General features: G+C 69.0%; 57 protein-coding genes and 2 pseudogenes (1 of these 59 only partly in view). 32 read left to right on the forward strand and 27 right to left on the reverse strand.

Annotation, left to right across the window (positions count from 1 at the left end):
• The 4 genes from H7344_RS18430 to H7344_RS18445 form a co-directional block, all read left to right on the forward strand.
• A partial coding sequence (locus tag H7344_RS18430; protein WP_186347453.1) for a PucR family transcriptional regulator occupies positions 1–678 on the forward strand: 678 nt, incomplete at its 5' end.
• Between the two features lie 66 nt (positions 679–744).
• A complete protein-coding gene (locus tag H7344_RS18435; RefSeq protein ID WP_186347454.1) occupies positions 745–2,202 on the forward strand; it encodes a GH1 family beta-glucosidase in 1,458 nt (485 codons plus the stop codon).
• Positions 2,203–2,249: 47 nt separating this feature from the next.
• Positions 2,250–3,272 (forward strand): LacI family DNA-binding transcriptional regulator, encoded by a 1,023-nt coding sequence (locus H7344_RS18440; RefSeq protein ID WP_229707212.1) that lies wholly within the window; start codon positions 2,250–2,252, stop codon positions 3,270–3,272.
• Positions 3,273–3,392: 120 nt separating this feature from the next.
• Positions 3,393–4,409: a TIGR03617 family F420-dependent LLM class oxidoreductase gene (locus H7344_RS18445; protein WP_186347456.1), complete on the forward strand. Its 1,017-nt coding sequence runs from the start codon at positions 3,393–3,395 to the stop codon at positions 4,407–4,409.
• Positions 4,410–4,516: 107 nt separating this feature from the next.
• Here H7344_RS18445 and H7344_RS18450 read toward each other — a convergent pair whose 3' ends face one another.
• The 3 genes from H7344_RS18450 to H7344_RS18460 all read right to left on the reverse strand — a co-directional run bounded on the left by H7344_RS18450 (position 4,517) and on the right by H7344_RS18460 (position 7,544).
• On the reverse strand, positions 4,517–5,101 hold the full coding sequence (locus H7344_RS18450) for a rhomboid family intramembrane serine protease (protein WP_186347457.1): 585 nt from the start codon (positions 5,099–5,101) through the stop codon (positions 4,517–4,519).
• Positions 5,098–6,021 carry an LLM class flavin-dependent oxidoreductase gene (locus H7344_RS18455; protein ID WP_222130868.1) on the reverse strand — a complete coding sequence of 308 codons (924 nt, stop codon included), beginning with the start codon at positions 6,019–6,021 and terminating at the stop codon, positions 5,098–5,100. The genes H7344_RS18450 and H7344_RS18455 overlap by 4 nt, the downstream gene beginning before the upstream one ends.
• Before the next feature lie 182 nt (positions 6,022–6,203).
• The gene (locus H7344_RS18460) at positions 6,204–7,544 is read right to left on the reverse strand and encodes an MFS transporter (protein ID WP_186347458.1); all 1,341 of its coding nucleotides are present in this window, start codon (positions 7,542–7,544) and stop codon (positions 6,204–6,206) included.
• Positions 7,545–7,639: 95 nt separating this feature from the next.
• Here H7344_RS18460 and H7344_RS18465 point away from each other — a divergent pair, with 95 nt between their 5' ends.
• The 4 genes from H7344_RS18465 (at position 7,640) to H7344_RS18480 (ending at position 10,153) form a co-directional block, all read left to right on the forward strand.
• Positions 7,640–8,119 (forward strand): GtrA family protein, encoded by a 480-nt coding sequence (locus tag H7344_RS18465; RefSeq protein ID WP_186347459.1) that lies wholly within the window; start codon positions 7,640–7,642, stop codon positions 8,117–8,119.
• The gene (locus H7344_RS18470) at positions 8,116–9,036 is read left to right on the forward strand and encodes a hypothetical protein (protein WP_186347509.1); all 921 of its coding nucleotides are present in this window, start codon (positions 8,116–8,118) and stop codon (positions 9,034–9,036) included. The genes H7344_RS18465 and H7344_RS18470 overlap by 4 nt, the downstream gene beginning before the upstream one ends.
• A 254-nt stretch (positions 9,037–9,290) precedes the next feature.
• Complete coding sequence (locus tag H7344_RS18475) at positions 9,291–9,440, forward strand: hypothetical protein (protein ID WP_186347460.1); 150 nt, start codon at positions 9,291–9,293, stop codon at positions 9,438–9,440.
• Between the two features lie 374 nt (positions 9,441–9,814).
• Positions 9,815–10,153 (forward strand): hypothetical protein, encoded by a 339-nt coding sequence (locus tag H7344_RS18480; protein WP_186347461.1) that lies wholly within the window; start codon positions 9,815–9,817, stop codon positions 10,151–10,153.
• 183 nt (positions 10,154–10,336) lie between these two features.
• Here the strand turns inward: H7344_RS18480 and H7344_RS18485 are convergent, their stop codons facing one another.
• From H7344_RS18485 to H7344_RS18500, 4 genes are read right to left on the reverse strand one after another with little or no spacing between them, the layout of a single operon-like run.
• Positions 10,337–11,038 carry a dihydrofolate reductase family protein gene (locus H7344_RS18485; protein WP_229707213.1) on the reverse strand — a complete coding sequence of 234 codons (702 nt, stop codon included), beginning with the start codon at positions 11,036–11,038 and terminating at the stop codon, positions 10,337–10,339.
• Positions 11,035–11,520 carry a class III extradiol ring-cleavage dioxygenase family protein gene (locus tag H7344_RS18490; protein ID WP_186347462.1) on the reverse strand — a complete coding sequence of 162 codons (486 nt, stop codon included), beginning with the start codon at positions 11,518–11,520 and terminating at the stop codon, positions 11,035–11,037. The genes H7344_RS18485 and H7344_RS18490 overlap by 4 nt, the downstream gene beginning before the upstream one ends.
• The gene (gene folP, locus H7344_RS18495) at positions 11,517–12,380 is read right to left on the reverse strand and encodes a dihydropteroate synthase (RefSeq protein WP_186347463.1); all 864 of its coding nucleotides are present in this window, start codon (positions 12,378–12,380) and stop codon (positions 11,517–11,519) included. Before folP ends, H7344_RS18490 begins: the two co-directional genes overlap by 4 nt.
• Positions 12,377–13,363 (reverse strand): glucosyl-3-phosphoglycerate synthase, encoded by a 987-nt coding sequence (locus H7344_RS18500; RefSeq protein ID WP_186347464.1) that lies wholly within the window; start codon positions 13,361–13,363, stop codon positions 12,377–12,379. The genes folP and H7344_RS18500 overlap by 4 nt, the downstream gene beginning before the upstream one ends.
• Before the next feature lie 41 nt (positions 13,364–13,404).
• On the opposite strand from H7344_RS18500, the gene H7344_RS18505 reads away from it, so the two are divergent.
• The 3 genes from H7344_RS18505 (at position 13,405) to H7344_RS18515 (ending at position 16,485) form a co-directional block, all read left to right on the forward strand.
• Entirely contained in the window at positions 13,405–14,028 is a 624-nt protein-coding gene (locus tag H7344_RS18505) for a TetR/AcrR family transcriptional regulator (protein ID WP_186347465.1), read from the forward strand.
• Between the two features lie 148 nt (positions 14,029–14,176).
• Positions 14,177–14,623: a hypothetical protein gene (locus H7344_RS18510; RefSeq protein WP_186347466.1), complete on the forward strand. Its 447-nt coding sequence runs from the start codon at positions 14,177–14,179 to the stop codon at positions 14,621–14,623.
• Positions 14,624–14,739: 116 nt separating this feature from the next.
• Positions 14,740–16,485 carry a DUF4012 domain-containing protein gene (locus tag H7344_RS18515; RefSeq protein WP_186347467.1) on the forward strand — a complete coding sequence of 582 codons (1,746 nt, stop codon included), beginning with the start codon at positions 14,740–14,742 and terminating at the stop codon, positions 16,483–16,485.
• A gap of 17 nt (positions 16,486–16,502) precedes the next feature.
• On the opposite strand, the gene galE is transcribed toward H7344_RS18515, so the two are convergent.
• On the reverse strand, positions 16,503–17,507 hold the full coding sequence (gene galE, locus H7344_RS18520) for a UDP-glucose 4-epimerase GalE (protein ID WP_186347468.1): 1,005 nt from the start codon (positions 17,505–17,507) through the stop codon (positions 16,503–16,505).
• 452 nt (positions 17,508–17,959) lie between these two features.
• Between galE and H7344_RS18525 the strand changes: the two genes are divergently transcribed.
• On the forward strand, positions 17,960–19,414 hold the full coding sequence (locus H7344_RS18525) for a sugar transferase (protein WP_260989697.1): 1,455 nt from the start codon (positions 17,960–17,962) through the stop codon (positions 19,412–19,414).
• A 146-nt stretch (positions 19,415–19,560) separates the two neighbouring features.
• Here H7344_RS18525 and H7344_RS18530 read toward each other — a convergent pair whose 3' ends face one another.
• Together H7344_RS18530 and rfbA are read right to left on the reverse strand one after the other, a co-directional pair.
• Positions 19,561–21,009, reverse strand: coding sequence for a polysaccharide biosynthesis tyrosine autokinase (locus H7344_RS18530; protein WP_229707215.1), 1,449 nt, complete (start codon positions 21,007–21,009; stop codon positions 19,561–19,563).
• Between the two features lie 44 nt (positions 21,010–21,053).
• Positions 21,054–21,917 (reverse strand): glucose-1-phosphate thymidylyltransferase RfbA, encoded by an 864-nt coding sequence (gene rfbA, locus H7344_RS18535; RefSeq protein ID WP_186347470.1) that lies wholly within the window; start codon positions 21,915–21,917, stop codon positions 21,054–21,056.
• Between the two features lie 37 nt (positions 21,918–21,954).
• Here rfbA and rfbB point away from each other — a divergent pair, with 37 nt between their 5' ends.
• Positions 21,955–22,953 (forward strand): dTDP-glucose 4,6-dehydratase, encoded by a 999-nt coding sequence (gene rfbB / locus H7344_RS18540; protein ID WP_186347471.1) that lies wholly within the window; start codon positions 21,955–21,957, stop codon positions 22,951–22,953.
• Between the two features lie 7 nt (positions 22,954–22,960).
• Positions 22,961–24,382: a sugar nucleotide-binding protein gene (locus H7344_RS18545; protein WP_444544118.1), complete on the forward strand. Its 1,422-nt coding sequence runs from the start codon at positions 22,961–22,963 to the stop codon at positions 24,380–24,382.
• Here the strand turns inward: H7344_RS18545 and H7344_RS18550 are convergent.
• The 6 genes from H7344_RS18550 to H7344_RS18575 all read right to left on the reverse strand — a co-directional run bounded on the left by H7344_RS18550 (position 24,361) and on the right by H7344_RS18575 (position 27,940).
• The gene (locus tag H7344_RS18550) at positions 24,361–24,714 is read right to left on the reverse strand and encodes a phosphomannose isomerase type II C-terminal cupin domain (protein ID WP_186347472.1); all 354 of its coding nucleotides are present in this window, start codon (positions 24,712–24,714) and stop codon (positions 24,361–24,363) included. The two genes, H7344_RS18545 and H7344_RS18550, sit on opposite strands and share 22 nt — an antisense overlap.
• A gap of 86 nt (positions 24,715–24,800) precedes the next feature.
• Positions 24,801–25,079 (reverse strand): DUF2516 family protein, encoded by a 279-nt coding sequence (locus tag H7344_RS18555; protein WP_186347473.1) that lies wholly within the window; start codon positions 25,077–25,079, stop codon positions 24,801–24,803.
• A gap of 63 nt (positions 25,080–25,142) precedes the next feature.
• On the reverse strand, positions 25,143–25,577 hold the full coding sequence (gene dtd / locus H7344_RS18560; RefSeq protein WP_186347474.1) for a D-aminoacyl-tRNA deacylase: 435 nt from the start codon (positions 25,575–25,577) through the stop codon (positions 25,143–25,145).
• Positions 25,578–25,780: 203 nt separating this feature from the next.
• Positions 25,781–26,494, reverse strand: coding sequence for a hypothetical protein (locus tag H7344_RS18565; protein ID WP_186347475.1), 714 nt, complete (start codon positions 26,492–26,494; stop codon positions 25,781–25,783).
• A 23-nt stretch (positions 26,495–26,517) separates the two neighbouring features.
• Positions 26,518–26,916, reverse strand: a complete 399-nt coding sequence (locus H7344_RS18570) for a helix-turn-helix domain-containing protein (RefSeq protein WP_186347476.1) — start codon at positions 26,914–26,916, stop codon at positions 26,518–26,520.
• A gap of 100 nt (positions 26,917–27,016) precedes the next feature.
• The gene (locus tag H7344_RS18575) at positions 27,017–27,940 is read right to left on the reverse strand and encodes an asparaginase (protein WP_229707216.1); all 924 of its coding nucleotides are present in this window, start codon (positions 27,938–27,940) and stop codon (positions 27,017–27,019) included.
• Positions 27,941–28,027: 87 nt separating this feature from the next.
• Here H7344_RS18575 and cysC point away from each other — a divergent pair, with 87 nt between their 5' ends.
• Positions 28,028–29,878, forward strand: coding sequence for an adenylyl-sulfate kinase (cysC, locus tag H7344_RS18580; RefSeq protein ID WP_186347478.1), 1,851 nt, complete (start codon positions 28,028–28,030; stop codon positions 29,876–29,878).
• Positions 29,879–31,111, forward strand: a complete 1,233-nt coding sequence (gene manA / locus H7344_RS18585) for a mannose-6-phosphate isomerase, class I (RefSeq protein ID WP_186347479.1) — start codon at positions 29,879–29,881, stop codon at positions 31,109–31,111.
• Positions 31,112–31,121: 10 nt separating this feature from the next.
• On the opposite strand, the gene gmd (H7344_RS18590) is transcribed toward manA, so the two are convergent.
• Positions 31,122–32,150 carry a GDP-mannose 4,6-dehydratase gene (gene gmd / locus H7344_RS18590; protein WP_186347480.1) on the reverse strand — a complete coding sequence of 343 codons (1,029 nt, stop codon included), beginning with the start codon at positions 32,148–32,150 and terminating at the stop codon, positions 31,122–31,124.
• 81 nt (positions 32,151–32,231) lie between these two features.
• On the opposite strand from gmd (H7344_RS18590), the gene H7344_RS18595 reads away from it, so the two are divergent.
• Positions 32,232–33,170, forward strand: coding sequence for a sulfite exporter TauE/SafE family protein (locus H7344_RS18595; protein ID WP_186347481.1), 939 nt, complete (start codon positions 32,232–32,234; stop codon positions 33,168–33,170).
• Positions 33,171–33,235: 65 nt separating this feature from the next.
• Here the strand turns inward: H7344_RS18595 and H7344_RS18600 are convergent, their stop codons facing one another.
• Positions 33,236–34,402, reverse strand: a complete 1,167-nt coding sequence (locus H7344_RS18600; RefSeq protein ID WP_186347482.1) for a nucleotide sugar dehydrogenase — start codon at positions 34,400–34,402, stop codon at positions 33,236–33,238.
• 164 nt (positions 34,403–34,566) lie between these two features.
• Between H7344_RS18600 and cysD the strand changes: the two genes are divergently transcribed.
• The 10 genes from cysD (at position 34,567) to H7344_RS18650 (ending at position 45,778) form a co-directional block, all read left to right on the forward strand.
• Positions 34,567–35,481, forward strand: coding sequence for a sulfate adenylyltransferase subunit CysD (cysD, locus tag H7344_RS18605; protein ID WP_186347483.1), 915 nt, complete (start codon positions 34,567–34,569; stop codon positions 35,479–35,481).
• Positions 35,481–36,755 (forward strand): sulfate adenylyltransferase subunit CysN, encoded by a 1,275-nt coding sequence (gene cysN / locus H7344_RS18610; protein ID WP_229707217.1) that lies wholly within the window; start codon positions 35,481–35,483, stop codon positions 36,753–36,755. Before cysD ends, cysN begins: the two co-directional genes overlap by 1 nt.
• A gap of 249 nt (positions 36,756–37,004) precedes the next feature.
• Positions 37,005–37,394: an HAD family hydrolase gene (locus tag H7344_RS18615; protein WP_186347484.1), complete on the forward strand. Its 390-nt coding sequence runs from the start codon at positions 37,005–37,007 to the stop codon at positions 37,392–37,394.
• Entirely contained in the window at positions 37,391–39,016 is a 1,626-nt protein-coding gene (locus H7344_RS18620) for a hypothetical protein (RefSeq protein WP_186347485.1), read from the forward strand. Before H7344_RS18615 ends, H7344_RS18620 begins: the two co-directional genes overlap by 4 nt.
• Positions 39,004–39,750 carry an NTP transferase domain-containing protein gene (locus tag H7344_RS18625; RefSeq protein ID WP_186347486.1) on the forward strand — a complete coding sequence of 249 codons (747 nt, stop codon included), beginning with the start codon at positions 39,004–39,006 and terminating at the stop codon, positions 39,748–39,750. The genes H7344_RS18620 and H7344_RS18625 overlap by 13 nt, the downstream gene beginning before the upstream one ends.
• Before the next feature lie 14 nt (positions 39,751–39,764).
• Positions 39,765–41,261, forward strand: coding sequence for a glycosyltransferase (locus H7344_RS18630; protein ID WP_186347487.1), 1,497 nt, complete (start codon positions 39,765–39,767; stop codon positions 41,259–41,261).
• Positions 41,262–41,421: 160 nt separating this feature from the next.
• Entirely contained in the window at positions 41,422–42,327 is a 906-nt protein-coding gene (locus H7344_RS18635; protein WP_186347488.1) for a glycosyltransferase family protein, read from the forward strand.
• Positions 42,328–42,354: 27 nt separating this feature from the next.
• Positions 42,355–43,554 carry a hypothetical protein gene (locus tag H7344_RS18640; RefSeq protein ID WP_186347489.1) on the forward strand — a complete coding sequence of 400 codons (1,200 nt, stop codon included), beginning with the start codon at positions 42,355–42,357 and terminating at the stop codon, positions 43,552–43,554.
• Positions 43,551–44,513, forward strand: coding sequence for a hypothetical protein (locus H7344_RS18645; protein WP_186347490.1), 963 nt, complete (start codon positions 43,551–43,553; stop codon positions 44,511–44,513). Before H7344_RS18640 ends, H7344_RS18645 begins: the two co-directional genes overlap by 4 nt.
• Positions 44,510–45,778 (forward strand): hypothetical protein, encoded by a 1,269-nt coding sequence (locus tag H7344_RS18650; protein ID WP_186347491.1) that lies wholly within the window; start codon positions 44,510–44,512, stop codon positions 45,776–45,778. Before H7344_RS18645 ends, H7344_RS18650 begins: the two co-directional genes overlap by 4 nt.
• Positions 45,779–45,984: 206 nt before the next feature.
• Here the strand turns inward: H7344_RS18650 and H7344_RS18655 are convergent, their stop codons facing one another.
• Positions 45,985–46,209: a hypothetical protein gene (locus H7344_RS18655; protein WP_186347510.1), complete on the reverse strand. Its 225-nt coding sequence runs from the start codon at positions 46,207–46,209 to the stop codon at positions 45,985–45,987.
• Here H7344_RS18655 and H7344_RS18660 point away from each other — a divergent pair.
• Positions 46,208–47,491, forward strand: a pseudogene (locus H7344_RS18660) (IS3 family transposase). The gene H7344_RS18655 and the pseudogene H7344_RS18660 sit on opposite strands and share 2 nt — an antisense overlap.
• On the opposite strand, the gene H7344_RS21315 reads toward H7344_RS18660, so the two are convergent.
• The 5 genes and pseudogenes from H7344_RS21315 to H7344_RS18685 all read right to left on the reverse strand — a co-directional run bounded on the left by H7344_RS21315 (position 47,436) and on the right by H7344_RS18685 (position 51,022).
• Entirely contained in the window at positions 47,436–48,326 is an 891-nt protein-coding gene (locus H7344_RS21315) for a transposase (RefSeq protein WP_222130870.1), read from the reverse strand. The pseudogene H7344_RS18660 and the gene H7344_RS21315 overlap by 56 nt on opposite strands.
• Positions 48,327–48,584: 258 nt before the next feature.
• Positions 48,585–48,902: pseudogene (locus H7344_RS18670) on the reverse strand (transposase); the annotation flags it as partial.
• A gap of 18 nt (positions 48,903–48,920) precedes the next feature.
• Positions 48,921–49,217 (reverse strand): DUF1416 domain-containing protein, encoded by a 297-nt coding sequence (locus H7344_RS18675; protein WP_186347508.1) that lies wholly within the window; start codon positions 49,215–49,217, stop codon positions 48,921–48,923.
• 344 nt (positions 49,218–49,561) lie between these two features.
• Complete coding sequence (locus tag H7344_RS18680; protein WP_186347493.1) at positions 49,562–50,410, reverse strand: sulfurtransferase; 849 nt, start codon at positions 50,408–50,410, stop codon at positions 49,562–49,564.
• Positions 50,411–50,569: 159 nt separating this feature from the next.
• Positions 50,570–51,022, reverse strand: coding sequence for a DUF4395 domain-containing protein (locus tag H7344_RS18685; RefSeq protein WP_186347494.1), 453 nt, complete (start codon positions 51,020–51,022; stop codon positions 50,570–50,572).
• A gap of 262 nt (positions 51,023–51,284) precedes the next feature.
• Between H7344_RS18685 and gmd (H7344_RS18690) the strand changes: the two genes are divergently transcribed.
• Together gmd (H7344_RS18690) and H7344_RS18695 are read left to right on the forward strand one after the other, a co-directional pair.
• Positions 51,285–52,262, forward strand: coding sequence for a GDP-mannose 4,6-dehydratase (gene gmd / locus H7344_RS18690; protein WP_186347495.1), 978 nt, complete (start codon positions 51,285–51,287; stop codon positions 52,260–52,262).
• Between the two features lie 2 nt (positions 52,263–52,264).
• The gene (locus H7344_RS18695) at positions 52,265–53,221 is read left to right on the forward strand and encodes a GDP-mannose 4,6-dehydratase (RefSeq protein WP_186347496.1); all 957 of its coding nucleotides are present in this window, start codon (positions 52,265–52,267) and stop codon (positions 53,219–53,221) included.
• 7 nt (positions 53,222–53,228) lie between these two features.
• On the opposite strand, the gene H7344_RS18700 is transcribed toward H7344_RS18695, so the two are convergent.
• Complete coding sequence (locus H7344_RS18700) at positions 53,229–53,507, reverse strand: MoaD/ThiS family protein (protein WP_186347497.1); 279 nt, start codon at positions 53,505–53,507, stop codon at positions 53,229–53,231.
• Between the two features lie 108 nt (positions 53,508–53,615).
• Between H7344_RS18700 and H7344_RS18705 the strand changes: the two genes are divergently transcribed.
• Together H7344_RS18705 and mshD are read left to right on the forward strand one after the other, a co-directional pair.
• Positions 53,616–54,359, forward strand: a complete 744-nt coding sequence (locus tag H7344_RS18705) for a winged helix-turn-helix transcriptional regulator (protein ID WP_186347498.1) — start codon at positions 53,616–53,618, stop codon at positions 54,357–54,359.
• A gap of 36 nt (positions 54,360–54,395) precedes the next feature.
• A complete protein-coding gene (gene mshD / locus H7344_RS18710) occupies positions 54,396–55,217 on the forward strand; it encodes a mycothiol synthase (protein WP_186347499.1) in 822 nt (273 codons plus the stop codon).
• Between the two features lie 46 nt (positions 55,218–55,263).
• Here the strand turns inward: mshD and H7344_RS18715 are convergent, their stop codons facing one another.
• Together H7344_RS18715 and H7344_RS18720 are read right to left on the reverse strand one after the other, a co-directional pair.
• Positions 55,264–55,476: a hypothetical protein gene (locus tag H7344_RS18715; protein WP_186347500.1), complete on the reverse strand. Its 213-nt coding sequence runs from the start codon at positions 55,474–55,476 to the stop codon at positions 55,264–55,266.
• 194 nt (positions 55,477–55,670) lie between these two features.
• Positions 55,671–56,193, reverse strand: the 3' end of a protein-coding gene (locus H7344_RS18720) for a DUF11 domain-containing protein (protein WP_186347501.1). The gene runs 8,081 nt beyond the window's last position; the window shows 523 of its 8,604 coding nt (coding positions 8,082–8,604); the start codon falls outside the window, past its right edge; it ends in the stop codon at positions 55,671–55,673.

The raw sequence follows: 56,193 nt of genomic DNA on the forward strand, positions 1-56,193 counted from the left end.
GCCGTCGCGCTCCGCCTGCCCGGGGCCACCCGGTCCGGCCTGGCTGCCACCGCCGAGGCCGCGCAGGCCGCGTTCGGCGCCGCGCTGGTCGCCGAGGTCGAGGGCGAGCTGCTCGTGGCGACCACCGTGCGGCCGCTCGCGCTGCGGAGCCGGCTGGCCGCGTTCGCCGAGACGCTGGACGCCGACCTGGGCGCGACCGTCGGCGGCGGCGTCGTACGCGTCGCCGCCGGGCCGCTCGTCGAGGACCCCGCCGGCCTCGCCCGCTCGCTGCCCGCCGCGCGGGACGCGTTGCACCTCGCCGCGCGGCTGACCCCGGCGTCACGGACGGTGCTCGCCAGCGACGTCGGCGTCTACCGCCTGCTGTCGGGGATCGTGGACGACGCCGAGCTCGAGCGGTTCGTGGAGGACCAGCTCGGCGCGCTGCTCGACCACGACGCGCGCCATGGCTCGGACCTGGTGCCGACGCTGGACGCCTACCTCGAGGCCGGGCTGTCGAAGACGGTCGCGGCCCAGGCGCTGGGTGTGCGCCGGCAGACGCTCTACGCACGGCTCGAGCGGGTCGCGCGGCTGCTCGGCGGGCTGGACCTGGACAACCGGCACGTCCGCACCGCCCTCGACCTCGCGCTCGTCGGCTGGCGGATGCGCTCCTCGGCCGTCACCCGGCGGGCTCGCGACTGAGCCCGCCGGGGCAGGGCCCGCACGTGGACGTGTGGAAGCGCTTCCATCCGGTCTAGGGTGGCGGCCATGAGCACCTCCGAGATCCAGTTCCCGCCGGGCTTCCTGTGGGGCGCGGCGACCGCGGCGTACCAGGTCGAGGGCGCCGCCGCCGAGGACGGGCGCACCCCGAGCATCTGGGACACCTTCGCGCGGGTGCCGGGCGCGGTCATCGGCGGCGACCACGGCGACGTGGCGTGCGACCACTATCACCGGTACGCCGCGGACGTGGCGCTCATGAAGGAGCTCAACCTCGGCGCCTACCGCTTCTCCGTCGCCTGGCCGCGGGTGCGGCCGGACGCCGGGCCGGTCAACGCCGCCGGGCTGGCGTTCTACGACCGGCTGGTCGACGAGCTGCTCGCCAACGACGTCGTCCCGTGGCTCACGCTCTACCACTGGGACCTGCCGCAGGCGCTCGAGGACGCCGGCGGGTGGACCGACCGCGACACGGCGTACCGCTTCGTCGACTACGCGCTGAGCGTGCACGACGCGCTCGGCGACCGGGTCGCGGCCTGGACGACGCTGAACGAGCCGTGGTGCTCGGCGTTCCTCGGCTACACCGGCGGCCAGCACGCGCCGGGGCGGCAGGAGGGCGCGAACGGCCTCGTCGCCGCCCACCACCTCATGCTCGCCCACGGCCTGGCGGTCCAGGAGCTGCGCGGTCGCGGCGTAGGGACGGACCCCGAGCGGCCCGAGGCGGGCCTCGGCATCACGCTCAACTTCACCGTCGCCGACCCGAACGACCCCGCCGACCCGGTCGACGTGGACGCCGCGCGACGGGTGGACGGGTTGTTCAACCGGGTCTTCCTCGACCCGATCTTCCGCGGCTCCTACCCCGCGGACATCGTCGCCGACACCGAGGCGATGCCGGTGCCGGGCCGCGGCAGCTGGACCGACGCCATCCAGGACGGCGACCTGGAGATCATCTCCTCGCCGATCGACGTGCTGGGCGTCAACTACTACAACGGCAACGCGATCGCCGGCCGCCCGCACCCCGACGAGCTCAAGAGCAACGAGAACGAGACCGGCCGCACCACCAGCACCCCCTACGTCGGCTGCGACGACGTCATCTTCGTCAGCCGCGGCCTGCCGCGGACCGCGATGGACTGGGAGGTGCAGCCCGAGGGGCTGACCCGGCTGCTGGTGCGGCTCAAGGACGAGTACGCCGTGCCGCCGCTCTACATCACCGAGAACGGCGCGGCCTACGACGACGAGATCTCTGCCGACGGCTCCGTCCACGACCCCGACCGGGTGCACTTCATCGACGCGCACCTGCGCGCCGCGCACGACGCGATGCAGCAGGGCGTGGACCTGCGCGGGTTCTTCCAGTGGTCGCTGCTGGACAACTACGAGTGGGCGTTCGGCTACACCAAGCGCTTCGGCATCGTGCACGTCGACTACGACACCCAGGTGCGCACGCCGAAGACGTCGGCCCGGTTCTACGCCGACGTCGCCGCCACCGGCCGGCTCGGCTCGTCCGAGGGCTGACGGCGGCCGGGGCGGGCGGCGGATCGGGCGCCGCTAGGTTGGGCGCCGTGGACGCCCCGGGTACGCCGACGCTCGACGAGGTCGCCCGGCTCGCAGGGGTCTCACGGGCCACGGCGTCCCGCGCGGTCAACGGCAGCAGCCGGGTGAGCGACCGGGCGCGCGAGGCGGTCGAGGCGGCGGTGCGCAGCCTCGGGTACGTCGCGAACCCGGCCGCCCGCTCGCTCGCCACGCGGCGTACCGACTCGGTGGCGGTGGTCGTCCCCGAGCCCGACGACCGGGTCTTCTCCGACCCGTTCTTCGGCCGCACGCTGACCGCGGTCAACCGGGTGCTCGCCGAGCGCGACCTGCAGCTGGTGCTGCTGCTGGCGCGGCCGGGCGAGGAGGAGGGCCGCACGCTGCGCTACCTGCGCGGCGGGCACGTCGACGGCGCGATCGTCGTCTCCCACCACCGCAGCGACCACCTGGCCGAGCACCTGGCCGGGCTGGGCCTGCCGTGCGCGTTCGTCGGGCGGCCGATCCTCGGCGCGGACCGGGTGGCCTGGGCCGACACCGACAACGTCGCGGGCGCGCGGCTCGCGACCGAGCTGCTGCTCGAGCGGGGCTGCCGGCGGATCGGGCACGTCGCCGGGCCGGGAGACATGGCCGTCGGCCAGGACCGGCTGGCCGGGCACCTCGCGGCACTCGCGGAGGCCGGCCTGGACAGGGATCCGGGCGCCGGGCCGGTCGAGCACGGCGACTTCACCGAGGCCAGCGGCGAGGCGGCCTGCGCGCGCCTGCTCGCGGCGTACCCCGACCTCGACGGGCTCTTCGTCGCCTCCGACCTGATGGCCCGCGGGGCGCTGCGGGCGCTCGCCGCGGCCGGGCGGTCGGTGCCGGACGACGTGGCGGTGGTCGGGTACGACGACCTCGGCGCCGACCACTGCACGCCCCCGCTCACCACCGTCGTCAACCCGGCCGGCGACCTCGCCGAGCGCGCCACCCGCCTGCTGCTGGCCCGGCTCGACGACCCCGCCGCCGTCCCCGAGCCGGTGCTGCTGCCGCCGACGCTGGTCCGGCGCGCGTCGGCCTGAGGCGTCGACGATCGTTCAATTGCGCCGCTTTCGACCTGCGCAAGCGCTTGCACACGACCAGAACCGCACAATTGAACGAATGTGCACGCCGCGGCCCCACCAGGTCGCTACGTTCCGCACGTGCTGCTCGACGTCCAGCTCGACGCCCGCCCCGACCGCGCGGCCGAGCGCGCCCGCGAGCTGGTGGAGGCGGGGGTGTCGGGACTCTTCACGTTCGAGGGGCCGCACGACGTGTTCCTGCCGCTGGCGGCCGCGGCGGCGAGTGGGGTCGGGACCGACCTGATGACCAACGTGGCGATCGCGATGCCGCGCAGCCCGATGCACCTCGCGCACACGGCGTGGGACCTGCAGCTGATGTCGGGCGGTCGGTTCCGGCTGGGGCTGGGGTCGCAGATCAAGCCGCACGTGGAGAACCGGTACGGCGCCACGTGGTCGCCGCCCGCCGCCCGGATGCGCGAGATCGTGCTGGCGGTGAAGGCGATCCTGACGTCGTGGCAGGACGGCACGCGGCTGGACTTCCGCGGCGAGCACACGCGGCACACGCTGATGCCGCCGACGTTCGTGCCCGGGCCGAACCCGTTCGGTCCGCCGCCGGTGCTCCTCGGCGCGCTCGGCCCGCTGATGACCCGCACCGCGGGCGAGGTGGCCGACGGGCTGCTGGTGATGCCGTTCCACAGCCACCGGCACTTCCGCGAGCGGACGCTGCCCGCGCTCGGCACGCCCGCCTCGCCGACCTTCCGCGTCCACCCGCAGGCGATCGTCGCGATGGGCCGCACCCCCGAGGAGCAGCACGCCGCCGCCCTCGGCGTCCGCGGCCTGCTGGCCTTCTACGGCTCGACGCCGGCGTACCGCCCCGTCCTCGAGGTCGAGGGCTGGGCCGACGTCCAGCCCGAGCTCAACCGGCTCTCCAAGGTCGGCGACGTCGCCTCGATGATGGAGCTGGTCACCGACGACATGCTCCACACCCTCGCCGTCGTCGGCACGCCCGAGGAGTGCGCCGCCGAGATCCTCCGGCGGTTCGGCGACGTGGCGGACCGGGTGTGCGCCTACTTCCCGGGGTACGACGCCCCGCTCGACCAGGTCTCGGCCCTCGCCCGGGCGCTGGGCCGAGGCGGCGGAGGCGCGGCGGCGGGATAGTCACGGACGTTCCTGACCTCCGTCGGGATAGTCACGGACGTTCCTGGCCGTTACTACCCCGACGCCCCGCGGGACGCCATCCGACGATCCCGCGACGGGGCGGAGACCTAGAGCCGTTCCCGCCGGTCCACCCACGCCGCGGCGAGCGCGCCGCCGACCGCGCCGAAGAGGTGCCCCTGCCAGGAGACCCCCGGCTGCCCGGGCAGCACGCCGAGCAGGAGGCCGCCGTACGCCAGGAACAGCACGATCCCGAGGATGATCTCGCCCGCGCTGCGGGTGAATGCGCCGCGGACCATGAGGTAGACCAGCCAGCCGAAGACGAGGACGCTGGCGCCGAGGTGGATCGAGTACGCCGGCGCGGTCAACCACACGCCGAGCCCGCCGACCAGCCAGATCACGGCCGTCGCGGCGAGCCCGCGACCGGTGCCGCCGACGAGCACGAGGAACCCGAGCACGAGCACCGGGACGGTGTTGCCGGACAGGTGGTCCCAGCCGCCGTGGAGCACCGGCGCCAGCGCCACGCCGACGAGCCCCTCGTCGTCACGGGGGCGGACGCCGTACGCCTCGAGGTTGCGCGACCAGACCGCGTCGAGGACCTCGACCAGCCACAGGAGCGCGACGAACCCGACGCTCAGCACCGCCGCGCGCGCCCACGTGCTGCCGACGTCCTCCTGGCTCCCTCGCGGGCTCATCGGAGCAGCTCCGCGACGGCCTCGACCTGCGCGACGTCGGAGCCGGTCGGGATGAGGTGGATCTCGTCGCAGCCGATGTCCTCGAACCGCTGCAGGGTCTCGCGCAGCTGCGCCGCCGTCCCGGCGAACCCGGTCGTCGGCGCCATCGCGTCGACCAGGTCGGCAGGCAGCCAGCTCATGTAGTGGCGCAGGTGGCGGTGGACCTGGTCGCGCGCCCCGCCGTCAACAGCACTGCCGCCCCCGTCGTCGAGCGCGAACCAGAACGACGTCGTCAGCCGCGGTCGCTCCTTGCCCGCCTCGGCCCAGGCCTTCTCGGCGAGGTCGAAGAGACGGCGTACGCCGGCGGGGTCGACGTCGAGCGTGACGCCGGCGAGGCCGTCGGCCCAGCGGGCGGCGTGGCGGATCGTCCGCGGACCCATCGAGCCCACCAGCAGCTCCGGCCCGCCCTCCTGCAACGGCGGCGGCCCGATGCGTCGCGTCGCCCCGGCCACGAGCTCGCCGCGCCAGACGGCCTTGAGCACCTCGGCCCGCTCGGCCATCTCGCGCATGGTCTGCGTGCCGAGGTCGGCACCGACGACGCGGTAGTCCTCCTCGCGCCCGCCCACCCCGAGACCGACGCTGAGCCGGCCGCCGCAGAGCTGGTCGCCGGTGGCGAGCGACTTCGCGAGCAGGACCGGGTCGTGCAGCTGCGGGACGACGACCGTGGTCGCGATGCGCACCCGACTGGTCCAGGCGGCGACCGCGCCGAGCAGCGTGAGCGTCTCGGGGTTGTCGAAGGCCATCCGCTCGCCGAAGCACAGCGTGCTGAACGGCCCCTCGTCGACCGCGCGCGCCCACGCCTCCAGCGTGCGCGCGCCGTCGTCCCAGAGGTCCGGCTCCATGACCGGCAACGTCATCCCCACCTGCATCCCCGGCTGCACGCGAGCAACTGTGGCAGACGCGGCGCTACCGTTCGGCCGTGCGCTCCCGGCCGCCGGGGTAGTAACGGTCAGAAACGTCCGCAGCGGTGCGCGTGACGGACACAAACGTCCGTTACTACCCCGACGACGCCTCCCGACGACGCCTCCCCCGACGACGCCAACCCACCGGGACGAAGGAGCGGTCAGTCCCCGACGACCGCCGCGAACCGCTTGAGCTCGGGGATCAACGCGACCAGCCCGAGCAGCGGCAGGACGGCGAGGATGCCGAGCGCGCCGGGCGCCCCGATGGCGTCGCCGATGCCGCCGACGACGGCCGAGCCGACCGAGCCGCCCACGAGGAACAGGAGCGTCGCGACACCGAGCGCGACCCCGCGCACGTCGAGCTCGACCGCGTCGCCCACGGATGCGGTGAGCGCGGGCTGGCCGAGGCCGAAGGCCATCGTCACGAGCACCACCGCGACGCCGAGCACCACCGACGAGACCGCAGCGGTCCCGATCGCTGCCAGCACGAGCGCCACCGAGGCGGTCACGCCGGCGACCGCGAGCGAGGCCGGTCCGCCGATCCGGGTGAGCAGCGGCCCGGCGACCCGCGGCACGAACAGCGCGACGACCGCGCTCGGCACGAGCAGCAGGCCGACCTGCCAGGCGTCCCAGCCGTGGCCGACGAGCACGGCCGGCACCGCGACGAGCAGCCCGAACCACGCCGCGGGCACGGCCGCCGCCGCGACCGCGCTGCGCACGACCGTGGGGTTGCGGATCACGGCGAGCGGGAGGAAGCCGTGCGGCCGGCGGCGTACGCGCAGGGCCACCAGGGGCGTGCCCAGCACCATCAGCAGGACGCCGACGAGCGCGACCACCAGGCCGGTCGACGGGGACTGCACGAGGAGCACGAGCCCGGCGGCGGTCGCGGCGACCAGCACCGCGCCCAGCACGTCGAGGCTGGCACCGCTGCCCTCGCCGGTGAGCGCGCGCCACAGGAACGGCACGACCAGCACGCCGAGGATCGGCAGCGCCATGACGACCCGCCACCCGAAGGCGTGCTCGACGACGCCGCCGGCCAGCGGCCCGAGGCAGGAGACGGCGGCGGCCATGCCCGCGAGCCGGCCGAGCGCGAGGCCCTTGACCTCGCCGTCGTACCGCGCGCTCAGCGCCGCCACCCCCAGCGTCGGCACGGCGGCCGCGCCGGCGCCCTGGAAGAGGCGGCCGCCGAGGTGCACGCCGTACGTCGGCGCGAACGCCGCCACCAGCGCGCCGGCGGTCATCAGCCCGATGCCGACGAGCAGCGGCAGCTTGACCCCGACGAGGTCGGAGATCCGGCCGTAGACCGCGGTCGTCACGGCGAGCATCAGCGCGTAGAGGCTGATCGACCACGTGGCGATCCCGACGTCCACGCCCAGGTCGCTGCCCATCAGCGGGAGCGCGACGGCCGCGGAGGAGGAGCCCATGCCGGCCAGGCCGAAGAGGAGGCCGAGCAGCAGGGACACGCGCCGGGAGTCGTCCGTGCGGGAGGGGTCGGGGGTCACGGCGCTGCTCAACACCGAGCGGGCGCTCGGTGTTCCCGCGAGGCGTGTCGGGTACCGCACGCGACGTGCCTGCCGCTGCTTCTTCCCCCCGCCTCGTGAGCGACGAGGCCGCCGACCAGGCGGCGGCGCGGGGCGTGACCGGCCGGGTGGCGTGGCGGTTCCTGCTGGTGGGCGGGCTGGCGTTCGTCGTCGACGTCGCCTGCTACAACCTGGCGCGCCAGCTGCTCGAGACCGGCCCGCTGACCTCGAAGACGATCGCGTTCGTGGTGTCGGCGACCTTCGCGTTCGTCGGCAACCGCCTGTGGGTCTTCGACCAACGGCAGAGCCGGCAGCTCGCCACGGCGTACTCGCTGTTCTTCCTCGTCAACCTCGGCGGTCTCGCGGTCAACCTGGTGCCGCTGGCGGTCACCTCCTACGCGCTCGGCTGGACCTCGCCGATTGCCGAGAACGTCTCGGGGAACCTGGTCGGCGTGGCACTCGCGACGCTGTTCCGCTTCTGGGGATATGAACGTTGGGTATTTCCTCGGGAAACCGAGGCAAGCGTCGAGGACCAGGCACGTACGGTGGACGCATGAGATCCCGCCTGCTCGTCGCGCTCGCCCTGACGATCGGGTGCGGGACCGGAGTGCTGTACGCCGACGGCGACGCACCCGTGACCACCGCCGTCCAGCCGGCGATCGCCCCGCCCGCCGCGGCCGGTGAGATCCCCGCCTTCGGCTCGACCGAGCCGCTCGCGCCGTCGATGGGCCTCTTCCCGCCGCCGGTCGTCGCGGACGTCGCGCCGAGGACCGACGCGCCGCCGCAGCTGGTGTTCCCCTCGTCGTTCACCCCGCCGGACATCGCGCCGACGAGCTCCTACGTGCCGGCCCCTGACTACACGTCGGCCCCGTCGGGTGCCCCCGTGGCTCCGGTCGCTCCCGCCCCGCAGCCGGACAGCGCGTTCGGCTCGGGCAAGCAGCCGTCCGCGCCGGCGCCGCAGCAGTCCGGCGAGGTCGGCTTCGAGCCGGTCGACCCGCCGACGTCGCCTCCGAAGAACCCGCCCAAGAACCCGCCCAAGAACCCGCCGGCACCCCAGCCCACACCGACGCCCACTCCCACGCCGCAGCCGACGCCTTCGCCCACGCCGGACCCCACTCCCGAGCCGGAGCCGGTGGCCGACCCCTGCGCCGACGCGCTCGAGCGGGAGTGGACCTGCCTCGTCGACACCGAGGCCGAGCCGACCGACCCGGAGGCCGTCGAGGACGAGGAGACCCTCCTCGAGCTCGTGCCGGAGAAGGCCGACGGCACCCCGCTCGAGCTCGTCCTCGACCTGCGCGACGGCGAGGAAGCGGACGAGCCCGGGACGGTCATCGTCGTCGGCACCACCAACCTCGACCGCGAGGCGCTCGTCGACTACCTCGAGCAGCTCCGCGAGACCTACCCCGACGCCGTCCTCCTCTCGGTGACGGAGCCGGAGCTCGACCCCGAGGCACCCGCCCCGTCCGCTGGTTGAGCAGCGAGCGCCAGCGATCGTGTCGAAACCCCTGCACCGACGCAGGGCGGCGACCACCGTCGCCACGCTCCGGACATGAGAAGACGCGGCGGTCTCGAGAACTCCCATGTGCGGGGAGCGCCGCCGCTCGCGAGACCGCCGCGTCGCCTGCGGCCGGTTACCGGCACGAGCAGGCGCAAACCCCAGAGCCGGGTATGACCTGGACCACACCGAGGCGGGTCTGGGGTCTCAACTAGGCACGGACCAGTCACCGGATGACCCGTGCGACCCATGTCGCCGGGTCGATCGGCGATCTAGCGTCGGACTCCATGGGGACGTCGCTGACGGTTTTCCACACGTTGATCGGACTCGGCCTTCTGTTCTGGGCCACCGCGATCGCCCTCGTCGTCGGCCGGGTCGTCTGAGGGGGCACGCGCAGGCGTCTGACCAGCGCCGCCCTAGGGAAAGACCGTGAGCCGGACCAACGGATTGGGTAGGACGCGTCTCACTCCCTACGGTTCCGACGCCCGCCCTCCCAGCGGGCCGCGGGTCGGGAACATCGGGCGGCGGGCCCGTCCCCACCCGTGTAGAAGCCGCCTCGGCTCCTCCCCCAAGCGCCGAGGCGGCTTCGCCCCCAACCCGGGGGCCCACCTGGGCGGTGCCGGCGTAGTCCGAACTGACCAGCGCCGAGATCCGTTCGGTCCCGTTCGGCGCCGAAGGCAGCGCGAGCCGCCGGGACGCTCCTATCCTCTGCGACCGGGGGGATCCGCGGGGGACGCAGATGACTGGACTGAGGACCGTGACCACTTTCTTGCCCGAGTCCGCCGTCGCGCCTGTGCGCGGCCCGCGCACCGCCCGCTCCTCCGCGGTGTGGCAACCGGCCCTCGCGTGGGTCGTCTCGGGCGCGTTGGTCCTGCTGTCCTGGTCTGCGTCGGTCCTGATGACCATCGACGGACTCGTGCGGGCCCACGACTCGGCGCTGGTGGCCCTGGTGGAGATCGGCGCCGCCGCGGTCCCGGCGACCGGTGGAATCGCGCTCGCGCGTCAGCTGCACCGTCTGCCGGCCGGCGGCGCCTGGGTCTGGCTCGGGGTCCTGCCGAGCGTGACGGGTTGGTACTTCCTCGCCCACCTCGTCTGACACCGTCCGTCGAGCGGCGCCGAGGCCGCGCGGTCGGCCGGCTGGGCGAGAGCCCTCTCAGGGGCTAGCGTCTGCCGCGCCCGCTCAGCGGGCCGCGGCTCGGGACGCTGCTGCTGGCGTAGTGCTGTCCCCATCCGCGGGAGCCGCCTCGGTTCCCCCCACTCCGAGGCGGCTCCACCTTCGTCAGTCGGCGGACGGCGCGTCGGGCTGTCCACGCTCGCCGGGACGCTCCACGAACCACCGCGCGAGCAGCGTGCCGTGCTGCTCGAGCAGCAGCTCGAGCGAGAGAGGTACGTCGACGGGCGGGCCGGCGGTGATCCGCGGACCGTCCGCTGCGACGACGGTCGGGACGACCGTGGTGCACAGCTCGTCGACGAGACCGGCGGCGAGCAGGTCCCGCAGCAGGTGCGGCCCGCCTTCGGAGAGCAGGCTCTCGTAGCCGCGACCGACCAGCGCGTCGCGGAGGGCGACCAGGTCGACCGTGTCCTCACCGAGGACCAGCACGTGCTCCTCACCCAGCAGCGACCGTGCCTCGCCCAGGCGCTCGGCAACGGCGCACGTCGCCACGAGCACCCGGCCGGGCTCGTGCCCGCGGAGCCCCTCGGGCACCTCGGCCCGCCGGGACACCAGCACGAGCGGCACGTCCGCCGGCCCGTAGCCCTCCGCCCGCGCGGTCCCGGCCCCGACGACGATCGCGTCGGCGAGCGACCGGAGCACTCGGAAAACCCGGTGGTCGGCGGCGTTGTTGATCGACCCGCTGCGACCGTCCGGGCCGGTGGCGGAGCCGTCGACAGTGCTGACCATGTTGGCGCGGAGCCAGGGCCGCCGGGGCACGGCGTACAGGTCGGGCAGGTCCCCGCCCCGCGGACCGAGCAGGACCTTCACGAGCCCCACCGCATGACCCAGTACTGCACGCCGTACGGGTCGTCGTCGTAGTCCACCGTCGCCGGCCCAGCGACCAGGTCCGTTGCTCGCCGCAGCCCGTCGACCGACGCCCACAGCTCCTCGGCGAGCGACCAGTCCACGCCCGAGAGGTCGCCCGCGACCAGCGCATCACGCAGCGCGGAGTCGAAGGCGAAGGCGCGGTCGTCCAGGTGACCCGGCGCCTTTTCGGAGCGTTTGGCCGTGCCGTTGCCGACGACGAGGTACGCCGTCGAGCCACCGCGTCGCACGCCGGCGGCGTCCATCAGCGCCGCGGCCACCCGCTCGCCCTGCGCATCGGCGACCACCGAGGCCTCCGGCCCGAGCCACCGCACCGCGGCCACGGCAGCGGCGCGCAGCTCGGCAACAGGGTCGACCAGCGAGGCGTGCTCCGGCAGCAGCGCGAGCACGCCCGGCACGAGCGCCACCCGCGGCTGCTCAGTCACTGGAGCCCCCGGATCGCACGTGCCGGGAGCCGACGCCCGGCGATGGTGTTGACCATGTCGACCACCTGACGGGTCTCGACGACCTCGTGCACGCGGTAGATCCGCGCCCCGGCCAGCGCGCAGACCGCGGTCGCGGCCAGCGTGCCGGTGAGCCGTTCGCCGACGGGCAGGTCGAGCGACTCCCCGACGAAGTCCTTGTTCGACAGCGACACCAGCACCGGCCACCCGGTCGCCACCATCTCGCCGAGCCGGCGGGTGATCTCGAGGGACTGGAAGGTGTTCTTGCCGAAGTCGTGCGCCGGGTCTATCACCAGTGACTCCCGCGCGACACCCGCGGCGAGCGCCCGCCCGGCGTACGCCACGGTGTCGTCGATCGCGGAGCGCACCACGTCGTCGTACTCCACCCGGTAGGGCCGCGTCCGCGGCACCGCCCCGCCCGTGTGCGTGCAGATCAGCGCGACGTCGTGCTTCGCGGCCACGTCGACCAGCGCCGGGTCGGCGCCGCCCCAGGCGTCGTTGAGCACGTCCGCGCCGGCCTCGCACACGGCGTCACCGACCGAGGCGCGCCAGGTGTCGACGGAGATGACGAGCGAGGGGTACGCCGCCCGCACTCGCGCCACGAAGTCGACGACCCGCCGCTTCTCCTCGACCTCGTCGATCTCCTCGCCGGGAGCCGCCTTGATGCCGCCGATGTCGACCATCTCGGCGCCCTCGTCGACCACCTGCGCGACCCGGTCGAAGGCCTTGTCCTCCGCCCAGGTGGCGCCCTTGTCGTAGAACGAGTCCGGGGTCCGGTTGACGATCGCCATCATCAGCGTCCGGTCGTCGGCGAACTCGTGCCGCCCCAGCCGCAGGGTCATACGAGCGTCCTCGCGGGCGGGCGCTCGGAGACGAGCACCTCGCGCTCGACGGGCGTGATGCCCTCGGGACCGGGCTGGTACTGCCGGAGGGTCACTGCTCGGCTGGTCGAGGAAGGCGCGCCAGCGCCGCCGCGGCTGGTTGAGGACGGCGCGCTAGCGCCTGTCTCGAAACCCGCCGCGCCTCGCCGCCGCGCCATCGCGGCCAGGATCTGCGTGGCCATCGCACCGAGGTCGAGCAACGCCTGGTGCGCGTGGTCGCGGCGCCCGAGGTCGACCTGCGCGATCGCGTCGACGCCGAGCAGGGCTGCGGTGTCGACGAGGGCGGCCAGCTCGACGGCGTACCCGACCGGCACCGACAGCGCCTCGAGGAGCGACCGCCGCACGGCCCACTCCCCCGCGAGCGGCTGCACGAGGCCGGCGAGCTCGGGGTGCTCGAGCGCGATGAGCGGCCGGGCGACGAGCTCGGTCACCCGCCCGCCGTCGTACGGCCCCTCCGCCCCGGGCCGCTCGTAGAACCCCTTGACCAGCGCCACGTCCGGCCGGGTGAGCAGCGGGCCGAGCAGGCCGGGCACGAAGTGGGTGTCCCACTCGGTGAGGTCGGCGTCCATGAAGACGAGGACGTCGCCGGTGGTGACGAAGAGCGACTTCCACATCGCCTCCCCCTTTCCGCGCCGCGAGCCGAGGTCGGGCCGCACCTCGGCCGAGCGGTGGACGACCGCGCCGGCGTCGCTCGCGACGTCGTAGGTCGCGTCGGTGGAGTCGGAGTCGATGACCACCACCTCGTCGACGAGCGCGACCGTCTCGACCAGCGCCTCCCGCACCCGGGTGACGACGTCGCCGACGGTGCCGGCCTCGTTGCGCGCCGGGACCACCAGGCTGACCCGCTGTGAGCCCTTCGCCGCGACGAGGTCGTCGAGCGACCAGTCGTCCCAGTGGGAGGTGTTGCGGGCGAACCAGCCGCCGTCCGCAGCATCGACAACCATGCCGCCAACGTAGTCGCCGACCGGGTGGTTGAATCGCGGGCATGGCGTCCTCCTCCCCCGCGCCGCGCCGCAGCCGCGGCCGCCCGCGCACGCCGGGGGCCGAGGCGCGGATCCTGGAGGCGGCGCTCGAGGAGTACGGCGAGCGCGGCTGGGCCGGCTTCACCATCGACGCGGTCGCGCGCCGCGCGGGCGTCGGGAAGTCGACGGTCTACCTGCGCTGGCGCGACAAGGACGCACTGCTCGTCGACGCTGTCGAGCTCCGCGCGGCCGGCATCGAGGACGTCGACACCGGCTCGCTGCGGGGCGACCTCGAGGCGCTGGCGACCAACCTGTTCCGCCACTACCTGGACCCAGCCGGGTGGGCGACGGTCCGGATGATCGTGGACGCCGCCGGCGCCCCGTCGTCGCTCGGCTCGTTCACCGACCGGGTCGCCCGTCACCACACCGACGCCGTGCTGCCGATCCTCCGGCGCGCGGTCGACCGCGGCGAGGTCCCCGCGGACCTGCCGGCCGCGACGCTCGTCCTCTGCCTGTACGGCGCCGTCACCATGAACCGGCTGCTGCTGCCCGCTCGGGGCAGCGCCACGAGCGAGCCGGAGCTGCGGGCTCAGGTCGAGTCGATCGTCGACTTCGTGCTGGCCGGTGCAGGCGCCGAACCCCGCTAACCCATCCGTCCGGGTGAGCCCAATGCCACCACGCGTTAATTACTCGTTGGTAATCTGATACGGATAAGGCGTCTTCCCCAACTTTGTGTAAAGATCGCTCCGATCTGAACACCTGCGTCCTCGGACGCCACATCGGGAGAAACCTCATATGAAGAAGCTCATCATCGGCCTCCTGGCGTCCGTGTTGATGGCCGCCGGCCTCGTCGGCGCCACCGGCACCGCGGCGAACGCGGAGCAGTGCGACCGGTACGGCGTGTGCGTCGAGCCGAACGCCGACGTCAAGCCCAAGGCCGGCACCAACAAGAAGAACGTCAAGCCCAACCAGCGGCCGAAGTTCAAGATGAAGCTGAAGGCGGCCGGCAACGCGACGGTCACCGGTGACCTGAAGGTCGTCATCCGCCCCAAGAAGGTCGGCAACGGCGGCACGGCCGGAGCGGTCTACAAGGCCCGCAAGGACCTGAACGGCAACGGCGCTGCGACCATCAAGGGCGCCAAGCTCAAGCCTGGCGTCTACATCGTGACGCTGAAGTTCATCCCGAACCCGAACACCCCGTGGCGTCGGGTGAACCGCCAGTACACCCTGCGCGTGCGCTGACCGCACCTGCACTCGAGAAGGTCCCCGGCCCCTCAGGGCCGGGGACCTTCTGTCTTCCCCGGACGCAGCGGGGCCGGCTTCCCCGTCACCACGACCTGGCTCGATAGGGTCGCGCCATGGCTCGCCCTCGCCGCCTCGGCACCCTCCTCGCGCTCCTGCTGCTGGCGGGGATCGCCCTCGCCGCATGGGTCGGATGGACCGCCTACCGGGTGAACGGCTCGCTGAACGCCGTCGTCAACGACGCCGGCGCCGTGCAGGCGGCGGTCGGGGCGGGCGACAGCGACGCCGCGCAGGCCGCTCTGCGCGAGCTGCGCGAGAGCAGTCGAGACGCAGCCGACCGCACCTCGGGGCCGACGTGGAAGGCACTCGGGGTGCTCCCGTTCGTCGGCGACGACGCCGACGGCGTCGCCCTGGCTGCCGACGTGGTCGCGGACCTCGGCTCCAAAGGCGTCGAGCCACTGATCGCCACCGCTGACGACCTGGACTCGATCGTCCCCCGCGGCGGCCAGGTCGACCTGGCCGCTCTCGAGCGCCTCCAGCAGCCGGTTGCGACCGCCGACACCGCCTTCACCGAGGCGGACTCCCGCCTGGCCGGCGCCGATCCGGACGGGTTCGTCGACCGCCTCGCGATCGAGTTCCGCGACCTGCGCGAGAAGGTTGCCGAGGCCCAGGAGGCCATGAGCGCTGCGGCGACCGCCCTGGAGATCATGCCGAGCATGCTGGGTGCCGAGGGCCCGCGCGACTACCTGCTGGTGATGCAGAACAACGCGGAGGTCCGGGCGACCGGCGGACTGCCCGGCGCCATCTCCGTCGTACGTGCCGAGGAGGGTCGGATCGGGCTGACCCGGCAGGTGGCGGGCAACGCCTTCGGACAGCGGGAGAAGCCCGTGCTGCCGCTCACCGACGAGGAGCGCGACCTCTTCAGCACCAACCTGGGGCTGTACGTCCTCGACGCCAACCTGACCCCGGACTGGCCACGCGCCTCGGAGCTGATCGGGGCACGCTGGACCGAGACCCAGCCCGAGGACCCAGCCGGCGTGCTCTCGATCGACCCGGTCGCGTTGTCCTACCTCCTCGAGGTGACCGGTCCGGTGCAGGTCGGCGGCGTCGAGCTGACCGCGGAGAACGCTGTGGACGAGCTGCTGCACGAGGTCTACGTCCGCCTCCCGGAGCCGGCTGCCCAGGACGCCTTCTTCCGAATCGCGGCCAAGACGGTCTTCGACCGCGTCTCCTCCGGCGTCGAGCAACCGCAGGAGATGCTTCGCGCACTGACCCGAGCGGCCCGCGAGGGCCGGCTGCTCGTCCACTCCTTCGGCGACGAGCAGGAGGTCCTGGCGGGGACGGCTGTGAGCGGTGAGCTGCCGACCAAGGAGACCGAGCGCCCCCAGGTCGGCGTCTACCTCGACGACACCAGCGTCGGGAAGATGTCGTACTTCCTGCGCCACGACGTCCGCGGCGCCGCCACCTCGTGCAGCAGCGGCCGACAGCGTCTCGACGGCATGCTCCGACTCGAGTCGGTGGCCGACCCCGCAGCTGTTGAATCCCTGCCCGACTACGTCACCGGTGGCGGCCGGTTCGGCGCCCCGGTCGGCTCCCAGTTCGTGGTCGCCTACCTCTACGGTCCCGTCGGCGGGTCGATCGACAAGGTCCGGTTCAACGGCAGTCCGGTCGCCGCCGACGGCCTGGAGCACGAGGGCCGCCCGGTGGCGCGGGTGATCGCCGAGCTGGCGCCGGGCGAGGTCGCGAACGTCGAGTGGAAGATGACGACGCCCGAAGGGCAGACCGGGCGCATCGACGTGCGCACGACGCCCTCGATCGAGCCGACCCGGTCCTCAGCGACCTACGCCAGCGCCTGCGGCTAGCCCGCCGACGGCCCGCGTCACTCGTAGCCGAGGATCTCCTTCCGCTTCTCGCCCCAGGCGAGCGCGGAGGCGATGGCGTCGTCGAGCGAGAGCTCGGTGGACCAGTCGAGCAGTCGCCGCGACTTGTCGACGTTCGCGAAGGCTCCGACCGCGTCGCCCGGTCGCGGCGGCGCTTCCGTCGTCGGCACGGAGGCGCCGAAGACGCGCTCGAACGACGCGACGAGCTCGCGGACGGTGACCCCGGAGCCGGTGCCGATGTTGATGACGGTGCTCGGCGCATCGACTGCGTCGATCACCTCGTCGAACTTCTCGACCGCTCGGACGTGCGCCTGCGCCAGGTCCCACACGTGGATGTAGTCGCGGATGCCGGTCCCGTCCCGCGTCGGGTGCTCCACGCCGGTGATCGTGAACGAGTCCTTCTGCCCGCGCGCCGCCATGACCAGCTGCCCGAGCACGTGCGAAGGTTCCTTCGCGTAGATGCCGGACTCGAGATCGGGGTCGGAACCGATCGGGTTGAAGTACCGCAGGATGATCGCGCGCAGGTCGGTCGCGGCAGCCATGTCCTCAAGGACCTGCTCCATCATCCGCTTGGTCCGGGCGTACGGCGACTGCGGCGCGAGCGGGTCCTCCTCCGTCACCTCGAAGGATTCATTGGTGGCGTAGAGGCTGGCGGAGCTGGAGAACAGCACACGGTGAAGGCCGAGGGAATGGAGCTCGTCGAACAGCTCCAGGGACTTCGCGACGTTGTCGCGGTAGTACTCGTACGGCTTGTCCACCGACTCCGGCACGACGATTCGCGCGGCCATGTGGATCGTGGCGTCCAGGTCGGAGTGCTCCCGAGCGATCTGACGCAGGAGCGCCCGATCGGCGATGTCGCCCTCGTAGAACGCACGGTCACCCACGAAAGCCCGAGGACCGGTCAGGAGCGAGTCGAGGACGACCGGGACGTGCCCGGCCTCCTCGAGCGCCTTGCAGGTCGTCGAACCGATGTAGCCGGCGCCGCCGGTGACCAGGACCTTCATGGGCCGCAGACTATCGCCCGGTCCGGACCAGACCACGCCGTTCGTCGCCGGAAAGGCGAAGGTCACCGTTTCGTCGTCCGATGTTTTCGCTGGAGGCGTCGAGCGGCACAGCATCGTCGGCCCAGCAGGCATGAGAAGCGCTATGACGGTCATGAGCGGCCTCGCCGAGGAGCAGCGGGCGACACGTACGAGTCGTGGTGCGAGCTCCTGGGAGTGCATCCGAGGCACCGGGTGCCTTCGACCACTACCTCACCACGCTCGACGTCCCGACGCCCTGACCCGGCCGTCGGCTCGCGGGCGGGCCGCTCGGGAACCTGCCCTTCTGAGACGACCATTGGGAGCCCCCGCGCATCTGCCTTTACATTGGTGCCCGGGCCGGCGCGACACTGAGGACGGCCCGCTTTCGGTGGCGACGACGCCACCCCGCTCACATGGGACTCGATAGGCGCCGTATGACCGTTCTGTCCGCGGGCTCGCGCCTGCACTCGGGCTCACCGTCGCGGTCGTTGCGCTTCCTGCCCGCGTCGGCCTTCGCGCTCGACCTCATCTTCGTTGTCGGAGCGGTTCTCCTGGCAGTCGTGGGTCGCAAGACATTCGGCGTCTTTCCCAGCCCGGCGGACGTCTCGGAGAACGTCAGCACCGCCGGCCCCCTGATCGTGTTCGGCTGGATGTTGACGCTGGTCGTCGCCGGCGCCTACAACACGAGCGTGTTCGGTGCCGGCACCGACGAGCTCAAGCGGATCTTCAACGGCTCCATGGTGGCCGCCGCCCTCGTCGGGGTGGGGTGCTTCTTCGCCGACTACCCGCTGTCCCGCGGGTTCTACTTCTTGGCCTTCGCCATCGGCATCCCGACCCTCATAGCCGGCCGGCTGGCGATCCGCTCGGCGCTGCACCAGGCCCGCCGCCGTGGCTCGCTGCTGCACCGCGTGCTCATCGCCGGCTCGCCCGCGCACGTCGACGAGATCGCCGCCGTCCTCGGCCGCGAACGATGGTTGGGTTACCGCGTGGTCGGGGCCGTCACCCCCTCGCACTACCTCGAGGAGGAGACTCGAGCGGGCATCCCGGTGCTCGGGAACTCCGACGACATCACGTCGGTGGTGCTGGAGTCCGGCGCTGACGTCGTGTTCATCGCCGGCGGGGCCCTCGCGTCCGCCACGCAGATGCGCCGGCTGGCCTGGGACCTCGAGCACGAGCGCGTCCAGCTGGTCGTCGCGCCGAGTGTCACCGACGTCTCCAGCGAGCGGATCCGGGTGCGGCCGGTGGGTGGCTTGCCGCTCATGCACATCGACCCCCCGCGCGCGACCGACGCCTCCCGGTGGGGAAAGCGGCTCTTCGACGTCGTCGGCTCCGCTGGCCTGATCGTCGCCTTCAGTCCGCTCTTCGTCCTGGCCGCTCTGCAGATCAAGCTCCACGACCGAGGTCCGGTGCTCTTCAAGCAGACGCGGGTGGGACAGGACGGTCGGCAGTTCCCCTGCTTGAAGTTCCGCACGATGGTCGTCGACGCGGAGCAGCGGCTCAAGGACCTGCACGCGCAGCAGGGCTACGAGGCGGGCCTGTTCAAGATGAAGGACGACCCGCGGGTCACCAAGCCGGGCCGCTGGCTCCGCCGCCTGTCGCTCGACGAGCTGCCCCAGCTCTTCAATGTCCTGCGCGGAGAGATGAGCCTGGTCGGTCCGCGCCCGCCCCTGCCGCTCGAGGTCGCGCGCTACGAGCGCGACACCGCACGGCGCCTCCGCGTCCGCCCGGGGATGACCGGACTGTGGCAGGTCTCCGGTCGCTCGGACCTGTCCTGGTCCGAAGCGGTCCGCCTCGACCTCTACTACGTCGACAACTGGTCGATGATGCAGGACCTGTCGATCCTGCTGAAGACCTTCAGCGCCGTCTTCGGCTCCCGCGGGGCCTACTAGGGTCGACCGCCCGCGTCGCTGGCCGCGCAGCGAGCCGCCCGCGCTGGTTGAGCGTCGTCGAACCGCGGTGATGTACCTGATAGCGCTCGTGTCATGGACATCTCGACGACGGCTCGCAATAGCCCGCCTGCCCAGCCAGCGAAGCGTCAGGCGTCGTCGCCCTTGGCTCGGCGACCCCGCTTCGGCCTGGGCGCCTGGGTCGGCAGTTCGGGCGCGTAGCCGTACCCGTACCCGTACCCGTAGCCGTAGCCGCCTCGGGTTTTCGACGGCGTCATGTTGAGCACCGTGCCGACCGGCTGTGCGTCGACAGCGGCAAGCCGCTCGACGGCCTGGCTCAGCTGGTCCCTGCTGGTCTTGCCGTGGCGCACGACGAGCAGCGCACCGTCGGCCTGCGAGGCGAGCAGTGCGGCGTCGGTGACGGGAAGCAGCGGCGGCGCGTCGATCACGACCACGTCGTAGCGGTTGCGGAGCTCGGCGAGCAGGTCGTTCATCGCTCGCGACTGCAGCAGCTCGGCCGGGTTGGGCGGGATGGCACCGCTGGGCAGCACGTCGAGCCCGGTCTCGTCGTGCCGCACGATCACATCGTCGAGCGCCACCTTGCCGACCAGCAACGTCGTCACGCCGACCGCGTGATCGATGTCGAGCAGGCCCGACGCCTTGGGCCGGCGCAGGTCGGACTCCACGAGCAGCGTCTTGGTGCCGGCCTGCGCGAGGGTCACGGCGAGGTTGACCGAGGTGGTGGTCTTGCCCTCCCCGGGAAGCGCTGAGGTGACGACGAAGATCTTGCTGGCGACGTCCACGTCGACGAACTGCAGGTTCGTGCGGAGCACGCGGAACGCCTCCACGCGCGGGGCGTGCGAGTCCAGCGTCGTGATGAGCGGGCGCGTGCGGGCAGACGCGTCGTAGGCGATCGTCCCGAGCAGCGGCGCGTCGGTCGCGGCGTCGAGGTCGTCGAGGCTGGAGATGCTGGTGTCGAGCACCTCGCGCAGCACGGCCAGGCCGACGCCGAGGAGCAGGCCCAGGACCAGGCCGAGGCCGAGGTTCCGGACCGGCTGCGGCGAGACGGGGCCGTCCGGCTCCGAGGCCGAGTCGACGATGGTGGCACTGACCGGCGCGACGGCCTCGCCATCGGGCGTCTCGACCTCGCGGACCAGGTCGGTCATCGCCTCGGCATAGGTCTGAGCCAGCCGGCGGGCTTGAGCGGGGTCGGGGTCAGTGACCGTGAGGGTCAGGTAGACCGTCTCCGGCTCCACCTCGGCTGACACCTTCTCCGGCAGTTCCTCCGCATCGACGTCTCCGAGGTCCGCCGCAACCGTCTCGGCCAGTCGGCGCGTGGTGGCCAGCTTGGCGAAGGAGGCCATCTTCTGCTGCGACAGCAGCCCGCCCTGGTACGACTCGGAGGTGGACTCCGCCTCCGAGGTGCTCACGTAGAGGCTCGTCGAGGAGGCGTACTGCGGTGTGGCGGTGAACGTGAACAGCGCGGCACCGCCCAGCACCAGGGCGGTCACGACGACGATGAGCGCCCACCGCCGTCGCAGGATCCGTGCATAGTCCCGCAGCTCCACGAAGTCCTCCTGGTCAGGGTGCAGCGTCACGGCATCCTAAGGGGACGCCGCCTCGAACGACTCAGTCGCGCCGGTCAGGGTTCGAGCAGCCCGAGCAGGTATCGGCCGTAGCCACTCTTGACCAACAGCTCGGCCCGGGCGCGCAGGCCGTCGTCGTCCATGTAGCCCATCCGCCAGGCCACCTCCTCGGGCGCACCGATCTTCGTCCCCTGCCGGTGCTCGATCGCGCGCACGAAGTTGCTCGCGTCGTTCATGTCGTCGAACGTGCCGGTGTCGAGCCAGGCGCTTCCCCGAGGAAGGATCTCCACCTGCAGTCGACCCTGGTCCATGTAGATGCGGTTGAGGTCGGTGATCTCCAGTTCGCCGCGCGCGGATGGCTCGAGATCCGCGGCGAGCCCGACCACGTCGTTGTCGTAGAAGTAGAGGCCCGGGACCGCGTACGGGCTACGGGGGCGCTCCGGCTTCTCCTCCAAGGAGACGGCGCGCATCTGGTCGTCGAACTCGACCACGCCGTACGACGTCGGGTCCGCGACGCGGTAGCCGAAGACGGCCGCGCCGTCGAGGTCGGCGAACCGGCGCAGCCGGGTGCCGAGTCCCGCGCCGTAGAAGATGTTGTCACCGAGGACGAGGCCCACCCTGTCGTCTCCGATGTGCTCCGCGCCGATCTGGAACGCCTGTGCGAGCCCGTCCGGTGAGGGCTGCACTGCCCAGGCGATGGAGATGCCGAACTGGCTGCCGTCGCCGAGGAGACGGCGGAACTGCTCCGCTTCATGGGGCGTCGTGATGATGAGGACGTCCCGGATGCCGGCGAGCATCAGCGTCGAGAGCGGGTAGTAGATCATCGGCTTGTCGTAGATCGGTGCGAGCTGCTTGCTGATGCCGAGAGTGATCGGGTGCAGCCGGGAGCCGGTGCCACCGGCGAGGATGATGCCGCGCATGGGGCCGACCCTAGTGCTGCCTTTACACTCGCGAACCATGCGACGCGTCCTGGTCACCGGCGGTGCCGGCTTCATCGGAAGCAACTTCGTGCACCACCTCGTCGACCACACCGACGCCACGGTGACCGTCCTGGACAAGTTGACGTACGCCGCCAGCCGGGAGTCGATCGCCGGCCTGCCGGAAGATCGGGTCGCCCTGGTCGTCGGCGACATCGCCGACGCCGCCGTCGTCGACCCGCTCGTCGCGGAGAACGACCTCGTCGTGCACTTCGCCGCCGAGTCGCACAACGACAACTCGCTGTCCGACCCCGAGCCGTTCGTCCGGACGAACGTCCTGGGGACGTTCGCGCTTCTCGAGGCAGCTCGCAAGCACGGCGCCCGCTTCCACCACGTCTCGACCGACGAGGTGTACGGCGACCTGGAGCTCGATGACCCCGAGCGCTTCACCGAGACCACCCCGTACAACCCGAGCAGCCCCTACAGCTCGACGAAGGCCGGCTCCGACCTGCTCGTCCGCGCCTGGGTCCGCAGCTTCGGCGTGCAGGCGACGATCTCGAACTGCTCGAACAACTACGGTCCGTGGCAGCACGTCGAGAAGTTCATCCCCCGCCAGGTCACCAACGTCATCGACGGCGGGCGTCCCAAGCTGTACGGCGCCGGGCTGAACGTCCGCGACTGGATCCATGCCGACGACCACTCGTCCGCAGTCTGGACGATCGCCAACGACGGGCGGATCGGCGACACCTACCTGATCGGTGCAGATGGGGAGAAGAACAACCTCGAGGTCGTGCGCATGATCCTCGCCCACTTCGGCCGCGACGAGGACGATTTCGAGCACGTGACCGACCGAGCCGGGCACGACCTGCGCTACGCGATCGACTCGACCAAGCTGCGGACCGAGCTGGGGTGGAAGCCGCAGTACGCCGACTTCGCGGAGGGGCTCGGCCGCACCATCGAGTGGTACGTCGAGCACCAGGACTGGTGGCGGCCGCACAAGGCGGCTATCGAGGCGGCGTACGCCGCGAAGGGTCAGTGACCTGCTGGTGGTCGAGCTCATCGAGACCCAGATCCCCGGCCTGCTCGTCGTCCGCCTCGACGTCCACGAGGACTCCCGCGGCTGGTTCAAGGAGAACTGGCAGCGCGCGAAGATGACCGACCTGGGCCTTCCCGACTTCGGTCCGGTGCAGAACAACATGTCGTTCAACACCCGCCGGGGCGCCACCCGAGGCATTCACGCGGAGCCGTGGGACAAGTTCGTCTCGGTCGCGGCCGGGCGGGTCTTCGGCGCGTGGGTGGACATGCGGGAGGGCCCGTCGTTCGGCATGACCTTCCACATCGAGATCGAGGCTGCCGTCGCCGTCTTCGTCCCGCGGGGCGTCGGGAACTCTTACCAGACGCTCGAGGACGGCACCGTCTACAGCTACCTGGTCAACGATCACTGGCGACCTGGCTTCACCTACCCGGCCCTCCACCTCGGCGATCCGACGGCGGCGATCCCCTGGCCGATCCCGCTGGAGGAGTCCGAGATCTCCGCGAAGGACCTCGGCAACCCCTCCCTCGACGACGTCGTCCCGATGGCCCCGCGCAGGACGCTGGTCGTCGGCGCGGGCGGGCAGCTCGGCCGGGCACTCTGCTCGACCTTCCCGGCGGCCGTGCCGGTCGATCGGGACGAGCTCGACCTGACCGATGCCGCCGCGGTCGAGGCGTGGCCCTGGCACGAGTACGACACGGTCCTCAACGCCGCCGCCTACACGGCGGTCGATGCCGCCGAGACTCCCGAGGGCCGACGTGCGGCGTGGGCGGCGAACGCCAGCGGCCCGGCGACGCTCGCCAGGCTCGCGGGTGAGCACGGGTTCACGCTCGTGCACTACAGCTCCGACTACGTCTTCGACGGCACGGCGGCCGGCCCCGACGGCCACACCGAGGACGAGGCGCTGTCGCCGCTCGGCGTCTACGCCCAGTCCAAGGCGGCCGGCGACCTCGCGGTGGGCACCGCTCCTCGCCACTACGTGCTGCGCACGTCGTGGGTGGTCGGCGACGGCGCCAACTTCGTCCGCACGATGCAGCGGCTCGCTGCCGACGGCGTCTCGCCGGCCGTCGTCGACGACCAGGTGGGCCGGCTGACGTTCACCGACGAGCTGGTCCGCGCGACCAGCCACCTGCTCGACGGCAAGGCGCCGTACGGCATCTACAACGTCACCAACGGTGGCGAGCCGACCAGCTGGTACGACGTCGCGCGGGCCGTCTTTCGGCTCGCCGGGCGCGACGAGTCGGACGTGACGCCGACCAGCACCGCGGCGTACGCCAAGGAATACGGTCAGGGCAAGCAGCTCGCCCCACGGCCGCTCCACAGCGTGCTCGACCTGGCGAAGCTCCGTGCGACCGGCTTCGAGCCCGAGGACGCGATGACCGCGCTCGAACGGTACGTCCGCGGCGAGACGGCTCAGGCCGACAGCCGCCCGTAGTCGTCCTCGAGCCGGCAGATGTCGTCCTCGCCGGTGTAGCGGCCCATCTGGACCTCGATGAGCACCAGGTCCTCGTCCTCGAGGTTCGTGATGCGGTGCGGCTGCCCGATCGCGACGTCGACCGAGTCGCCCGGCCCGGCCAGCACGACCCGCCCGTCGACGACGCAGGTGGCTCTGCCGGCGACGACCGCCCAGTGCTCGGCGCGGTGCTCGTGGGTCTGGTACGACAGCCGCGACTGCGGCCGCACGGTGATGCGCTTGACCTTGAACCCGTCGCCCTCGTCGAGGACCTGCCAGGTCCCCCAGGGCCGCGTGTCCCGCTCGCCGATCATTCGGTCCCCCCGTCACCCGCCGACGTCCGGCGGTCCGTGGAGGCTAGCGACGGACGGATGCCGCGGGCTGGTCCTTGAGGAGATCTTTAGCGTCGTCGCAGGCTGAGCAGCGCGGGGCGCACGTCGGCCAGGTAGACGAAAGCCGCGATCGTGAACGCGAGGTTCAGCAGCAGCCCGACCGGCAGCAGCTGCACGACGAGCCCGATGCCGAGGATCAGGCACCACGCCGGCTTGGTCAGCTTGCCGGCCGCTTCGTACTCCTCGGCGCTGTGCAGCAAGCTGTTGACGAACGCGAAGATCTTCACCGCAAGCAGCACGAACATCACGAGCAGCATCACGTAGCTCTGCACGGCGAAGATGTCCATCACCGCACCAGCCTATCCGGCCGGCTTGCTCACCTCACGCACTCCGGCCCGGCCGGGACGGAGTCACCGCTCAGCGGTGTCCAGGATCAAGGTGATCGGCCCGTCGTTGACCGACGCGACCCGCATGTCCGCGCCGAACCGCCCCCGCTCCACGCGAGCGCCGAGCCGCTCGAGCTCCGCACACAGCGCGTCGTACGTCGGCTCGCTGACCGGGCCGGGCGCCGCGGCCTGCCACGTGGGGCGCCGACCCTTTCGGGCATCGCCGTACAGGGTGAACTGGCTGACCACCAGCACCGGCGCACCGACGTCGCTGGCCGACCGCTCGTCCCGCAGCAGCCGGACGTCCCAGATCTTGCGCGCGATCCAGCCCACGTCATCCGGCCCGTCGCCGTGCGTGACGCCCAGGTAGACGAGCAGTCCCGGCTCGCCGATCGCTCCGACGGTCTCGCCGTCGACGGTGACGCTCGCGGACAGGACGCGCTGGACGACGGCTCGCACGGGCCCACCCTCTCGCACCCGGCACCACCGCTGGTTGAGCAGCAAGCGCGAGCGAGCGTCGACGAGACCCCCGCACCAGCGCAGGTCCGCAACCGATAAAGGCACAGAGACGACGAAGGCCCCGGACCATCCGGTCCGGGGCCTTCGGTTCAGAAGAGGCTCAGCTGACCGTCAAGGCCAAGCTCGCCGTCCTGCGGGACTCTTCAGTCCCCGACCTTCTTGGCGGCGGCGGTCGTCGCCTTGGAAGCCGAGGTGGCGGTCTTCTTGGCGGCGGTTCCGGTGGCCTTGGCACTGCTCTTGGGGGCGGCGGTCGTCTTCTTCACGGTCCGCTTGGCGGTGTTCGTAGTCTTGCGAGCGGTCGATTTGGTCGCCTTGGCGGTCTGCGTCTGCGTGGTCTTCGCCTTGCTGACGGTCGTCTTGGCCGCGGCGGCGGTCGCCTGCGTCTCCTCCTGACGGCGGATCCGCGCGAGCAGCTGCTCGCCGCGCTTCGCGAGGTCGGCGTAGGTGTCGGAGACGATCACGACGTTCTCGTCGACGGTCTTCTGCAGCCGGGTCGGCAGCGCGCGGGCCTCGCCCTGCAGCTCGGCGACGCGGGCCTCGACGGCGGCGCGGCGGGCCTTGGCGTCCTTCGAGAGCGCCTCGAAGCGGGCGTTGACGGCGACGAGCGCCTGGTCGCGCAGCGCCTTCGGCTCGAGGTCGAGGTCGGCGACCGACTTCTGCACGGTCTCCTGGGTCGCGGCGAACCGCTTCTGCACGTCGGCCGCGTAGTCGCGGACGTAGCCGACGACGAGGTCGGTGGCGCCGACGCCGGCGTAGAGCGGGCGCTTCGCGGCCGCGGGGATCTCGATGTCGGCCAGCGTCTTGTCGGCCAGACCCCTGATGTCCAGGGTCTTGATGTCGAACGTGGTCTTCGCCATGTCGTTCTCTCCTTCGGTGGGGGTCAGTCCTGGGTGTCGGGCAACGCTGGATCGGCCTGGGGCTGACCGGCGTTGAGGGCCAGGAACGAGGCGTGGATGTCGAGCAGGGACTGCTTCTGCCGCTCGGTCAGCCGCGCGTCGTTCAGGACCGCGAGCTCGACGGAGCTCCCGATCCCGTCCTCCGGGCTGACGATGCCGGCGCGGACGTAGAGCTGCTCCGCGGAGATGCGCAACGCCTTGGCGATCTGCTGCAGCACCTCGGCCGAAGGCTTGCGGAGCCCCCGCTCGATCTGGCTGAGGTAGGGATTGGAGACACCCGCCTGCTCGGCGAGCTGGCGGAGCGAGAGCGACGCGGCGGTGCGCTGCTCCCGCAGGTAGTCCCCGAGAGACCCGACTGCGGTCCCCACTTTTCCCTTGGCCATGTCCCCATAGTGCTTGCTCCTGCTAGCGCTTGCAAGTGCTAGCGGCGTGAGTGGGCCCACAAAGATGAGAAAGTACGCCGCTTGCTGGGGCTTGCAGGCTTCAGATCGCTGCCCGGACAGCTCCCACGACCCGCCCACCGCCGTGCAGCTCGACCCGACCGGTCCGGCGCACGACGTCGTCCGCGACCCCAGCCCGTTCTAGGGCGGCCGCCAGCACCACGCGGCGAGCGCGGTCGGCGCCGTCGTCGATCTTGAGCGCGAACGCCGACCCGTCGGGCAGGGCCAGCGCGTGGCACGCCTCGGCGCCCATCTTCCCGACCGCGCCCGGAATCGCGGCGAGGACGTCGCGCTCGTCGCGAGTCGTGCCGGAGACCATCTCGGGGTGCCGGCGAATGGCGTCGGCGACCCGCCCCTCCGGGCCATCGGTCGCGACGGCGAGCGCCCGGAACGCCCGCGCCAGACCTGTCAGCGACGTCGACAGCAGCGGCGCGCCGCAGCCGTCGGTGGCCGCGACAGCGATCGGCTCGCCGGTCAGCTCGACGAACGTCTCGGTGATCGCCTTCTGCAGCGGGTGGCCGGGGTCGAGGTACGTGCCGAGGTCCCAGCCGTTGAGCACGCAGGTAGCGAGCATCGCCGCGTGCTTGCCCGAGCAGTTCATGTGGATCCGCGTCCGTTGCCCACCCGCTCGGACGTGCGCGAGGCGCACCTCCTCGTCCAGCGGGTAGTCCTCCGGCGTCTGCAGCGCCGCCTCGTCGAGGCCGACGGTCGCGAGAATCCGGCGTACGCCGTCCACGTGCAGCTGCTCGCCCGAGTGCGACCCGCAGCCGAGCGCCAGGAGGTCCGAGGGCAGGTCGAGCCCGTGCCGCACCATCGCCAGCGCTTGGACCGGCTTGTTGCAGGACCGGGGCAGCACGGGCGAGGTCACGTCGCCGACCGACCACTCGACCGTGCCGTCGGCAGCCAGCGCGACGACCGACCCGTGGTGGCGGCCCTCGACGAAGCCGGAACGGACCACCTCAGCCACGACGACGGGTCCAGCGACGACAGGACCGGGAGCACCAGGAGCAGCCATACGGCCAACCCAACCACGGCGGTTTGCAAGGATGAGCGGGTGCCGAACCCGCCGCAGTACTGCCCCACCCCGCGCGAGCTCGACGACCTGGAGCTGCTGGTCACCGGCGCGCTGGCTCCGTTGAGCCGGTTCGACGAGCCGGGCAGCCCCGTGACCCTCACCCTGCCGGACGACGTGGCCGCCCCGGCCGCCGAGGCGGGTGCCGTCGAGCTGGTCGATCCTGAGGGCCTGCCGCTCGCCCGGGTGAACGTGCCCGGCGGCGAGGTCGAGGCACTGACCCATGTGCAGTACGGCCCGTTCCGCCGTCACTACCTCTCCCCCGCTCAGGTGCGCGAGGCGTACGCCGGCCGCACCTTCGTGCCTGTCACCGACGCCCTCACCGAGGCCCAGGTCGAGGATCTCCGCGCCCTCGGACCGGCGGTCCTGCTCGCGTACGTCGGCGCCGGCACGCCCGCGCTGTCCCCGGTCGGTCTCATCCGAGCTTCCCTCGCCGCAGCCGACCTGCTCGCGGACGCGGCCGTCGTCGCCGTGCCGCTCGCCGCCCACGGCGACGCCGAGCTCGACCACCAGCTCGGCGTCCAGGTCGCGCACACGTACGCCGCCGGCGATCCGGTCCACGCCCTGGCCGAGCCCGCCGACGACGCCTACCCGCCGTCGATCGCCGCGATCGTCGACTTCGACCGCCCGGAGCCGGCCGACCAGGGCCTCGTGCTGTTCTTCACCGGGCTGTCCGGCAGCGGCAAGTCCACCCTGGCCAGGGCGCTGATGGACCGCCTGCTCGAGCAGGGCACCCGCACCGTCACGAGCCTCGACGGCGACGTCGTGCGCCGCAACCTCTCGGCCGGCCTGACCTTCTCGAAGGCCGACCGGGAGACGAACATCCGCCGCATCGGCTGGGTCGCCGCCGAGATCTCCCGGCACGGCGGGGTCGCGGTCTGCAGCCCGATCGCGCCGTTCGACGAGACCCGCCAGCAGGTCCGCGCGATGGTCGAGGACGCGGGCGGCGCGTTCTTCCTCGTCCACGTCGCCACACCGTTGGAGGAGTGCGAGCGTCGCGACCGGAAGGGGCTCTACGCGAAGGCGCGCCGCGGCGAGATCCCTGAGTTCACCGGGATCTCCTCTCCCTACGAGGATCCCGCCGACGCCGACGTCCGCGTCGACACCACTGGCCGCACCATCGACGACGCCCTCGCCGACGTCGTGGAGGCGCTGCGTGAAGCCGGCTACCTGGACCTGTCGGCAGGTTTCGAGACGGTTGCTGCGCAACCTCCTCAACCAGCCGACGCAAGCTCCTCAACCACTCGGGACCCTCGGCTGGTTGAGGAAGGCGAGCTAGCGCCTGTCGCGAAACCCGCCGAGCAGCCGCTCAAGGTCCTCTTCGTCTGCACCGCCAACATCTGCCGCAGCCCGTTCATGGAGGTCGTGGCCCGCAAGCTCGCCGGCCCCGACGCGAGCGTGACCTTCGCCAGCGCCGGCACGCACGGGTTCCGCGACCACCCGATGGACGAGGTCATGGGCGGCACGCTGGCCGGCCGCGGGGCCGAGGTGGGCGACTTCGCCAGCCGCGCGGTGACCCGGCAGATGGTCGACGAGGCCGACCTGGTCCTCACGGCCGAAGCGGCGCACCGCACGTTCATCCTCGACGACCAGCCGGCGGCGTTCCGGAAGGTGTTCACGATCGGGCAGTTCGCCGAGGCCGTCCGCGCGGCGGACACGTCGCTCGCCGGCCGCGAGCTCGTCAGGGCGGTCGGCGACCGTCGCGGCACGGCCGACGCCATGCTGGACGTCGCCGACCCCTACCGCCGCGGGCCCGAGGCAGCCGAGCAGGCGGCCGTCGGGATCGAGGAGCTGCTGCGCGTGATCATCCCGCGGCTGACCGGACGGGCCTGAATGTTCGTCCTCCGCAACGCGATCCGGGACTACGCCTGGGGCTCGAGCACCCACCTGCCGCGCTTCCTCGGGACCGAGCCGACCGGCGACCCGCAGGCCGAGCTGTGGATCGGCGCGCACGACGGCGACCCGTCGTACCTCCCCGACGGCCGCGCGCTCAACGACGTCATCGCCACCGCGCCGCAAGAGCTGCTCGGCCGGACGGTCGTCGACACGTTCGGCCCGCGACTGCCGTACCTCATGAAGGTCCTGGCCGTCGCCGAGCCGCTCTCGCTGCAGGTGCACCCGAGCAGCTCGCGGGCTCGGATCGGCTTCTCCCGGGAGGATGCGGCCGGCGTGCCGCTCGACGCGGCGCACCGCAGCTACAAGGACGCCTTCCACAAGCCGGAGCTGATCTATGCGCTCACCCGGTTCGAGGGGATGGCCGGCTTCCGGGACACGGAGAAGTCCGCACAGATCCTGCGCCTCCTCGACCTGCCCTGGGCCGACGACGTGGCCCACCGACTCGAGTCGGGGCCGGCGTTCCAGACGCTGCGCGCGATCGTCACCGAGATGCTCGCCCGCACCGGGCCGGACCTCGAGGCGCTCCTCGCCGAGATCCAGCGCGCCGCCAAGCACGCGGAGGAGCGCGGCCACCGCGAGGAGATGCGCGTCAACCCGGTGCGGGTCGACCCGGCACGGATCAGCCGCGAGGCGACGCGGGTCTTCGCGATGGTCGGCAAGCTCATCGACCAGTACCCCGCCGACCCGGGCGTCCTGGTCACGCTGCTGCTCAACCACGTCGTCCTGGCGCCGGGCGAGGCGATGTTCCTCGACGCGGGCGTCATCCACGCCTACGTCTCCGGGCTCGGCGTGGAGATCATGGCGTCGTCGGACAACGTGCTCCGCGCCGGTCTCACGCCCAAGCACATGGACGTCCCGGAGCTGCTGTCGGTCACCAATTTCACGCCGATGCCGGGGCCGCAGTGGCTGCCCTCGGTCGCAGCGCCACACCACTGTCACCTCGAGCCGCCGGTCCCCGACTTCTCCCTCACCGTGGGCGACGTCCCGGACGTGACCGCGCCCGCCGCCGGTCCGCGGACGGTCCTCGTGCTCGACGGCGACGTCGAGCTGCTGACGGCGGACGAGACGCTCGCCGCCGGCCGCGGTCAGACCGTCTTCATCGGTGACGCCGACGGGCCGGTCCGCATCGTCGGTCGCGGGCGGGTCGCCATCGGCGGGGTGCAGCTCTGAGCAGACCCGGTCAGCCCTGCCAGGCCGGCAGCTCGGGGCGGTCGATCCAGTGCCGACCCTCGTGGCGGAGCGCCTCGATGTCGGCGTCGACCATGATCCGCACCAGCTCGGCGAACCGCACCTGCGGCTTCCAACCGATCCGGGACTCCGCCCGGCTGGCGTCGCCGACCAGCGCGTCGACCTCGACCGGGCGGACGTACCGCTCGTCGAAGCGCACGTGCTTCTCCCAGTCCAGACCGGCGTGGTCGAACGCCGCCACGACGAAGTCCCGCACCGTCGCACTCTCCCCGGTCGCCAGGACCAGGTCCTCCGGCTCGTCGGCCTGCAGCATCCGCCACATGCCCTCGACGTACTCCGGCGCGTAGCCCCAGTCGCGCACCGCGTCGAGGTTGCCGAGGTAGACGAAGTCGTCGAGACCGGCCTGGATCCGCGCCACGGCCCGGGTGATCTTGCGGGTCACGAACACCTCGCCGCGCCGCGGGGACTCGTGGTTGAAGAGGATCCCGTTGACGGCGTGCAGGCCGTAGCTCTCGCGGTAGGTCGTGGTCAGCCAGTGCGCGTACGCCTTCGCCGCGCCGTAGGGCGAGCGCGGCCGCAGCGGCGTCGTCTCGCTCTGCGGCGGCGGCTCGGCACCGTACATCTCCGAGCTCCCGGCTTGGTAGAACCGTGCGCCGACGCCCGACATCCGCAGTGCCTCGAGCAGCCGCACCGCGCCGATGCCGGCCGCCTCACCGGCGTGCTCGGGCTCGTCGAAGCTGGCGCCGACGTACGACTCCGCCGCCAGGTTGTAGACCTCGTCGGGCCGCACCTGCTGCAGCAGCGCCAGCAGCCGGCCGCCGTCGGAGAGGTCGCCGCGGTGGAGGAAGAACCGGCAGTCCGGGTGGTGGGTGTCCTCGACGAGGTGCGCGACGCGAGAGGTGTTGACCGACGACGTACGCCGCGCGAGCCCGTGGACCTCGTAGCCCTTGGTGAGCAGCAGCTCGGCGAGGTACGACCCGTCCTGGCCCGTAACGCCGGTGATCAGCGCCCGCTTCGTCATGGGCCGCAGTCTCCCATGCGCTCACGGCGCGCCCGGCGACAAAACCCGCCTTTCACGATGACAGCACTAGGCTTTCGCGCCGTGGACGACCTTCTCACCACCTCTGCCCTCGCCGTGCTGGCGGTCAGCTTCGGCGTCGGCATCGTCGTCGGGCTGACCGGGATGGGCGGCGGCGCCTTGATGACGCCGGCCCTCATCTTCCTCGGCATCCCCCCGACCGCCGCGGTCGCCAACGACCTCGTCGCTGCGGCGGTGAACAAGACGGTCGGGGCGTCGGTCCACTGGAAGACCGGGTCACCGAACCTCAAGCTCGCGACGTACCTCATCGTCGGCTCGGTGCCGTTCGCCCTCGCCGGCGGCTTCATCGTGCAGGAGATCGGCGGCGAGGACGCCGAGGACTTCCTCGTCACCGCGATCGGCATCGCGCTGCTGTTCGCGGCTGCGAGCTACGCGCTGCGGATGTACCTGCAGCTCCGCCTCGTCACCTCCGGCAACCAGGCGCCCGCCGGCGAGCCCAGCATCCGTCCCGTTCCCACGCTCCTCGTCGGCGCCGTCGGCGGCCTGCTCGTCGGCATCACGTCGGTCGGCTCCGGCTCGCTGATCATGGTCGCACTGCTGCTGCTCTACCCGACGCTCTCGGCGCTGAAGCTGGTCGGCACCGACCTCGTCCAGGCCGTCCCCCTCGTGCTGGCTGCGGCCATCGGCCACGTCGTCGTGAACGGCGTCGACTGGGCCGTGCTGATCCCGCTGATCCTCGGCGGCACCCCCGGCACCTTCCTCGGCGCCCGCATGGCCAGCTGGGTCAGCCAGTCGGTCATCCGCCGCGGCATCGTCATCGTGCTCAGCCTGACCGGCCTCAAGATGCTCGGCGTCTCCCCCGAGGTCGTCGGCATCATCGGCGCCGGCCTGCTTCTCCTCGGCCCCCTCGCCTGGGGCTTCGTCCGCCAGACCCGCGGCCTCCCCGCCTTCGACAACAACGCGGCCGCTTGGTACCACGACCGCCAGGACCAGAAGCAGTAGCCGCTGGTTGCGCAGGTATCGACGACGGCTCGCTGGCGCTCACCTGCTCAACCAGCGGTTGCTCCTCAGTCCCGGCCGTAGATGTCGCGGGTGTAGACCTTGTCCGCAACATCGGCCAGCACGTCGGTCCGCCGGTTCGCGACGATCACGTCCGACCGCTTCTTGAACTCGTCGAGGTCCCGCACCACCTCGGAGTTGAAGAACAGCTCGTCCTCCAGCGCGGGTTCGTAGACGACGACCTCGATGCCCTTGGCCTTCAGCCGCTTCATCACGCCCTGCACCGACGACATCCGGAAGTTGTCGGAGCCCGCCTTCATGATGAGCCGGTAGATGCCGACCGTCTGGGGGTTGCGCCGTAGGATGTCGGCGGCGATGAAGTCCTTGCGCGTGGTGTTGGCCTCGACGATCGCGCTGATGAGGTTCTGCGGGACGTCTCGGTAGTTGGCCTGCAGCTGCTTGGTGTCCTTGGGCAAGCAGTACCCGCCGTACCCGAAGCTCGGGTTGTTGTAGTGGCTGCCGATCCGCGGGTCGAGCCCGACGCCCTCGATGATCTGCGCGCTGTCGAGACCGCGCGTCGCCGCGTAGGTGTCCAGCTCGTTGAAGTAGGCGACGCGCAGCGCCAGGTAGGTGTTGGCGAAGAGCTTGATCGCCTCCGCCTCGGTGGAGCCCGTGAGCAGCACCGGGATGTCCGTCGCCACGGCTCCCTCCACCAGCAGGTCGGCGAACAGCTTTCCCCGCTCCCCCTCGTCGCCGACGACGATCCGCGAGGGGTGCAAGTTGTCCCACAGCGCCCGGCCCTCGCGCAGGAACTCGGGGCTGAAGATGATCGCGGCACCCTGATGCCGCTCGCGCAGCTCGGCGGTGAAGCCGACCGGCACCGTCGACTTGATGACGATCGTCGCATCCGGAGCGAGCTCGAGCACGTCGGCGACCACCGCCTCCACGGAGCGGGTGTTGAAGTAGTTGGTCCGCTCGTCGTAGTCGGTCGGCGTCGCCACGACGACCAGCTCCGCTCCGTCGTACGCCGCGTGGCCGTCGACGAGCGCGACGAGGTCGAGCTCCCGGTGCTCGAGGTACTCCTCGAGCTCAGGGTCCTCCAGCGGTGACCTCCGCTGGTTGACCGACGCCACCCGCGCCGCGTCGAGGTCCACCGCACGGACCTCGTGGTGTTGCGCCAGGACAACGGCATTCGAGAGGCCGACGTATCCAAGGCCGACGACAGCGATCTTCACGCCGCGAGCCTAGGTCCAGTGGCGCGTTCAGCCGTCCTGGCGCGCTGCGACCCGGCCCACCCGCAGGTGTCGCGCCACACTCACTCCGCGGCGCGCTTCGCCGCCCGACGCCCACCGTGGCTACGATGACGGCTGCTGTCCCGACGAGAGGTCCCCTGCACGTCATGACCGACACCCACGCCGACTACCGGCTGAGCCAGCTCGACCAGCTGGAGGCCGAGTCGATCCACATCTTCCGCGAGGTCGCTGCGGAGTTCGAGAAGCCCGTCCTGATGTTCTCGGGCGGCAAGGACTCGATCGTCATGCTGCGCCTGGCCGAGAAGGCGTTCTACCCGGCGAAGATCCCGTTCCCCGTGCTGCAGGTCGACACGGGTCTGGACTTTCCTGAGGTGCTCGCCACCCGCGACAACTGGGTGAACCGCCTCGGCGTGAACCTCGTCGTCGCCAGCATCGACGACGCGATCGCCAACGGCGTCGTCGTCGACGACGGCAAGACGAGCCGCAACCGGCTGCAGATCGGCACCCTGCTCAACGCCATCGAGGAGAACGGCTTCACCGCCGCCTTCGGTGGTGGCCGCCGCGACGAGGAGAAGGCCCGCGCCAAGGAGCGCGTCTACTCCCACCGCGACGAGTTCGGCCAGTGGGACCCGAAGAACCAGCGCCCCGAGCTCTGGAGCCTCTACAACGGCCGCCTGCACGCCGGCGAGCACATGCGGATCTTCCCGATCTCGAACTGGACCGAGCTGGACGTCTGGGACTACATCGGCCGCGAGGGCATCGAGATCCCGCAGATCTACTTCTCCCACCAGCGCCGCGTGTTCGAGCGCGACGGCATGCTGATGAGCGAGACCCCGCTCAACCCCCTGCGCCCGGGCGAGGTCGTCGAGGAGCGCACCGTGCGGTTCCGCACCTGCGGCGACATCACGCTGACCGGATGCGTCGAGTCCACGGCGTCCACCGTTGACGAGATCATCGACGAGATCTCGATCGCGACGCTCACCGAACGAGGCGCCACCCGTGGCGACGACCGGTTCTCCGAGGCAGCCATGGAGGACCGGAAGAAGGAAGGCTACTTCTGATGAGCACCGTCAAGAGCACCCAGATGGACCTGCTCCGCTTCGCCACCGCGGGCTCCGTCGACGACGGCAAGTCCACCCTCATCGGGCGGCTCCTCCTCGACTCGAAGTCGATCTTCGCCGACCAGCTCGAGGCCGTCGAGTCGACCTCGAAGTCCAAGGGGTACGACTACACCGACCTCGCCCTCCTGACCGACGGTCTGCGCTCCGAGCGCGAGCAGGGCATCACGATCGACGTCGCGTACCGCTACTTCGCGACACCGAACCGCAAGTTCATCATCGCCGACACCCCGGGCCACGTGCAGTACACCCGGAACATGGTCACCGGCGCCTCCACCGCCGACCTCGGCCTCGTGCTCGTCGACGCCCGCCAGGGTCTGACCGAGCAGTCCCGCCGCCACGCGGTGATCCTGTCGCTCCTCCGGGTCCCGCACCTGGTGCTGGCCGTGAACAAGATGGACCTCGTGGACTACTCCCAGGAGGTCTACGACAAGATCCACAACGAGTTCACGCAGTTCGCGACGAAGCTCAACATCCCTGATCTCGAGGTCATCCCGATCTCGGCGCTGGCCGGCGACAACGTCGTGAACCGCTCCGAGAACATGAGCTGGTACTCCGGTCCCACGCTCATGCACCACCTCGAGAACGTGCACGTCGCCTCCGACCGCGACCTGATCGACGCCCGGTTCCCGGTCCAGTACGTGGTCCGGCCGAAGTCCGACGAGTTCCACGACTACCGCGGGTACGCGGGCATGGTCGCGGGCGGCGTGCTCAAGCCGGGTGACGAGGTTGTCGTCCTGCCATCCGGCATGACCTCGAAGATCTCCAAGATCGACCTCTTCGACAAGGAGGTCACCGAGGCGTTCCCGCCGATGTCGGTGACCGTCCACCTCGAGGACGACGTCGACGTGTCCCGCGGGGACATGATCGCCCGCGTCAAGAACGCCCCGCAGCCGTCCCAGGACATCGACGCGATGATCTGCTGGATGACCACCACCCCGCTCAAGCCGCGGCAGAAGCTGGCCATCAAGCACACCACCCGCACGGCACGCGCCCTGGTCAAGGACATCCAGTACCGCTTGGACGTCAACACGCTGCACCGCGACCAGGAGACGAAGGAGCTCGGCGTGAATGAGATCGGCCGCGTCCAGCTGCGCACCACCGTGCCCTTGCTGTGCGACCCCTACTCGCAGAACCGAACCACCGGGTCGTTCATCCTCATCGACGAGGCCACCGGCGTCACTGTGGGCGCAGGCATGATCAATCAGGCGAACTGAATGATGTGTGGGTTTTCGCCTCTGTCGTTCAACGTCGCGCGTAAGCGCTGTAGCACCCGTGAGCCGGGGCAGTGCATCTGTCTTCTCGCTCGCCGGCTAACGGAGAAGAACAACGGTGGACACGGGAAAGAAGCCCTCAGTCCCGTGGCAAGGACTGCGCTTAGACGCGGAATCTTGCTCGCTAGCGCAGAACTTCACGCCGAGTGCTGACCGCGAAGGCTTAATCGATCGAAATGAGGACTACGTCCAGTGAACAAGATCGTAATCGACCTGGACGGCACCCTCACGAAACCCGTCACCGGCGAGCAGGTCGACTACCGGGCTGTTAGCCCAAACCACGAGGTGGTAGCCCGCCTCAGGGAGTATCGCGAATCTGGCTTCGAGATTGTCGTACTCACCGCACGCAACATGCGCACCTATCAGGGCGATCTCGGGAAGATCAACGTTCACACGCTTCCCACCATTCTTGAGTGGTTAGATCGCCACGACATCCCCTACGATCAGGTTGTCGTCGGCAAACCATGGTGCGGCCCTGACGGGTTCTATGTGGACGACCGGGCCGTCAGGCCCGATGAATTCGCGCGAATGTCCCCGTCCGAAATAGCGTCACTGATCCAAGAGAACGTAGACGCGCAGTGAGGGTCCTTCTCATCATGTCGGGCGCGTATGTGGCCGACGACCTAGCAAGCGAGTTCGGGAAACTGCCCCCAGCACTCCTGCCGGTCAAGAATAGGCGCCTCCTTGAACTCCAACTCCAGAGCTTCGACTTTGAGCACGATCAGAAGTACATAACCATACCGCAGGATTACCCACTGGCCGAGGCGGATCAGGACCTGCTTCAACGGGCCGAGATCTCAGCGATTCCGGCCGATCCCAAGGTCAGTGCGAAGACTGCGCTATTAGCCGCCGTGAGTGAGATCCTCGCTCGGAGTGCCGGCCCGATAGTTTCGCTCACACTCGTTCTTGGTGACACCCTCCACGAGTATGCCCCTTTTCCGGACATCGACTCGTATGCCGTTGGCACTCCACTGCCCGAATACAAGTGGTCGATCGTTGATATCCGCGAAGGACAGATCGCGGGGGTTTCTGAGGAGCGGCATCCAGCAGCTGGTGACCAGGTGCTCACCGGATACTTCACCTTCAAGCATATTGCTCGCCTTGTGCGCGAGCTTAACCGCAACAAATCGCTCACATCCGCGCTGTCTGCCTACGCTGCTGCTCACCTAGTTGCACCACAACGAATGGGCGAGTGGCACGACTTCGGACACCTGCATACCTATTTTCGAGCGCGCATGGAGATGACCGACACGCGGTCGTTCAATGAGTTTGCAACGGCAGGCCGCGTCCTGACGAAGAGTAGCTCTCGCGAAGGCAGGATCGATGCGGAGGCGTCGTGGTTCGAGAGCCTCCCCGCCGCGATGCGCATCTACGTGCCACAGTTCATGGGTCGATCCCCCGACCGAACCTCGTACTCGCTTGAGTACCTATATCTCTCTCCCCTTAGCGATCTTTACGTATTCGGCGAACTTACCAAGCAGGCCTGGGCAAACATCCTCGACGCCGTGTGCCAGTTTGTTGAAGATTCACGGCAAGCAGTATCGGAAGATGGCATCCCCTCCAAGTTCGTGGACGAGTATAGGAGGAAGGGGTACGAGAGGTTAGCGGAATTTGCTGCCCAGGGGGGCGACGTCGACCGATTGGTTTCCGTTAACGGCGCTCCCCCGACGAGTCTTCGCAAGATGCATGACGCTCTCTGTGCACTACTCGAGGATCGGAAGGAAGTTTCCGAGAAGTTGTCACACGGCGACCTGTGCCTGTCGAACATCCTGTACGACTTCCGTACGCGAGGCGTTAGGCTAATTGACCCGCGGGGGTCCAACCTGAATGGAGAAGTCTCGCTCTACAGCGATGAGCTGTACGACTTGGCTAAACTCAACCACTCGTTCATCGGTGGCTATGACCTAATCCTTGCTGGCAGATATGCTCTGGATCGCGTTGCGGATGACTCGATCAATTTTCGAGTCAAGCGAACTCCATCTCAGGAAGCTATCTCGAACCAATTTAGAGGCCTCGTGCGCGAGAGATTTGCGCATGAGGATGGTTCGGGAGATCTCAGGGTTCTTGATGCGGTAACCGCATTGCTATTCATTTCTATGCTGCCATTGCACAGTGACCGCCCTGATCGACAACTAGCCTTTCAATGTGTCGCTTCTGAAATTCATTCGAAGATCGTGCTTGGACAAGAGGGATGGCACGCATGACGATTGTGATTCCGATGGCCGGCGAGGGATCCAGGTTTCGTCAGGAAGGCTACAAGCAGCCTAAGTGGAGCCTACCGGTCGACGGGCGTACATCTTTTGAGCACGCCGTCTTGACCTTCGAGGCACTCTTTCAAGAAGAAGAGTTCGTTTTCGTATGCAGGAAAGACACTGAAACGTCTAGTTTCGTTCGCGCACGGAGTCAGGGTTTAGGGATTCGCACGTTTCGAGTCGTCGAGTTGGAAGAGCCGACGAGCGGGCAGGCGGAGACGGTCTACAAGGCGATTGCGAAACGGGGTCTGGACGACAAGTCCAGGCTCTACATCTTCAACATCGATACCTTCAGACTCGGGTGGACGCCGGATGATGGGCGGGGCGCAGGCGGGCATCTTGACACCTTCCTTGGCGACGGTGAATCGTGGTCTTTTGTCGCAGGTGATCCAAGTCGGGCAACTGCCACGGCAGAGAAGGTAAGAATCTCGCCGTTCGCGTCGACTGGCCTGTATGAGTTTGGCTCGATCTCAATTTACCTGGATGCCTACGATACTGAGTTAGCGGCCCGAGAATCCCGGCGAATTGATGGCGAGTTGTATGTAGCTCCGTTGTACAACCACCTGATCAACGAAGGTCTAGTCGTTACTTTCGAAGTCGCACCAGCCGAGTGCGTCGTGCCGTGTGGTGTGCCGCGTGAGTACGAGCGTCTGCTCTCGACGAACTGGAAGAGGCCACAAGGGTGACGAGAGATGGAAGCGTGGAGGTAGCCGACTCCGCAAGTGTGGCGAATACAGGTCCCGTTGCGGGCGCTCCCACTTGGAGCATCGTAACTGTCACCTTTAATAGCGCAGAAACGCTTTCTGTGTACTGGCAGGAACCGCTGCCGGACTGGTGCGAGTGGATCGTAGTCGACAACAACTCGACCGACGAATCGGCCCGAGTAGCGCGCTCGTTGGGGGCGAGTCGGGTGATACAGACTGGGAGCAATCTCGGATTCAGCCGGGCGAACAATCGTGGCCTGGGGGCGGCTGGCGGTCGCTATATCGCATTCGTGAATCCGGACGTATCGGTCGACTTCTCTTCGTTGGAGGCAATTGCGATCGAGCTCGAGAAGAGTTCTGGGATCGTGGCTCCGGCTCTACTGAACGAGGACGGAAGCTATCAACACAACGGTCGAGGATACCCGACCGTTGTTCGCAAGATCAGGAACCGGATACCGGGCGGCGCTTCTCCGAAGTACATGCTCAAGCTCTCTGACGAACCCGTTCAACATGTTCCATGGGTGACGGGGGCGGCAGTATGTGTACGAGCGGACGACATTCGCGCATTAGGTGGCTGGGACGAGAGCTATTTCCTATACCACGAGGACGCGGACCTGTGTATGCGATTCCACCGCAGCGGTATGCCGGTGCGACTCATGCCGAGGGCCAGGTGGGTTCATGGTTGGGCGCGCGAGACCAAGACGCTCAACTGGCTGGCCTGGAATCGCGAACTCACTTCCGCTCTTAGGTTCTATCGACGCCACCCTGCCCTAGCGCTTGTCCCTAACGGGACCCCGGTGAGAAACTTCGTGCAACGTATCCTTAACGCCGTGGGGCGAGACTACCGGCCGCAGAACGGCAGTCGGGCGAGCATTCCGACTCTCGCGGGATGGTACGGCCGCAAGGTTGGATTGCGGGCGTTAAGGGGGCTCGCCCAACGCCCTCTGTTTGGAAAAGGGACGGGGATCTTCCTGCTGGGCAAGCGAGCGACGATCTCGTATCGCCGTAAGATCTTGGTAGAGTCGGGCGCCTACATCGGCGACGATGCGTGGATCAACGCGTTCTCCAAGGACGGAGTCTTCGTAGGTCGGGGCGTAACGATTCGTGAGCGCGCCTGGATCCAATGCGCCTCACATCCGTCGAACCCCGGCGTAGGGCTGTGGATTGGAGACAGGACTTATATCGGTCCAGGCTCCAAGATTGGAGTCGGGGGGCCCATCCGAATTGGATCCGAGTGCCAGATCGGAGCGGACTTTACCGTCGTCGCGGAGAATCATGCGTTGACGGAACATGGGGCCGCCGCTGACGAGGTGTCCCGTCAAGGAATTAGCATCGGTGACGGTGCTTGGATTGGTCACGGCGTGACGGTTCTCGACGGGGTTACTCTCGGCGCGGGAGTCGTCGTCGGGGCAGGTGCGGTCGTCACGCGGTCCTTTGCTGCTGGTTCGGTAATTGCAGGAGTGCCGGCTCGTGAGATCCATGCTTCGGGTTGACCTTGTGGTTCGCAGCGATGCGGACACGAAGCCCGGCGGAGATATACAGCAAGCACGGGCCACACACGAAGCTCTAGTGAGGGCTGGCGTCGACGCCGTTGTCTCGGCATGTTCCTTAGACGTTGGCGTAAGGGACAGGGCTATATGCCACTATTTCAATGTGGATCGGCCCTTCGAGCTGCTGGAGGCATATCGCTACTGCGACCGGAGGGGTATTCCGCTTGTCGTCTCAGCAATCCATCATGACCGCGAGAAGGTGCGGCGGATGCGGTCTGGCGATGATCGCTTGTGGTCGAATCTGCCGCCATCGATTTTCGACTTCGCCAGTTTTGGACTGCAAGTGGCTCGGGAACCACTGTCCTTCCGTTCGCGCGCCGCAACCGCCAGTCGGGGGTTCGTAAACCTTCTGGCACTTCGGCGCCGCGTTTCTGAAGCGTTGGATCAAAGTCACGTGATTGCACTCTCCGAGGCGGAACGCGGCTCGCTCGTCCGGGACTTCTCTTACCAAGCGCGGACGTTGAGCATCATCAGGAATGGATTCGATGGCGCTCCGAGCTACTCGAACGCTGTACGGGATATCCAGATGATCTGCGTAGGCCGAATTGAACAGCGAAAACGGCAGTTGGAATTGCTCCACACCGCCGACAAATTGGGTTTAGGCGTCACGTTCGTGGGCTCCCCGAATCCCAATCAGCGGCCTTACACGGACCGCTTCGCTTCGCTCGTGGCGAAGAGCCGCTTCTCGACTTGGACCGGTGCGGTCACGGGGGATGAAGTCGCGGCGATGCTGCGCCGTTCGGTCTGTTCGATCAATGCCTCTTGGGTGGAGGTACAGAGCCTTGTGGATATCGAGGCGGTGAGCGCCGGCTGCTGGGTGGGATGCACGGAAGATGGCGGCTCGTCAGCCGAGCTGCTGGGTGCGCCCGTTCGGCGGTTCGGAGCGGGAGATTTGGAGGGGGTTCTGCGTTGGGCCGCTTCGCAATCTCCGCCGGCACCGCCTGGGAATATCGTTCCGTCTTGGGATGACGTTGCCAGAGACCTGATTGCTCTGTATCAGGGACTCTGAGCGATGTCGCGAACGTCGTTAGACCGGATGAATACGATAGCATTTATCGTTTCGACCCTGCTGGGTTCGGGGTCTGTACTGGCGGCGATGGTCGTACTGGTTGGTATCCACGGCGCTGATGAGTGGGCTCCCATAGGCTTAGGGCAAGCAATTGGCCTGTACCTATCTCTGTTTCTGTACTGGGGCTGGAATCTCAACGGCCCTGCCCTAATAGCAGACGCTGACGAGGCGTGGCCGGTCGTGCGCGCGAGTCTAGCTTGGCGGACGGTCCTCCTGGCTCCGACGTTGGTTGCCGCTGTTGGATTCTCGCTTGCACTCTCTACCCAGTCCGCTCCCCTGGTTATTGCGGCCTCTCTTGGTGTCGTGCCGCTAGGGATGTCATTTGGTTGGGCTTTTGTTGCACGCCGGGAGGGCCTATCACTGCTCTGGTGCGACGCTATTCCACGTGCCTCTTCGCAGATTGGGGGGGCGATCCTGTCGAGCTGGTTCGGACTAATGGGCTATGCTATTGTGACAATCGTTGGGGCGACCTCCGCGGTGGCTCTTAGTGTGTTCGCGCTGAGGCCATCGCGTAACACAACCGAAGAGGTCAATTTCCGAGTTGACTTGAAATTGGGTCGCAGTACCGGCCATGGCCTGGTTGCAGACTTGGCTTCGTCTGTCTACCTGATTCTGCCGACGGTCCTAGTGGGCGCCTTCGCTTCTTCTTCGTTCGCGCTGTTCGCCTTGCTGGAGCGATTTCAACGCGGGGCCAAACTCGCGATTCAACCGATCGGGCAGATTCTGATGGGCTGGATTCTCGCGTCGTCAGGACGCGTGCGGATAGTTAGGATCCGGCACTCCGTGCTGGCCGTCGCAGCTTTCGGCTGCGTCGCCAGTTTGGCGTACGCCGTGTTGCTTCCGCGAATCCTGGGTGTGATCGATCCAGCGATCGATGTAGACCACATCCAAGTTTGGCTATTTGCTGGCGCACTTTTGGCCAGCTCTATCGGTTATGGCCTCGGGGTACTGGGTCTGGCGTCGCTGGGTGCTGGTCGGAAGTTCGCGCGCGCCTCCGTTGCTGGTTGTCTGGTGTCTCTCCCAGTTCTATTTCTTGCCGTGCCTGTTGGCGGCGTCCGCTTCGCTGTACTCGCCATGGTGTGCGCTGAGGTCGTTGTGGTTATCTTCATGGTCGCGTCATTTCCTAAGGTCGTTAGAACGTTCCTTCACGTAAGGCGAGCCGCATGAATTTGTTTGTTTCTCTAGCGGTCCACGAAGCTCCGGATGTTGTGATAGATCAACTTCGCAACATCGATCGATACTTGTCGCCGAGTGCGTCAGTTGTTCATGTTTCGCCATCAGCCACCTTCGGGCCAGCCGAGCTGCGTGAACGTGCCGCTGATGCCGGCATTACCAGCCTTATAGTCAATGATGAGCAACTTGACGCGTCATTTGGGCTTCTGATGAGGGCCCATATTAGCAATTTCAAGCTAATGGATGCGGGATCTCCTGGGACGGTCGTCATGCAATCCTCCAATGACATGTATGTGCGGCAAGTGCCGCATGATATTTTCCGTCAGTATCCCGCGGGATTCAATAGACGCTTGGTGACGTCGAACTGTTCGTGGGATTTCCGGAGTCTGGCGTTAAGTGATCCCTTGATTAACGGTCTGAACCCTAGGGCGATGCCGACCGTGATGTCCCAGGTTGAGGGAAGTTGGTATCCGCTCGATTTTATATCGGATGCCATGCCCATCCTCTCATCTTGGTCGAGTTCGCTGACGGATCTTGAAAGGTATCCTAGGGAAGAGACGCTTCTTCCTTCATTGGCGTTTCACGAAGGTGTCAAGGGGACCGAGGGTGTGCTGGTATTCAGTGAGGCGACCCGTGAGGATTTTCGTCTCTCTCGTTCGCGGACGCTTGCACGAAAGCTGTTAGGCCCAGCCGGACGCAGGAGCCCATCGGCGGTGCGGTATGGGTCTCGCCTGCTGCGCACATCATATATGCCTCTGACCTGGGCAGATGTTGTGTCGGTGTATCATGGGAAGCTTCCCAGCTGTGGCGAGTACCTGGACATGGACTGGAATAATGCTCGCGTTTACGTGGAATCTCAGGTGTGCGGTGTGAAGCGTGTGGCCCGAGACTATGACGATGAGATCCGCACGAACATTAGGCACGCGATCTTGGATGGCGAGCTTCGGCCGTGATGGTGCTGCTTGTTGGCTTGGTGGGGTCCATTTCAATCTGCGCCTTCTACTGGCGTTCTGTAGGCGACTGGGTCTCGGCGCTCCCGGTGTTTGTGTTGTTCACTTCCGGCATCGGGATTCTTGGATACCTAACATACTCTTCCTTCGCGTCGGCCGAAGGCGCTGCCGGAATCGTCGTCTCGCTTAGCGAGGGCGATGCTGAATCCGGTGCGCGCCTGTTCCTTACTGTCTCTCTCGCGGCCGGGCTCAGCGGGTTGGGCACGTCCGCAGTGTTGAGGCGACTGGCTCCAGTTCCCAAGCGGCCCCAGTTTCGGTCGTTGGTGCGGCGGCGAGTCGGAGCCCTGCAGTGGATTCCGATCGGTCCGCCGGTCCTGCTGGCTTCACTACTGGGCGACTCTTTGATTGAGCGACGCGAGTATATTGCGGACCACCTCTCTGGGAGCCTCTTAGTCGCTGGAATGAATCTCATTCTGGTTGGCGCTGTCGCTGTTGGTGGTTACACCGTAAGGTTGGGAACCTGGTGGCTTCCGGTCGCCACGCTCCTGCTTTGTGAGGTTGTTTCGTTCGGGCAGGGAAGTCGTATCTTCGCCATCCTTCCGCTAGTCTTCATTGGTTCAGTCGTCGCGGGTTCTGGTCTGAATGTGGCCCGCGCTCTATCGCTGCTCCTTGCTGCAGGCGGTTCTATTCTCCTTCTCGGAGTGCCTCTCCATCTTCGATCGCTTTCGATGCATGGTGTGCTTCCGTACCTTTCAGAGCTTCCGGATGCCGTCGGGGTCTCACTTTCAAGTGTGGACCTTGCGGTCATGAACCTGCTTGCAGGATTCCCTATTTCGATTCGTGCGTCACAGGTGGGTGGCTTTGTCGCTGATCGCGACCTGATGATCAGTCTTAATCCCTTACCTGGCTCAATGGCCGGATGGGACGAGGTGGTTGTGTCCCACAGGTTGAACTACTACACGCCTTTTTCCGGCGTGGGCGAGCTTGGTGCGATCGGCGGCCTGAAACTGTTTATGGTGGCTTGTCTTGTTGGGGTCTTGCTAGCCGTGCTGGACTACTTCGTGCATCGGAGCCTGCGGTCTTCTGCGATCCTAATCCCACTCATCTGCTTTGGGATGGCTTGTATGTTTGCGTTGTTCTTCTCGCAATATACGGTGCGTGCGAGTTTTCGAATTCTTTACTACGCGCTATTGCTTTTGTTGGCATCCTCGCTTTTCAAGCGAACCTCTGAGGGATCGTCAGTTAGGGTCCGGGAATCGGTGTTCTAGGGCTGGGTGCGCGGTTCTGAGGGTCCGAGCCATTGGGTGCGATTAGACTGCTACTTTGGGGAGTTCTGGCATGGCAAGGTCCGGGCTCGTCGGGTAAAGTCCAGACGTAGCGCGGGCGGCAGCGCCCGCTCGGCTCGCATTATGTGCTTGGGCCTCGCGTCAAGGCAGTGTGTGGATTCCCATGCGAGCATTCGTCCATAAGCGGCTCATCCGATTTCAGGGTGTAGTCGCGGTCTGAAGCCGCCGGTCTCGAGCAGGCTTCTGGCGATGTAGTTGGTGAGGTTGCGGAACCCGAGCGAGGAGCCGCGGAGGTGTTCGAGCCGGCCGTTGGATCTCCTATGTTTGTCAAGCGGCCGCTGCGGGAGTTCGCTGCCTTGAAGCGCCCCAGGTTTGATGCCGCTCCCTTCTGAGTCCAGGAGGATGAGCACCATGCTGAGGATGATTGATCCCGAGCTGCGTGAGCGCGCGGTGCGGATGGTGCGGGAGCACCAGCAGGACTACCCCTCGGTGTCCGCGGCGTCTAAGGCTGTGGCCGAGCGGCTCGGTTTGGGCGAGAGACGGTGCGTCGCTGGGTGATGCACCCCGACGTCGACGCGGGCGTCAAGCCGGGCGTGACGAGCGAGGAGCACGCTGAGATCAAGCGGCTCAAGGCCGAGAACAAGCGGCTGCGTGAGGATGTGGAGATCCTCCGCGCAGCAACGAGTTTCTTCGTGGGGGAGTTCGACCCCCGCAACCGCTGATCGTGGCGTTCATCGACGATCAACGCTCCCAGGGGCGCGCGGTCGAGTCGACCCTTTCGGAGGCTGCCGGGTCCCGCGCGAGCAGGGCCTCCAGGTCGCCGCGCGCACCTACCGGTCCTGGCCCCAGGCCGCCCGGACGGTCGCTGCTCGCACCGTTACCGACGCCCAGGTCACCGCCGCGGTCCGCGACATCGCCTGGACCACCGACGTCCACGGCCAGCGCCGGCTCGCACCCGAGGGCCTCTACGGACGACGCAAGGTGGTCAGCCGCGTGCGTCGCACTGTGCTGCCCGAGGCATCAGCGGGCGCGGTGGACCGAGCGATGCGCACGCTGGGCCTGCAAGGGGTGCGCCGCGACACGGGCGTGCGGACCACGATCCCGGCCAAGGACGGCAAGCGGGCCGATGACCTGCTAAACCGCGACTTCACCGCCGCAGCACCCAACCGGACCTGGGTCACCGACTTCACCTACGTCCGCACCTGGGCGGGCTTCGTCTACGTGGCGTTCATCGTCGACGTCTTCGCCCAGCGGATCGTGGCCTGGCACGCCGCCACGACCAAGCAGACCGACCTGGTGATGGTCCCGCTGCGCATGGCGTTGTGGGAGCGCGAGCGCGAGGGACATCCCACGGTCGCTGGGGAGCTCATCCACCACTCCGATGCCGGCTCCCAATACACGAGCCTTCGGCTGACCGAGCACCTCGACCTCGAGGGCATCAGGCCCTCAATCGGGTCGGTCGGCGATGCCTACGACAACGCGCTGATGGAGACCATCAACGGCCTCTACAAGGCCGAGTGCATCCGCACCAACCTCTTCCACGACGGCCCCTGCAAGACCATCGCCGACGTCGAGTACGCCACCGCCGGCTGGGTCGAGTGGTACAACAACACACGCCTGCACGGGTCACTGAGGATGCTCACCCTAGCCGAGTACGAGCAAGGCCACTACGCAGCCCCCAACCGAGAGCCGTAACCCGCATAGGGACGGCAGAGAACCTGGGGCGCTTCAGCTTCTGGATCCGGTAGAGGGGGTCGCTCTTGCTGCCGCGGTGGTCCAGGGTCTCTTGCTGGACCCGGCGGCGGCACTCATCGACCGCTGCAGTGCCGAGCTTCACCATGTGGAAGGCATCAAGGGCCGCGACGGCGTCCTGCAGGTGGTCATCGATCGCGGTCTTGTAGCCCTGGAACGGGTCCAGGGCGGCGACCTTCACGCCGCTGCGGAACGCTTCGCCACGTGCGGTGAGCCAGTCGGCGTAGGCCGCACCGGTGCGGCCCGGAACGAGATCGAGGAGTCGTGCCCGGAGACGTCCTTGCTGGTCACGGGTCAGATCGACCGTCCCCGTGAGCTCCTTCGGACCGCGTCCGCCGGCCTCGATCGGCTTGGCCGAGACGTGGTGCCAGATGTGCTCATCGACGCCTAATGCGACGACTTTTTCGAACCGGGTCTCGTCGTCGGCCATCGCCTGCAGCAGCGGTTCGATCGAGCCCCACACCGTCTTCGACGTCGCGCCGAGCTGGCGGTCGACACCGGAGACCGACGCGTGCTCACGACGGGTCTGGCTGATCGCCCACCAGCACGCCCGGGTGGTCAGCAGCGCCCGTGGCCGGGCGAGGCCCTCGTGCCATTCAGTCCACGACCCGACCGGGCACCGGGACTCGTGACAGCGCCAGGTCCGCTTGCGCCAGACCAGTAGGACCGGGCGGCCGAAGCAGGGCACGTCGATGAGGAGCACGTCGCGGCGGCCGTGGCTGTAGGCGACCACGCCGCACGACCGGCAGCCCGTCGTGGCCGGCTCGGACTCGATCACGACCTCGAGTGGCGCCGGTGCTGGTCGACGGCGACAACGTGGAACCCGTTGAGTTCAACGAGGACGTCGCACCGGTCGCGGTAGGAGGCGAAATCTGGACATGAGCGCGCGCGATCGCACGCCGTAGGCTCGGGCATCGTCGAGGCCTTCCGGCTGGGTAGCTTGGTCGCTCCCGATCTTGGAAGGCGTCGACCCCATTCCAGGGTCAGGCACTCAGCGTGTGTCGCTCATCCCCACCGCAAGTACGAAGAGCCCGAGAAACGCCACCGCTGTCCGCGGGATCTCGTTCGCTCGCCGAAGGTCACGGTTCTCGCGTTCGAGCTCGTTGATCCGCTGCGCCGGGGCCGTCGTGACGCCGGGACGGTGGCCCTCGTCGAGCTCTGCCTGGCTGACCCAGTTGCGTAGCGTCTTGGGATTGATCCTCAGCTGCTCACCAACCCGACGCAGAGCGCCGGACCTCGTTGCCGGGTCACGCCGCAGATCGACCGCCATCCGGATCGCCCGCTCCCGAAGCTCCTCGGGTACTTCCTCGGTGCCGCCATGACTCTCATCCTTCCGTGGGATGAGAGCCTCCATCAGACCCGGCACGCGACACTAGATGGCTACAACGACCTCGGCGACAGAACCGACGGAGGCGACGACCTTCTTGTCGACCGGTTCCGCCTTCGGGGCGAGGGTGCGCAGCGTCCACTCACCGTCGCCGGCGAAGAAGCGGAAGTGACCGCTGGCCGAGGTCGGGACCTCGGCGGTGAACTCGCCGGACTTGTCGAGCAGGCGCACATAGGCGTTGCCGACCGGCTCCCCCGACCGCAGGACCTGGCCTTGGACGATGGCTTCCTTGGCGACGTTCACGCCGTCGAGGGGGAGGCCGCCTTCGGTGGCACCGCACATGTTGTTACTTCCTTCGGTCTTGTTGATGTCGTTGGGTGAGCCGGGGCGGTGGCGCGGGCCTTGCCTCGGCTTGCGGGGTTTCGACACGCTCGCGCGCTGGCGCGCATTAACTGCTCAACCAGCGGCGTGTGGTGCTGGGGTTTGCACGATGCGGGACCTGGCATGGTCGTCAGAGCGTCGCGTTGACTTTCTGGGTTTCGAGACGCTTGCTAGCGCAAGCTCCTCAACCAGGCGTTGCGGTGGGGCTGGCGGCAGGGCCCGGATGGTTGGGGCCAGGCCCTGCCGTCGCTTGCGGGGTTTCGAAACGGTCGCTAGCGCGACCTCCTCAACTAGCCGGGTTGTGCTCAGGCCTCGCCGGGCTCGTCGCCGAGGGCAACGGGGACGCCGACGAGGGAGCCGTACTCGGTCCAGGAGCCGTCGTAGTTCTTGACGTTCTGGTGGCCGAGGAGCTCCTTGAGGACGAACCAGGTCAGCGAGGAGCGCTCACCGATGCGGCACAGGGCGATGGTGTCCTTGGAGTCGTCGATGCCGACCTCGGCGTACAGCGCCTTGAGCTCGTCGTCGGACTTGAAGGTGCCGTCGTCATTGCAGTTCTTGCTCCACGGCACGTTCAGCGAGGTGGGGATGTGGCCGGCGCGCTGAGCCTGCTCCTGCGGGAGGTGAGCAGGGGCCAGGAGACGCCCGGCGTACTCGTCGGGGCTGCGGACATCAATGAGGTTCTTGACCCCGATCGCCTCGACGGTTTCATCGCGGAACGCGCGGATCGAAAGGTCGGGGTCCTGCGCCGTGTAGGTCGTCGCCTCCCGGCTGGGGACCTCATCGGTCAGCTCGCGGGAGTCGAGCTCCCACTTCTTGCGGCCGCCGTCCATGAGCTTGACGTCCTGGTGGCCGTAGAGCTTGAAGTACCAGTAAGCGTAGGCAGCGAACCAGTTGTTGTTGCCGCCGTAGAGGACGACCGTGTCGTCGTTGGAGACGCCGCGCTCGGAGAGCAGCTCGGAGAAGCGGTCGCGGTTGACGAAGTCGCGGCGGACCTGGTCCTGCAGGTCAGTCGTCCAGTCGAGCTTGATGGCGCCACGGATGTGGCCCTTGTCGTAGGACGTGGTGTCCTCGTCGACCTCGATGACAACGACCTTTTCGTCATCGAGGTGGTCCTCGACCCACTGGGTCGAGACGAGGGAGTTCTCGCGGCTCATGTGGTGCTCCTTCTGGGGGCTGCTTCTCGGGGACTGTGTAGTTGCTCTGGGTGGCTCGGGTTGGTTCTTGGCTTGCGGGCGGCGGGTTTCGAGACGGTTGCTAGCGCAACCTCCTCAACCAGCCGCGGACGTTGCTAGCGCAACCTCCTCAACCAGCCGTCACTGGGCGGAGCGCTGGATCAGCAGGTAGAGCTCGCAGCCGAGGCAAAAGCGGAAGATCGCGTTCAGCAGGGCGGCGGCGAGAGCGAAGCCCGTCGCGACCTGGCCGACGACGGTCGCGCCGGCGAGGAAGCTGACGAACGCGACCGCGGTGAACGCGAGGCCGACCGCCTGAGCGAACTGCGGCGGGCGCGAGTCCTCGAGCTCGGCCGGCGGGCCCAGGCGCGGGCGGACGACGCGGCGGAAGAACCAGGCGTGCGGCGTGCGCTGGACGCCGCCCAGCGCGCCGACGGCGAACAGGACGGCCTGGGCACCGACGAGCAACGTGGCGGCCGGCGTCGGCAGGACCAGGACGACTGCGAGCACGACGGCCGTCACGGCTGCGGCGAACTGGGGGCCACGAGGGTCGACGCCTGGCGGCGTACTGACACTCGGCGGTGCGGCGACGGACATGTCTCTCCTGGTGACCGGACGGGACGGCGGACCGTTCCCGGGTCGGCGGAGCCGAGCAGGCGGGAACGTCAGGAGGTACGACAGAGCGACGAGCGGACGCGGCAGTGGTCGACTGCGCGTCGGCGGGTCAGCAAGGTCGTGGACATGGCTACCAATGTAGGCGGCGGCTCACGACGGACCCGAATCGTCGTCTCGCTCTGCGGACACGGAGTCCACGATTCGGGACGCGAGCCGAACCATCGATCAGCCCTACACTTCGGGCGTGACGCGGCGCGCTTTCATCACGGGCATCACCGGCCAGGACGGTTCGTACCTGGCCGAGCTGCTGCTCTCCAAGGACTACGAGGTGCACGGACTTGTTCGTCGCGCCTCGACGCTCAACCGCGGTCGGATCGACCACCTGCACGCGGACCCGCGGCTGCACCTCCACTACGGCGACCTCACCGACGGTGTGAGCCTGAGCAACTTGGTGCGTGACATCGAGCCGCACGAGGTCTACAACCTCGGCGCGCAGAGCCACGTGAAGGTGTCGTTCGAGATGCCGGAGTACACCGCCTCGACCGACGCCGTCGGCACGCTGCGCCTGCTCGAGGCGATTCGCGCGTCGGGGATCGACTGCCGCTACTACCAGGCGTCGACGTCGGAGATGTTCGGCGGCACTCCCCCGCCGCAGCACGAGGGCACGGCGTTCTACCCGCGCTCGCCGTACGGGGCTGCAAAGCTCTACTCCCACTGGGTGACCGTCAACTACCGCGAGGCTTACGACCTCTTCGCGGTGTCCGGGATCCTCTTCAACCACGAGTCGCCGCGGCGGGGCGAGAGCTTCGTGACCCGCAAGATCAGCCTGGGCGTGGCCGCGATCAAGCTCGGCGTGAGCGACCGCCTCGAGCTCGGCAACCTCGACGCGGTGCGCGATTGGGGCTACGCGCCGGAGTACGTCGAGGGCATGTGGCGGATGCTGCAGCACGACACCCCGACCGACTTCGTGCTCGCCACCGGCACCGGCCGCACGGTCCGCGACTTCTGCGAGGCGGCCTTCTCCCACGCCGGCCTCGTGTGGCAGGACCACGTAGTGCACGACAAGCAGTACGAGCGGCCGACCGAGGTGGATGCGCTCATCGGCGACGCGAGCAAGGCGCTCGAGCTGCTCGGGTGGGAGGCGCAGACGCACGCCGACGACCTCGCCCGGCTGATGGTCGACGCCGACATCGAGCAGCTCGGCCGGCTGATCGACCGATAGCCGTGGCCACCGCGCTCGTCACCGGGGTCGCCGGCCAAGACGGGATCTACTTGGCGCGCGAGCTGCTCGCGCGCGGGTCGCGCGTCGTCGGCACGGTGCGACCCGCCAGCTCGGAGGCGACCCGGATGGCGGCGTACCTCGACGGCGTCGAGGTACGGCCATTGGACGTGCGCGACACCGCTTCCTTCAGGACGCTGGTGGACGACGTCCGTCCGGCCCGGATCTTCAACCTCGCCGGGCTGAGCTCCGTCGGGCAGAGCTGGCGCGAGCCGGACCTGACCGAGGAGGTCAACGGCGCCGCGGTCGAGCGGATGCTCGAGGTGCTGGCCGACCGGCCGGGCGTCCGTTTCTTCCAAGCGTCCTCGGCCGAGGAGCTGGGCGACCCGGCGGCGTGGAGCCCCTACGCGCGGAGCAAGGCGCAGGCGCGGGCGGCCGTCGAGCGCGCCCGGTCGGCCGGATCGTTCGCGTGTGTCGCGACGCTCTACAACCACGAGAGCCCGGTGCGTGGTCCGCAGTTCGTCACGCGGAAGATCACCCGGGCTGTCGCTGAGATCGCGCTCCGCCGGCGATCGACCTTGGCCTTGGGCAACACGGCGGTCACCCGGGACTGGGGCTTCGCCGGCGACTACGCCGCCGCGATGGCCGACCAGCTGGAGCTCGACGAGCCGCGGGACGTCGTGCTGGCGACGGGAGTCGGGCACACGCTCGACGACCTGGTGCGGACGGCGTTCGGGGCCGCTGGCATCGACGACCCGACGGCGTACATCGAGCACGATCCGGCTCTCATGCGGCCGGCGGACGTGCCCGTGCAGGTGGGCGACCCGTCGGAGGCGGAGCGACTGCTGGGGTGGCGGAGGACGGTGTCGTTCGAGGAGATGGTCGAGCACATGGTGCGGGTCGACGTGGAGAGGTTGCGGTCCGGCATCGACGAGTCGCCGACGTACCTCGTCCCCGCCTGAGCGTCGCTCAGCCGCCCGCGAAGGGCGGCAGGAACTCGACGTCCGCGCCGACAGGCACCTGGACGGTGTCGGGATCCTCGGACGCGGTCGGGCGGTCGCCGACGAGCGTCGAACAGGTGCGGAGGATGTCGCCGAGCCGGTCGGCGTCCGGGTGCAGGGCGAGGGCGCGGTCGCGGACCTCCGCGAGCGTCAGCGGGCCGTCGACGGGAAGCACGTCCTCGGAGGTGCCGGCTGCGGCCTTGGCCGCCGCCCAGTAGCGCACGCGGATGGTTTGCGTCTCATTCACGTTGGATCGATCCACTGTGTCCACCACGTTTCGCTATTCTTCCGAGAACTTCACGACCGAGGCCCAGTGTTGCGTCCCGGTCCCCGCCCGCTACGGGAGGAGACCATTGTGAGCACGTTGCTGTTGCTGACGAGCGCCCTGCAGCCCTCGGCCGAAGTTCTCCCCGGCCTCGCGCTGCTCGGCCACTCGGTCCGCATCCTGCCCGCTGAGGGCAGTGCCCTGCTCGAGGCCCCCGACTCCGACCTGCTGCTGGTCGACGGGCGCAAGGAGCTCGCGCAGGCGCGTGACCTGTGCCGGCTGATCCGCACCACGGGCACCGACGTGCCGGTGCTGCTGATCGTCACCGAAGGCGGCCTCGCCGTCGTCAACCACGACTGGGGCATGGACGACGTCGTGCTGCACACGTGCGGGCCGGCCGAGCTCGAGGCGCGGATCAAGCTGGCGATCGGCCGGCTCACCGCGCAGCGCGACGCCGCGGACCCCGACGCGCACGTGATCCGCTCCGGCGAAGTTGTCGTCGACGACGCGACGTACACCGCGAAGGTCGGCGGGCGGACGCTCGACCTGACGTTCAAGGAGTTCGAGCTCCTCAAGTTCCTCGCCCAGCACCCCGGTCGCGTCTTCAGCCGCCAGCAGCTGCTGCAGGAGGTGTGGGGCTACGACTACTTCGGCGGCACCCGCACCGTCGACGTCCACGTGCGGCGGCTGCGCGCCAAGCTGGGCCCCGAGAACGAGACGCTCATCGGCACCGTGCGCAACGTCGGCTACCGGTTCGTCGTGCCGGCGAAGGAGAAGGCCGCCTCCGACGATGCCCGGGCCGTCGAGGACGAGCGCGCGGAGCAGGACGCCTGAGCTCACTCCGCCTCGCCTGCCTGACAGACTCGGGACGTGGTTGATCTCGATCTTGTACGACGTATCGCCGACGCGGCCGAGGAGGCCGACGGCGCCGCTCCGTTCGACGAGGCGACGTGGTTGGCGTTGCGTCACCGGCCGGACTCCGTGAGGTGCTGGGTGCGCGACGAGGGCGTCGCGCTGCTGATCGGCGAGGACCTCTCGCTCGTGGTGCACCCCGATCTCCGCAGGCGGGGCGTCGGCACCGCCCTGGCCGCCGAGGCCATTCCCGCGTCCGGCCCTGTCGAGGCCTGGTCGCACGGCGACCACCCGGCCGCACGTGCCCTCGCTGCCCGGCGCGGGCTCGAGCGCGCGCGCGAGCTGTGGGTGATGCGGCGGCCCTCGTCGGTCCCGCTTCCCAAGCTGCCCGCTCGTGAAAGGATTGCCGTCCGGGATTACGAGCCCGACGACGCCGAGGCCGTCGTCCGGGTGAACGCTGCCGCGTTCGCCGCGCACCCCGAGCAGGGCGCGATGGACCTCGCGAACCTCCGCGAGCGGATGGCGGAGGACTGGTTCGACCCTGCTGGTCTGCTCGTCGCGGTCGACTCCCCGTCCGGGGAGGTGCTCGGGTTCCACTGGACCAAGCAGCACTCCCCCGCGCTCGGCGAGGTGTACGTCGTCGGCATCTCACCCGCCGCCCAAGGCCGCGGCCTCGGCAAGCTGCTCACCCTGGCCGGTCTCCATCACTTGATCGGGAAGGGCGTCGACGAGGTGCTGCTCTACGTCGAGTCCGACAACGCCCCGGCGATCGCCGTCTACAGCGGGCTGGGGTTCCAGCACGCCGCGAGCGACACGCACGTGCAGTACCGACGGGTGTGAGGCGGCGCTCCAGACGGGCGCATGGACGTGAGCGCGAGGGCGGCGCCTACTGCCGGTGGCTACGACGCCACACCACACCGACGCATGCCATCCCCACCAGCCACAGCGCCAGGACCGGCAGGTCGCCGAGGTGCACGCCGTGATCGCTCGACAGCCCCAGGATGCGCGGCCCCGAGTACGGGCTGACTCCCGCGACCGACAGCGCGGCCAGGGACGTGACCACGCACCCCAGGACGACGGCGAGCGCGCGGGACGACACTCGCCACAGCGTAGTCAGCGACGCCCTTGCCCAGCGGCTGGCCAGGTCGACTTCTCTCGGTCGACGTCGGACCGATCTCGTTCCATTCGGAAGCGAACCGCCGGCACAGCACGAGCAACTCAGCGCGGCGCACCCCACCGCACGGGGGTGAGACGGTGGCGGAGGGACCCCCAGAACCCCTCCGCCACCGGCACTCACCAGCGCCGACGGTGGCGGACCGTCACCACCGCCCCCAACCCGCAGAGCGCGAAGCCCAGCAGGAGGAGCAGGAGCCGCGGCCCGCCCGTGTCGGGCAGCAGACCACCCGAGCCGTCGCCCCCGTCGGGTTGACCGCCCGCGCCGTCCGGCGAGGTGCCGGTGCCCGGGTCGCCCGCAGCGGGCACCGTCACGACGGCCACGTCTTGGTCGCCGGCGTTGGCCCCGCCACCGCCGCCCACGACGAAGGCGGTGTTGGACAGCTCCGTGCCGGGCGCGGCGGTGACTCGCGTGACCAGCCGGATCGAGACGGACTCGCCGGGGCCGACCGGGGCGGCGTACGTGCAGTCCGCCCGGCCGGCGGCCGAGCCGCACGACCAACCGTCACCGGTCACCGACACCAGCCGCAGCCCGGCCGGCAGCGGGTCGCGGACCCGGACCGGTCGCACCGTCGGGCCGGAGCCCCCGTTGGTGACGATGATCCGATAGACCACCCGACCGGCGCCGACTCGCACCGCTTCC

It is taken from the genome of Nocardioides deserti, from assembly GCF_014266025.1.
In the GTDB taxonomy this organism is placed as follows: Bacteria; Actinomycetota; Actinomycetes; order Propionibacteriales; family Nocardioidaceae; genus Nocardioides; species Nocardioides deserti.

Excerpts from the sequence above, each read along its gene's own strand:
- H7344_RS18565 (WP_186347475.1), bottom strand. The coding sequence starts at position 26,494 with ATGGCGAAGACCACGTTCGACATCAAGACCCTGGACATCAGGGGTCTG.
- H7344_RS18680 (WP_186347493.1), bottom strand. The coding sequence starts at position 50,410 with ATGAGCCGCGAGAACTCCCTCGTCTCGACCCAGTGGGTCGAGGACCAC.
- H7344_RS18470 (WP_186347509.1), top strand. The coding sequence starts at position 8,116 with ATGAGATCCCGCCTGCTCGTCGCGCTCGCCCTGACGATCGGGTGCGGG.
- H7344_RS18500 (WP_186347464.1), bottom strand. The coding sequence starts at position 13,363 with ATGGTTGTCGATGCTGCGGACGGCGGCTGGTTCGCCCGCAACACCTCC.
- H7344_RS18645 (WP_186347490.1), top strand. The coding sequence starts at position 43,551 with ATGAATTTGTTTGTTTCTCTAGCGGTCCACGAAGCTCCGGATGTTGTG.
- cysD (WP_186347483.1), top strand. The coding sequence starts at position 34,567 with ATGACCGACACCCACGCCGACTACCGGCTGAGCCAGCTCGACCAGCTG.
- H7344_RS18640 (WP_186347489.1), top strand. The coding sequence starts at position 42,355 with ATGAATACGATAGCATTTATCGTTTCGACCCTGCTGGGTTCGGGGTCT.
- H7344_RS18475 (WP_186347460.1), top strand. The coding sequence starts at position 9,291 with ATGACCCGTGCGACCCATGTCGCCGGGTCGATCGGCGATCTAGCGTCG.
- H7344_RS18435 (WP_186347454.1), top strand. The coding sequence starts at position 745 with ATGAGCACCTCCGAGATCCAGTTCCCGCCGGGCTTCCTGTGGGGCGCG.
- galE (WP_186347468.1), bottom strand. The coding sequence starts at position 17,507 with ATGAAGGTCCTGGTCACCGGCGGCGCCGGCTACATCGGTTCGACGACC.
- manA (WP_186347479.1), top strand. The coding sequence starts at position 29,879 with ATGTTCGTCCTCCGCAACGCGATCCGGGACTACGCCTGGGGCTCGAGC.
- gmd (WP_186347480.1), bottom strand. The coding sequence starts at position 32,150 with ATGACGAAGCGGGCGCTGATCACCGGCGTTACGGGCCAGGACGGGTCG.
- cysN (WP_229707217.1), top strand. The coding sequence starts at position 35,481 with ATGAGCACCGTCAAGAGCACCCAGATGGACCTGCTCCGCTTCGCCACC.
- H7344_RS18550 (WP_186347472.1), bottom strand. The coding sequence starts at position 24,714 with ATGATCGGCGAGCGGGACACGCGGCCCTGGGGGACCTGGCAGGTCCTC.
- H7344_RS18655 (WP_186347510.1), bottom strand. The coding sequence starts at position 46,209 with ATGGTGCTCATCCTCCTGGACTCAGAAGGGAGCGGCATCAAACCTGGG.
- H7344_RS18525 (WP_260989697.1), top strand. The coding sequence starts at position 17,960 with ATGACCGTTCTGTCCGCGGGCTCGCGCCTGCACTCGGGCTCACCGTCG.
- H7344_RS18505 (WP_186347465.1), top strand. The coding sequence starts at position 13,405 with ATGGCGTCCTCCTCCCCCGCGCCGCGCCGCAGCCGCGGCCGCCCGCGC.
- H7344_RS18515 (WP_186347467.1), top strand. The coding sequence starts at position 14,740 with ATGGCTCGCCCTCGCCGCCTCGGCACCCTCCTCGCGCTCCTGCTGCTG.
- H7344_RS18685 (WP_186347494.1), bottom strand. The coding sequence starts at position 51,022 with ATGTCCGTCGCCGCACCGCCGAGTGTCAGTACGCCGCCAGGCGTCGAC.
- folP (WP_186347463.1), bottom strand. The coding sequence starts at position 12,380 with ATGACCCTGCGGCTGGGGCGGCACGAGTTCGCCGACGACCGGACGCTG.
- rfbA (WP_186347470.1), bottom strand. The coding sequence starts at position 21,917 with ATGCGCGGCATCATCCTCGCCGGTGGCACCGGCTCCCGGCTGCACCCG.
- H7344_RS18555 (WP_186347473.1), bottom strand. The coding sequence starts at position 25,079 with ATGGACATCTTCGCCGTGCAGAGCTACGTGATGCTGCTCGTGATGTTC.
- H7344_RS18625 (WP_186347486.1), top strand. The coding sequence starts at position 39,004 with ATGGCACGCATGACGATTGTGATTCCGATGGCCGGCGAGGGATCCAGG.
- rfbB (WP_186347471.1), top strand. The coding sequence starts at position 21,955 with ATGCGACGCGTCCTGGTCACCGGCGGTGCCGGCTTCATCGGAAGCAAC.
- H7344_RS18570 (WP_186347476.1), bottom strand. The coding sequence starts at position 26,916 with ATGGCCAAGGGAAAAGTGGGGACCGCAGTCGGGTCTCTCGGGGACTAC.
- H7344_RS18450 (WP_186347457.1), bottom strand. The coding sequence starts at position 5,101 with ATGAGCCCGCGAGGGAGCCAGGAGGACGTCGGCAGCACGTGGGCGCGC.
- H7344_RS18510 (WP_186347466.1), top strand. The coding sequence starts at position 14,177 with ATGAAGAAGCTCATCATCGGCCTCCTGGCGTCCGTGTTGATGGCCGCC.
- H7344_RS18675 (WP_186347508.1), bottom strand. The coding sequence starts at position 49,217 with ATGTGCGGTGCCACCGAAGGCGGCCTCCCCCTCGACGGCGTGAACGTC.